The sequence below is a fragment of the Micromonospora sp. H33 genome, assembly GCF_052068455.1.
Taxonomy (GTDB): Bacteria; Actinomycetota; Actinomycetes; order Mycobacteriales; family Micromonosporaceae; genus Micromonospora.
This window is the reverse complement of the sequence record NZ_JBQHDE010000021.1, coordinates 1-50,724: the sequence shown is the minus strand read 5'-3', so window position 1 is coordinate 50,724 and position 50,724 is coordinate 1. Positions and strand designations below refer to the sequence as shown.

Annotated in this window: 43 protein-coding genes; 32 read left to right on the top strand and 11 right to left on the bottom strand. The window is 72.3% G+C overall.

What is annotated here, in order from left to right:
* The first annotated feature begins 120 nt into the window (after window positions 1-120).
* Complete coding sequence (locus ACTMS0_RS28025; protein ID WP_441158268.1) at window positions 121-711, top strand: hypothetical protein; 591 nt, start codon at window positions 121-123, stop codon at window positions 709-711.
* A gap of 404 nt (window positions 712-1,115) precedes the next feature.
* Here the strand turns inward: ACTMS0_RS28025 and ACTMS0_RS28020 are convergent, their stop codons facing one another.
* Together ACTMS0_RS28020 and ACTMS0_RS28015 are read right to left on the bottom strand one after the other, a co-directional pair.
* Window positions 1,116-1,784 (bottom strand): DUF305 domain-containing protein, encoded by a 669-nt coding sequence (locus ACTMS0_RS28020; RefSeq protein ID WP_441158267.1) that lies wholly within the window; start codon window positions 1,782-1,784, stop codon window positions 1,116-1,118.
* Between the two features lie 10 nt (window positions 1,785-1,794).
* Entirely contained in the window at window positions 1,795-2,580 is a 786-nt protein-coding gene (locus ACTMS0_RS28015; protein ID WP_441158266.1) for a DUF3105 domain-containing protein, read from the bottom strand.
* Window positions 2,581-2,680: 100 nt separating this feature from the next.
* Here ACTMS0_RS28015 and argS point away from each other — a divergent pair, with 100 nt between their 5' ends.
* The 9 genes from argS to ACTMS0_RS27970 all read left to right on the top strand — a co-directional run bounded on the left by argS (window position 2,681) and on the right by ACTMS0_RS27970 (window position 20,079).
* Entirely contained in the window at window positions 2,681-4,345 is a 1,665-nt protein-coding gene (argS, locus tag ACTMS0_RS28010) for an arginine--tRNA ligase (protein WP_441158265.1), read from the top strand.
* Between the two features lie 3 nt (window positions 4,346-4,348).
* Window positions 4,349-5,734: a diaminopimelate decarboxylase gene (gene lysA / locus ACTMS0_RS28005; RefSeq protein ID WP_441158264.1), complete on the top strand. Its 1,386-nt coding sequence runs from the start codon at window positions 4,349-4,351 to the stop codon at window positions 5,732-5,734.
* Between the two features lie 8 nt (window positions 5,735-5,742).
* Window positions 5,743-7,056: a homoserine dehydrogenase gene (locus ACTMS0_RS28000; RefSeq protein ID WP_441158271.1), complete on the top strand. Its 1,314-nt coding sequence runs from the start codon at window positions 5,743-5,745 to the stop codon at window positions 7,054-7,056.
* Between the two features lie 111 nt (window positions 7,057-7,167).
* A complete protein-coding gene (gene thrC / locus ACTMS0_RS27995; protein ID WP_441158263.1) occupies window positions 7,168-8,217 on the top strand; it encodes a threonine synthase in 1,050 nt (349 codons plus the stop codon).
* A gap of 126 nt (window positions 8,218-8,343) precedes the next feature.
* Window positions 8,344-11,634 (top strand): efflux RND transporter permease subunit, encoded by a 3,291-nt coding sequence (locus tag ACTMS0_RS27990; RefSeq protein WP_441158262.1) that lies wholly within the window; start codon window positions 8,344-8,346, stop codon window positions 11,632-11,634.
* Between the two features lie 128 nt (window positions 11,635-11,762).
* Window positions 11,763-13,007, top strand: a complete 1,245-nt coding sequence (locus ACTMS0_RS27985; protein WP_441158261.1) for an MFS transporter — start codon at window positions 11,763-11,765, stop codon at window positions 13,005-13,007.
* A gap of 144 nt (window positions 13,008-13,151) precedes the next feature.
* Window positions 13,152-14,096, top strand: coding sequence for a homoserine kinase (thrB, locus tag ACTMS0_RS27980; protein ID WP_441158260.1), 945 nt, complete (start codon window positions 13,152-13,154; stop codon window positions 14,094-14,096).
* Window positions 14,097-14,390: 294 nt separating this feature from the next.
* On the top strand, window positions 14,391-16,424 hold the full coding sequence (rho, locus tag ACTMS0_RS27975; protein WP_441158259.1) for a transcription termination factor Rho: 2,034 nt from the start codon (window positions 14,391-14,393) through the stop codon (window positions 16,422-16,424).
* Window positions 16,425-16,578: 154 nt separating this feature from the next.
* A complete protein-coding gene (locus ACTMS0_RS27970; protein WP_441158258.1) occupies window positions 16,579-20,079 on the top strand; it encodes a phosphodiester glycosidase family protein in 3,501 nt (1,166 codons plus the stop codon).
* Window positions 20,080-20,125: 46 nt separating this feature from the next.
* Here ACTMS0_RS27970 and ACTMS0_RS27965 read toward each other — a convergent pair whose 3' ends face one another.
* Window positions 20,126-21,022, bottom strand: coding sequence for a phosphatase domain-containing protein (locus ACTMS0_RS27965; protein ID WP_441158257.1), 897 nt, complete (start codon window positions 21,020-21,022; stop codon window positions 20,126-20,128).
* 246 nt (window positions 21,023-21,268) lie between these two features.
* On the opposite strand from ACTMS0_RS27965, the gene rpmE reads away from it, so the two are divergent.
* Both rpmE and prfA read left to right on the top strand, forming a co-directional pair.
* The gene (gene rpmE, locus ACTMS0_RS27960; protein WP_109900196.1) at window positions 21,269-21,493 is read left to right on the top strand and encodes a 50S ribosomal protein L31; all 225 of its coding nucleotides are present in this window, start codon (window positions 21,269-21,271) and stop codon (window positions 21,491-21,493) included.
* 112 nt (window positions 21,494-21,605) lie between these two features.
* A complete protein-coding gene (gene prfA / locus ACTMS0_RS27955) occupies window positions 21,606-22,694 on the top strand; it encodes a peptide chain release factor 1 (RefSeq protein ID WP_441158256.1) in 1,089 nt (362 codons plus the stop codon).
* A gap of 196 nt (window positions 22,695-22,890) precedes the next feature.
* Here the strand turns inward: prfA and ACTMS0_RS27950 are convergent, their stop codons facing one another.
* Window positions 22,891-24,441 (bottom strand): diguanylate cyclase domain-containing protein, encoded by a 1,551-nt coding sequence (locus ACTMS0_RS27950; RefSeq protein WP_441158255.1) that lies wholly within the window; start codon window positions 24,439-24,441, stop codon window positions 22,891-22,893.
* A gap of 73 nt (window positions 24,442-24,514) precedes the next feature.
* Here ACTMS0_RS27950 and prmC point away from each other — a divergent pair, with 73 nt between their 5' ends.
* The 4 genes from prmC (at window position 24,515) to ACTMS0_RS27930 (ending at window position 28,919) form a co-directional block, all read left to right on the top strand.
* Window positions 24,515-25,462, top strand: a complete 948-nt coding sequence (prmC, locus tag ACTMS0_RS27945; protein ID WP_441158254.1) for a peptide chain release factor N(5)-glutamine methyltransferase — start codon at window positions 24,515-24,517, stop codon at window positions 25,460-25,462.
* Window positions 25,462-26,106, top strand: coding sequence for an L-threonylcarbamoyladenylate synthase (locus ACTMS0_RS27940; protein ID WP_168000723.1), 645 nt, complete (start codon window positions 25,462-25,464; stop codon window positions 26,104-26,106). Before prmC ends, ACTMS0_RS27940 begins: the two co-directional genes overlap by 1 nt.
* Window positions 26,107-26,718 (top strand): arsenate reductase/protein-tyrosine-phosphatase family protein, encoded by a 612-nt coding sequence (locus ACTMS0_RS27935; protein WP_441158253.1) that lies wholly within the window; start codon window positions 26,107-26,109, stop codon window positions 26,716-26,718.
* A 92-nt stretch (window positions 26,719-26,810) separates the two neighbouring features.
* The gene (locus ACTMS0_RS27930) at window positions 26,811-28,919 is read left to right on the top strand and encodes a transglycosylase domain-containing protein (RefSeq protein ID WP_441158252.1); all 2,109 of its coding nucleotides are present in this window, start codon (window positions 26,811-26,813) and stop codon (window positions 28,917-28,919) included.
* 30 nt (window positions 28,920-28,949) lie between these two features.
* On the opposite strand, the gene ACTMS0_RS27925 is transcribed toward ACTMS0_RS27930, so the two are convergent.
* On the bottom strand, window positions 28,950-30,437 hold the full coding sequence (locus ACTMS0_RS27925) for an SDR family oxidoreductase (protein ID WP_441158251.1): 1,488 nt from the start codon (window positions 30,435-30,437) through the stop codon (window positions 28,950-28,952).
* Between the two features lie 41 nt (window positions 30,438-30,478).
* Between ACTMS0_RS27925 and glyA the strand changes: the two genes are divergently transcribed.
* From glyA to ACTMS0_RS27860, 13 genes are all read left to right on the top strand, one after another.
* The gene (gene glyA / locus ACTMS0_RS27920) at window positions 30,479-31,765 is read left to right on the top strand and encodes a serine hydroxymethyltransferase (protein ID WP_441158269.1); all 1,287 of its coding nucleotides are present in this window, start codon (window positions 30,479-30,481) and stop codon (window positions 31,763-31,765) included.
* A complete protein-coding gene (locus ACTMS0_RS27915) occupies window positions 31,758-32,192 on the top strand; it encodes a hypothetical protein (RefSeq protein WP_441158250.1) in 435 nt (144 codons plus the stop codon). Before glyA ends, ACTMS0_RS27915 begins: the two co-directional genes overlap by 8 nt.
* A gap of 178 nt (window positions 32,193-32,370) precedes the next feature.
* Entirely contained in the window at window positions 32,371-32,607 is a 237-nt protein-coding gene (locus ACTMS0_RS27910; RefSeq protein WP_441158249.1) for an AtpZ/AtpI family protein, read from the top strand.
* A gap of 11 nt (window positions 32,608-32,618) precedes the next feature.
* On the top strand, window positions 32,619-33,416 hold the full coding sequence (atpB, locus tag ACTMS0_RS27905; RefSeq protein WP_441158248.1) for a F0F1 ATP synthase subunit A: 798 nt from the start codon (window positions 32,619-32,621) through the stop codon (window positions 33,414-33,416).
* 68 nt (window positions 33,417-33,484) lie between these two features.
* Window positions 33,485-33,721 (top strand): F0F1 ATP synthase subunit C, encoded by a 237-nt coding sequence (locus ACTMS0_RS27900; RefSeq protein WP_088960568.1) that lies wholly within the window; start codon window positions 33,485-33,487, stop codon window positions 33,719-33,721.
* Window positions 33,722-33,748: 27 nt separating this feature from the next.
* Entirely contained in the window at window positions 33,749-34,291 is a 543-nt protein-coding gene (locus ACTMS0_RS27895) for a F0F1 ATP synthase subunit B (RefSeq protein WP_441158247.1), read from the top strand.
* Window positions 34,291-35,112 carry a F0F1 ATP synthase subunit delta gene (locus ACTMS0_RS27890; RefSeq protein ID WP_441158246.1) on the top strand — a complete coding sequence of 274 codons (822 nt, stop codon included), beginning with the start codon at window positions 34,291-34,293 and terminating at the stop codon, window positions 35,110-35,112. The genes ACTMS0_RS27895 and ACTMS0_RS27890 overlap by 1 nt, the downstream gene beginning before the upstream one ends.
* A 93-nt stretch (window positions 35,113-35,205) precedes the next feature.
* Entirely contained in the window at window positions 35,206-36,858 is a 1,653-nt protein-coding gene (atpA, locus tag ACTMS0_RS27885) for a F0F1 ATP synthase subunit alpha (RefSeq protein ID WP_441158245.1), read from the top strand.
* Between the two features lie 2 nt (window positions 36,859-36,860).
* Entirely contained in the window at window positions 36,861-37,790 is a 930-nt protein-coding gene (locus tag ACTMS0_RS27880; RefSeq protein ID WP_441158244.1) for a F0F1 ATP synthase subunit gamma, read from the top strand.
* Window positions 37,790-39,229 carry a F0F1 ATP synthase subunit beta gene (gene atpD / locus ACTMS0_RS27875; RefSeq protein ID WP_441158243.1) on the top strand — a complete coding sequence of 480 codons (1,440 nt, stop codon included), beginning with the start codon at window positions 37,790-37,792 and terminating at the stop codon, window positions 39,227-39,229. The genes ACTMS0_RS27880 and atpD overlap by 1 nt, the downstream gene beginning before the upstream one ends.
* A 242-nt stretch (window positions 39,230-39,471) precedes the next feature.
* The gene (locus tag ACTMS0_RS27870) at window positions 39,472-40,614 is read left to right on the top strand and encodes an LCP family protein (protein WP_441158242.1); all 1,143 of its coding nucleotides are present in this window, start codon (window positions 39,472-39,474) and stop codon (window positions 40,612-40,614) included.
* A 98-nt stretch (window positions 40,615-40,712) separates the two neighbouring features.
* Window positions 40,713-40,997, top strand: coding sequence for a F0F1 ATP synthase subunit epsilon (locus ACTMS0_RS27865; protein WP_441158241.1), 285 nt, complete (start codon window positions 40,713-40,715; stop codon window positions 40,995-40,997).
* 13 nt (window positions 40,998-41,010) lie between these two features.
* Entirely contained in the window at window positions 41,011-41,466 is a 456-nt protein-coding gene (locus ACTMS0_RS27860; protein WP_441158240.1) for a DUF2550 domain-containing protein, read from the top strand.
* Window positions 41,467-41,517: 51 nt separating this feature from the next.
* Here the strand turns inward: ACTMS0_RS27860 and ACTMS0_RS27855 are convergent, their stop codons facing one another.
* Window positions 41,518-41,958: a VOC family protein gene (locus tag ACTMS0_RS27855; protein WP_441158239.1), complete on the bottom strand. Its 441-nt coding sequence runs from the start codon at window positions 41,956-41,958 to the stop codon at window positions 41,518-41,520.
* A complete protein-coding gene (locus tag ACTMS0_RS27850; protein ID WP_441158238.1) occupies window positions 41,934-42,506 on the bottom strand; it encodes a cob(I)yrinic acid a,c-diamide adenosyltransferase in 573 nt (190 codons plus the stop codon). Before ACTMS0_RS27850 ends, ACTMS0_RS27855 begins: the two co-directional genes overlap by 25 nt.
* On the opposite strand from ACTMS0_RS27850, the gene murA reads away from it, so the two are divergent.
* On the top strand, window positions 42,505-43,941 hold the full coding sequence (murA, locus tag ACTMS0_RS27845) for a UDP-N-acetylglucosamine 1-carboxyvinyltransferase (protein ID WP_441158237.1): 1,437 nt from the start codon (window positions 42,505-42,507) through the stop codon (window positions 43,939-43,941). The genes ACTMS0_RS27850 and murA overlap by 2 nt on opposite strands.
* A gap of 92 nt (window positions 43,942-44,033) precedes the next feature.
* On the top strand, window positions 44,034-44,882 hold the full coding sequence (locus ACTMS0_RS27840) for a 3-hydroxyacyl-CoA dehydrogenase family protein (RefSeq protein WP_441158236.1): 849 nt from the start codon (window positions 44,034-44,036) through the stop codon (window positions 44,880-44,882).
* A 42-nt stretch (window positions 44,883-44,924) separates the two neighbouring features.
* On the opposite strand, the gene ACTMS0_RS27835 is transcribed toward ACTMS0_RS27840, so the two are convergent.
* Window positions 44,925-45,770, bottom strand: a complete 846-nt coding sequence (locus tag ACTMS0_RS27835; protein WP_441158235.1) for an ABC transporter permease — start codon at window positions 45,768-45,770, stop codon at window positions 44,925-44,927.
* On the bottom strand, window positions 45,767-46,615 hold the full coding sequence (locus ACTMS0_RS27830) for an ABC transporter ATP-binding protein (RefSeq protein ID WP_441158234.1): 849 nt from the start codon (window positions 46,613-46,615) through the stop codon (window positions 45,767-45,769). The genes ACTMS0_RS27835 and ACTMS0_RS27830 overlap by 4 nt, the downstream gene beginning before the upstream one ends.
* Before the next feature lie 151 nt (window positions 46,616-46,766).
* Here ACTMS0_RS27830 and ACTMS0_RS27825 point away from each other — a divergent pair, with 151 nt between their 5' ends.
* The gene (locus tag ACTMS0_RS27825) at window positions 46,767-48,773 is read left to right on the top strand and encodes a protein meaA (protein ID WP_441158233.1); all 2,007 of its coding nucleotides are present in this window, start codon (window positions 46,767-46,769) and stop codon (window positions 48,771-48,773) included.
* Between the two features lie 62 nt (window positions 48,774-48,835).
* Here ACTMS0_RS27825 and ACTMS0_RS27820 read toward each other — a convergent pair whose 3' ends face one another.
* On the bottom strand, window positions 48,836-49,135 hold the full coding sequence (locus tag ACTMS0_RS27820; protein ID WP_441158232.1) for a DUF1540 domain-containing protein: 300 nt from the start codon (window positions 49,133-49,135) through the stop codon (window positions 48,836-48,838).
* Between the two features lie 61 nt (window positions 49,136-49,196).
* Window positions 49,197-50,141, bottom strand: a complete 945-nt coding sequence (locus ACTMS0_RS27815) for a polysaccharide deacetylase family protein (RefSeq protein WP_441158231.1) — start codon at window positions 50,139-50,141, stop codon at window positions 49,197-49,199.
* Window positions 50,142-50,724 lie beyond the last annotated feature (583 nt).

The window sequence follows — 50,724 nt, the reverse complement described above, 5'->3', positions numbered from 1 at the left end:
TGGACCCTGACAGCGACGGAAATCCCTCAAGTCTCTTGGGCGCCTGACGGTGCTCGCGTCACCACGCCCGTTCCCCCTTCTTGCGGTGGGTGGCGCCTTCCCCCGAATGGAGCTTCTCTGATGAACACGAAGCTGCTGCGGAAGAGCGTTCTGGGTATCGCTGGTCTGGCCTTCGCCGGTGGCATGGTCGCCGGCCCGGCCACCGCCAACGCCGCCCCGTCGATCGAGTCGAAGCCGGTCGTCGCGACCGCGCAGGCTGACAAGGTGGACAAGGGCAAGCTGATCCCGCACGGTGTGCAGGGCGAGCAGTCGCGTATCGACCTGACCGACGAGCAGATCGGCAACGTCAAGGCGATCATCGCCGCGACGAAGAAGGCCGACATGGACGAGCGCGCCGCCGTGGTGGCGATCGCCACCGCGCTGCAGGAGTCCAAGCTCGAGAACCTGGGTCACCTGGGTGAGCGCAACGACCACGACTCGCAGGGCCTGTTCCAGCAGCGCCCCTCCAGCGGGTGGGGCACGGTGGAGCAGATCACCGACCCGGAGTACTCGACGATGGCGTTCCTGAAGGGCCTCAAGCAGGTCGACGGCTGGCAGGACATGCCGCTGACCAAGGCCGCCCAGACCGTGCAGGTCTCGGCCTACCCGTTCCACTACGCGCAGTGGGAGACCCAGGCCGCCGACCTCGTCGCCGAGCACTGGAACAGCTGAACTCACTGACCTTCCTCACAGGGGGAAACAAGTCGCTGGCCGGCACCCGAACCCGGGTGCCGGCCAGCGGCGTCTGACCCTTTGATCGACTCGGGTTCAGGGAAGTCGGGGAAACCCCGAGTGGATCATCGACGCGGTGTGGGGAACCAGGACCGGCGGGCGGGCGGGCCGGGACCACGTCGGGGGTGGGGCCCGCCGTGACCGGCGCAGGGATCAAGCCTGACCGCCCGGAGCCGGGCACGGCGGGCCCCACCCCACCACCGCAACCACCCACAAACCCCGACGCAAGGACGAACCCGAGCCACCACAACCACGCAGGAACCCTGGACGGAGCCACCAAGACCACGAGAGGCCCCGTACCGCCACGACGGCGGTGCGGGCCTCTCGGGGCGGGGTGAGCGGATTCAGCCCCGGATGCGCTTGAGGGCGTTCTGGAGGTTGGTCAGCTCGGTCTGCTGGGTGTTCTTCATGGTCTGCGCGGCCTGGACCACGTCCGGCTCGTCGCTCGCGTCGAGCAGGGCGTCGACCATGTGGATGCCGCCGATGTGGTGCTTGATCATCAGGTCCAGGAAGAGGACGTCCAGCTCCTTGCCCTGGGCCTCGCGAAGCTGTGTCATCTGCTCCGGGGTGGCCATGCCGGGCATCAGCCCGTCGCGGACCATCTCGGTGCCGTCCGGCATCCACGCCATCCGGGGCTGGGAGCCGGTCGGGTCCAGGCCCCAGGACCGCAGCCAGGTCTGCATGGCGCCGATGTCGCCCTGCTGGGCGAGGGCGATGTCGCCGCCGATCGTCCGGACCTCCTGGTCCGTGCCGCGCTGGAAGGCGATCAACCCCATCTCCACCGCCTGGGCGTGGTGGGTGGTCATGTCCCGTGCGAAGCCCGCCTCCACCGACGCGTCCCCGGGCCGGGTGAGGCGGGGGGTGAGGAGGCCCCCCGCGTACCCGAGCAGGAGACCGACCACGACGGCGAGGGCCACCGCGAGGGTGCCGAACCGGCGGGCGGACACCCGGTCACCGTCCTCGGTGACCGGGGTCTCGCCGGTGTCGCTGTCGAGGGTCGTGGGTGCGGGCATGGGCAGTTCCTTACTGCTGCTGCAACTGGCGCGGAGTGGTGCCGGTGGCGGTGACGCCCTGGTTGCAGAGGGCGGTCGGGCCCTCGATGGAGGCGTTCACCTTCAGGGTCTTGATGAACTCGTCGATCCGGCCGTCGTCGGCGTTGTCGACCTTGAGCTGGTAGCCCCAGGCCTGCAGCGAGATCGGCTTGTCCAGGCCCTCGTACGGGCTGAGCATCAGCTTCTCGTTGCCGCGCACCTTCTCCGCCAGCTTCGCGACCTGGTCGGCGGGCAGGTCGGGCCGGTACGTGATCCAGACCGCACCGTGCTCCAGGCTGTGCACCGCGTGCTCGTTGGCGATCGGGGCGTCGTAGACGTCGCCCATGCAGTTCTGCCAGGCGTCGTTGTGCGGGCCGGCGACCGGGGGCAGCACCGGGTACGTGATCGAGCCCTGCTGGTGGTTGCCGCCCTTGACCAGGTCCGGGTCCTTCTCGCGGAAGTTGACGATGCCGTCGATCGCGTTGGCCCGGTCGTCCCACGGCTTCGAACCCTGGAAGGTCGCCCACGCGCCGTAGCCGATGATCGCGGCGGCGAGCACGCCGACGGCGACGAACAGCGCGATCGGGCCCCAGCTGCGGCCCTGGCTGACCTTCACCGGGGCGATCGGCTTGCGGGGGCCCTTGCCGCCCGCGCGCGGGGTGCCCGCCGGCTTGCCGGACCCGGCCTTGCCGGCGGCCGGCTTGCCCGCGGCCGGCTTCTTGCCGGTGCTGACCACGGTCGGGCGGCGCTCTGGGCCGCCCGGGGTGCTGATGCTCATCGTGCCTCGTCAGGTCGGTCGGTCAGGGGATCTGGCGGGCCGGGTTCACATGCTGGGTCGCCGCCGCGGGGACCGAGTCTACCCCCGATAACATGGTTCGGTGACTCCCGCAGAACTCGCCGAGGTCGTCCTCACCGCAGCCCACGCCGTCTTCACCGAGCGGGGCCTGGACCGCTCCGCCCTGCCGGAGCGGACGGCGGTGGAGCGACCCCGAAACCCCGAGCACGGCGACTACGCCTCGACGCTGGCGCTCCAGCTCAGCAAGAAGGTGGGCGTGCCGCCGCGGGAGCTGGCCGCCGCCCTGGCCGAGCAGCTCGGCCGGGCCCCGGGGATCAAGTCGGTGGAGATCGCCGGCCCGGGCTTCCTCAACATCCGCCTCGACGCGGCCGCCGCGGGTCAGCTCGCCCGCGCGATCGTCGAGGCCGGCGAGGAGTACGGCCGCAGCGAGCGGCTCGCCGGCCAGAAGATCAACCTGGAGTTCGTCTCGGCGAACCCGACCGGCCCGGTGCACATCGGCGGGGTCCGCTGGGCCGCCGTCGGTGACGCGCTGAGCCGGCTGCTGCGCGCGACCGGGGCGGATGTCGCCACGGAGTACTACTTCAACGACGCGGGTTCGCAGATCGACCGGTTCGCCCGCTCGCTGCTCGCCGGCGCCACGGGGGAGCCGGCGCCCGAGGACGGCTACGCCGGGGCGTACATCTCGGAGATCGCGGAGCAGGTGAAGGCCCGGCGGCCGGAGGTGCTGACGCTCGACGACGCCGCCGCCCAGGAGGTGTTCCGGGTCGAGGGCGTCGAGCTGATGTTCGCCGAGATCAAGTCGTCGCTGCGCGACTTCGGCGTGGAGTTCGACACCTACTTCAACGAGAAGGACCTGCACGACCGGGGTGAGCTGGACCACGCGCTCAACCGGCTGCGGGAGCAGGGCAACACGTACGAGGCCGACGGCGCCGTCTGGCTGCGCACCACCGACTTCGGCGACGACAAGGACCGGGTGCTGCGCAAGTCCAACGGCGAGTGGACGTACTTCGCCGCCGACTGCGCGTACTACCTGGACAAGCGGGAGCGTGGCTTCGAGCGGGTGGTGATCATGCTCGGCGCCGACCACCACGGCTACATCGGCCGGATGAAGGCGATGGCGGCGTGCTTCGGCGACGACCCGGACCGCAGCCTGGAGATCCTCATCGGCCAACTGGTCAACCTGGTCCGCGACGGCGCGCCGGTGCGGATGAGCAAACGGGCCGGCACGGTGGTCACCCTGGAGGACCTGGTCGACGCGATCGGCGTGGACGCCTCCCGGTACGCGCTGGCCCGTTACTCCAGCGACTCGCCGATCGACATCGACATCGAGCTGTGGACGCGGGCCACCCGCGACAACCCGGTCTACTACGTGCAGTACGTGGCGGCCCGGACGGCCAGCGTCGGGCGGAACGCCGCCGAGGCCGGCCTGACCCGGGGTGACGCCGGGGCCTTCCACCCGGAGCTGCTCGACCACGACAAGGAGAACGAGCTGCTCAAGGCGCTGGCCGAGTTCCCCGCCGTGGTGGCCACCGCCGCCGAGCTGCGCGAGCCGCACCGGGTCGCCCGGTACCTGGAGGACCTGGCCGGGGCGTACCACCGGTTCTACGACAACTGCCGGATCCTGCCCCGCGGCGACGAGGACGTCACCGACCTGCACCGCGCGCGGCTGTGGCTGAACGACGCGACGCGGGTGGTCATCGCCAACGGCCTGCACCTGCTGGGCGTCTCGGCTCCGGAGAGGATGTAACTCATGCGCGCGCACGAGGCCGGTGCCCTGCACGGGGACATCGGCAGCCGGGGGCCGGCGTGGCTGCGTACGCCGGTCGACGTCAACGCCCTGGTGCCGGCGCTGTGGCCGCGGAACGTGGCGCGCGGCGCCGACGGCGCGCTCGCCGTCGCGGGCCTGGGCGTCCGCGACCTCGCGGCCGAGTTCGGCACCCCGGTGTACGTGCTGGACGAGGAGGACCTGCGGGCCCGCTGCCGCGACTTCCGTTCCGCCTTCCCCACCGAGGACGTCTACTACGCCGGCAAGGCGTTCCTGTGCCGCGCCGTGGTCCGCATGATCGCCGAGGAGGGCCTGCACCTCGACGTGTGCAGCGGCGGCGAGCTGGCCACCGCGCTCGCGGCCGGGATGCCCCCGGAGCGGATCGGCTTCCACGGCAACAACAAGTCGGTCGCGGAGCTCACCCGGGCGCTGGACGCCGGGGTGGGCCGCGTCATCGTCGACTCGTTCCACGAGATCGACCGGCTCACCGCGCTGGCGCGGGAGCGGGGCGTCCGCCCGAGGGTCCTGGTCCGCGTGACGGTGGGCGTGGAGGCGCACACCCACGAGTTCATCGCCACCGCCCACGAGGACCAGAAGTTCGGCTTCTCCCTCGCCGGGGGTGCCGCCGCCGCGGCCGCCTTCAAGATCCTCGACGAGGACGTGCTGGAGCTGCGCGGCCTGCACTCGCACATCGGGTCGCAGATCTTCGACGCGAGCGGCTTCGAGGTCTCCGCGCGGCGGGTGCTGGCGCTGCAGGCGCAGATCCGTGACGCGCGCGGCGTCGAGCTGCCCGAGCTGGACCTGGGCGGTGGTTTCGGCATCGCGTACACGACCCAGGACGATCCGGCCACGCCGGCCGACCTGGCGAAGCGGTTGCGGAAGATCGTCGACGGGGAGTGCGCCGCCGAGCGGCTGGCCGTGCCGCACCTGTCCATCGAGCCGGGCCGGGCGATCGTCGGGCCGGCGGTGTTCACCCTCTACGAGGTGGGAACGGTCAAGGACGTCGACGGGATCCGGACGTACGTGAGTGTCGACGGCGGGATGAGCGACAACATCCGCACCGCGCTGTACGACGCGTCGTACTCGGCGACCCTGGCCTCCCGCGCGAGCGCCGCCGAGTCGATGCTCGCCCGCGTGGTGGGAAAGCACTGTGAGTCCGGGGACATCGTGGTGAAGGATGAATTCCTGCCCGCCGACGTGCAGCCCGGAGATCTTGTCGCGGTGCCCGGCACGGGTGCGTACTGCCGGAGCATGGCCAGCAACTACAACCACGTGCCGCGCCCGCCGGTGGTCGCCGTGCGGGACGGCCAGGCGCGCCTGATCGTCCGGCGGGAGACCGAAGAGGACCTGCTCGCTTTGGATGTGGGATGACGTCACCTGTGCGTTTGGCACTGCTCGGCTGTGGCACGGTCGGCAGCGAGGTCGTCCGGCTGCTGCACGAGCAGTCCGCCGACCTCGCCGCCCGGATCGGCGCGCCGCTGGAGATCGCCGGCATCGCCGTCCGCCGGATCGGCCGTGACCGCGGCGACCTGCCGGTCGACCCGGCGCTGTTCACGACCGACCCGCTCGGCCTGATCAAACGCGACGACGTCGACGTGGTGGTCGAGGTCGTCGGCGGCATCGAGCCGGCCCGGAGCTGGCTGGTGGAGGCGTTGCGGGCCGGCAAGAGCGTGGTCACGGCGAACAAGGCGCTCCTCGCCGAGGACGGCGGCGCGCTGCACGACGCGGCGGCCGAGGGCGGCGGCGACCTCTACTACGAGGCGGCGGTGGCCGGCGCGATCCCGCTGCTGCGGCCGCTGCGCGAGTCGCTGCACGGTGACCGCATCACCCGGGTGACCGGCATCGTCAACGGCACCACGAACTTCATCCTCTCCGCGATGGACGCCACCGGCGCCGGCTTCGCGGAGGCGCTGGAGGAGGCGACCGAGCTGGGGTACGCCGAGGCCGACCCGACCGCCGACGTGGAGGGCTTCGACGCGGCGGCCAAGGCCGCGATCCTCGCCTCGCTGGCGTTCCACAGCCGGGTCAGCGCGGCCGACGTGCACCGCGAGGGCATCACCGAGGTCACCGCCGCCGACGTGGCCAGCGCCAAGGCGATGGGCTGCACCATCAAGCTGCTCTGCATCGCCGCCCGGGGCGCCGACGCGGCCGGCCGCGAGACGGTCAGCGTCCGGGTGCACCCGGCGATGATCCCGCTGACCCACCCGCTGGCGAGCGTCGGCGACGCCTTCAACGCGGTCTTCGTCGAGGCGGAGGCGGCCGGGCAGCTCATGTTCTACGGCCGGGGCGCGGGCGGCGCGCCGACCGCGAGCGCGGTGCTCGGCGACGTGGTGGCGGTCTCCCGCAACCGGCTCGCCGGGGTCCGCGCGGCCAGCGAGTCCGCGTACGCGGACCTGCCGGTGCGGCCGATGGGGGAGGCGCTGACGCGCTACCACATCAGCCTCGACGTGACCGACCGGCCCGGCGTGCTGGCCGCGGTGGCCGGCGTGTTCGCCCGGCACGACGTCTCGATCGCGACCGTCCGGCAGGGGCCGGCCGGTGGTGGCACGGCCGGCCGCGGCGAGGACGCCGACCTGGTCATCGTCACCCACGTCGCGCCGGACGCCGCGCTCGCCGCGACCGTCGAAGAGCTGCGCGGGTTGGACATCGTCCGCTCGGTGGCCAGCGTGCTGCGGGTCGAGGGCGAGGCCTGACCCGTGTCCCGCCTGGTGGGTGGCCAAGGGTCCGCCGGAGGTCGCCCGGAGCGGCTGGTCCAGGCTTGACGTGACCCGGCGCGGCCGGGAGCAGAGGCGGAGGAGTACGACATGTGGCGGGGTCTCATCGACGCGTACCGGGATCGACTGCCGGTCACGGAGGCCACTCCCGTCGTCACCCTGCACGAGGGGAACACGCCGCTGCTGCCCGCGCCGGTGCTGTCGTCCCGGCTCGGCTGCGACGTCTGGCTCAAGGTCGAGGGGGCCAACCCGACCGGCTCCTTCAAGGACCGGGGCATGACGGTCGCGGTGTCCAAGGCGGTGGAGGCCGGCAACAAGGCGATCATCTGCGCGTCCACCGGCAACACCAGCGCCTCGGCCGCCGCGTACGCGGCCCGCGCCGGCCTGACCTGCGCGGTGCTGGTGCCGCAGGGCAAGATCGCGCTGGGCAAGCTGGCGCAGGCGCTGGTGCACGGGGCCCGGCTGCTCCAGGTCAGCGGCAACTTCGACGACTGCCTGTCGCTGGCCGCGAAGCTCGCCCAGGACTACCCGGTCGCCCTGGTCAACTCCGTGAACGTCGACCGGCTGCACGGCCAGAAGACGGCCGCGTTCGAGATCGTCGAGGCGCTCGGCGACGCGCCGGACATCCACTGCCTGCCGGTCGGCAACGCGGGCAACATCTCCGCCTACTGGCTGGGCTACGCGGAGGAGCGGGACGCCGGCAACGTCACGAAGACCCCGAAGATGTACGGCTTCCAGGCCTCCGGGGCGGCGCCGATCGTCACCGGCCAGGTGGTCCGTGAACCGTCGACCATCGCCACCGCCATCCGGATCGGCAACCCGGCGAGCTGGACGAAGGCTCTCGACGCCCGGGACGCCTCCGGTGGCCTGATCGCCGCGGTCACCGACCGGGAGATCCTGTCCGCGTACCGGCTGCTCGCCCGGGAGGTCGGGGTCTTCGTCGAGCTGGGCAGCGCGGCCAGCGTGGCGGGGCTGCTCCAGCAGGCTGCCGCGGGCACCGTGCCGGCCGGCTCGACGGTCGTCTGCACCGTCACCGGGCACGGCCTGAAGGACCCCGAGTGGGCCATCTCCACGGCCCCCGCCCCGGTCACCATCGCCAACGATCCCCTGGCTGCGGCCCGCTCCCTCGACCTGGTCTGATCCGGTCTCGGGCGCCGTCCCGTCGGCGGGATCCGGGGGCGGAGCCCCACCGAAACCGCGGAGATCGGGTGGGGCACACTTTCCCCACCCCGCACCGCAGTCCCTCATCAGGAGTGAGTCCAGCCGATGTCGCTGCTCGCCAGATTCAGTCTCGCCAACCGAGGGCTGGTCGCCCTCATCGCGGTGGTGGCCACGGTGTTCGGAGCGTTCGCCGTGCCGTCGCTGAAGCAGCAACTCCTGCCGTCGCTGGAGTTCCCGGCCGCCTTCGTCGTGGCGGCATACCCCGGCGCCGGTCCGGAGATCGTCGAGTCGCAGGTCACCGAGCCGATCGAGAAGAGCCTCCAGGGCATCGCCGGGCTCGAGAAGATCACCTCGACCTCGCGCGAGGGCTCGACGACCGTCCAGGTGCAGTACGAGTTCGGCACCGACCTGGACGACGTGGTCAACAAGATGCAGACCGCGCTCAACCGGATCGACGCCCAACTGCCCGAGGGCGTCGACCCGCAGGTCATCGCCGGTGGCACGGACGACCTGCCGGCGGTGGTGCTCGCCGCGTCCGGCGGCGGCGACCAGCGGGCCCTGGGCGAGAAGCTCCGCGACACGGTCGTGCCCGAGCTGGAGGCGATCGAGGGTGTCCGCAGCGTCGAGGTGACCGGCACCCGCGACGAGGTCGTGGCCATCACGCCGGACCAGAACAAGCTCGCCGCGGCCGGGATCCGGCCCGGCGCGATCGGCGAGGCCCTGCGGGCCAACGGTGCCGTGATCCCCGCCGGTGCGGTGGTCGCCGAGGGCCGTACGCTCCCGGTCCAGGTGGGGACGCCGCTGGCCGACCTCGACGACCTGCGCAACCTGGTGCTCGCCCCGCCCTCGGTCCGTCTCCGGGACGTGGCCACCGTCGAGCAGCAGCCCGCGCCGGCGACGGCGATCACGCGGACCAACGGCAAGGACAGCCTGGGCATCGCCGTCACCGCGACGCCGGACGGCAACGCGGTGGAGATCTCCCACGAGATCCGCGACCGGCTCGCCGATCTGCGCGACGCCGCCGGCGCCGAGCTGACCGTCGTCTTCGACCAGGCGCCCTTCGTCGAGAAGTCGATCGAGAGCCTCACCACCGAGGGCCTGCTGGGCCTCGTGATGGCGGTCATCGTGATCCTGGTGTTCCTGCTCTCGGTCCGGTCCACCGTCGTCACCGCGGTCTCCATCCCGCTGTCGGTGGTGGTCGCGCTGATCGCGCTCTGGATCGGTGACTACTCGCTCAACCTGCTCACCCTCGGCGCGCTGACCATCGCGGTCGGCCGGGTGGTGGACGACTCGATCGTGGTGCTGGAGAACATCAAGCGGCACCTGGAGTACGGCGAGGCCAAGTGGGACGCCATCCTCACCGCCGTTCGGGAGGTGGCCGGCGCGGTGACCGCCTCCACGCTCACCACCGTCGCCGTTTTCGCGCCGATCGCGCTGGTCGGCGGGTTCGTGGGGCAGCTGTTCGCGCCGTTCGCGATCACGGTCACCGTCGCCCTGCTCGCCTCGCTGCTCGTGTCGCTGACCGTCATCCCGGTGCTGGCGTACTGGTTCCTCAAGCCGGCCGGCGAAGCCATGAAGGTGGACGTACGCCGGGCGGCGGAGGAGAAGGAGCTGCGCAGCCCGTTGCAGCGGGGGTACCTGCCGGTCATCGGGTTCGCCACCCGTACGCGGGCCACCCGCTGGATCACCCTCGGGCTCGGCGTGCTGGTCCTGTTCGGCACGTTCGGGCTGTCCCGTCAGTTGGAGACGAACTTCCTGGACGACTCCGGCCAGGACACGCTGACCATCACCCAGGAGCTGCCCGCGGGCACCGGTCTGGCCGGCACGGACGAGGCCGCCCGCCGGGTCGAGGCGGTCCTGGCCGGCACCGAGGGCGTCGAGACGTACCAGCTGACGGCCGGCTCCGGGGACACCCCGTGGGCCGGCACCGGCGGCAACAACGTCGCCACCTGGAACCTGGCCCTGGGCGAGGACACCGACGCCAAGGAGATGCGCGGCGTCCTCCGGGAGAAGTTCCGCACGCTCGGGTCGGGCGTCGGCGAGTTCCGGTTCGGGGCCGGGCAGGGAGGCGCGTCGGCCAACCAGCTGGAGGTGGTCGTGCAGGCCGCCGACCCGGCGACGCTGCAGCGGGCCGCCGACGAGGCGGCAGCGGCGATGAAGGGCCTGTCCGGCGTCGAGGACGTGGCGACCAGCCTCGCCGACCAGGTGGAGCGTGTCGACGTCACCGTCGACCGCGCGGCGGCCGCCCGCGTCGGGCTCACCGAGGCGGCGGTGGGGCAGCTGGTCGCGCAGGCGTACCGGGGCGCCCCGCTGGGCCAGGTGGCGCTGGACGGCGGGCAGCGGGCGGTGGTCCTGCGCTCCGCCGGCCAGCCGCCGGCCACGGTCGAGCAGTTGCGGGCCATGCCGATCGGGGCCGTGAAGCTGGACGACATCGGGACCGTCACCACGGTCGACGGGCCGCAGCAGGTCACCCGGATCGACGGCGAGCGCAGCGTCTCGGTCACCGGTACGGCCGCCGGCTCCAACCTGGGCAAGATCAGCCAGGAGCTGCAGAAGAAGCTGGACGCGATCGACGTGCCGGGGGCGACCTTCGCCATCGGGGGTGTCAGCGCGGACCAGGAGGACGCCTTCGCCGACCTGGGCCTCGCGGTGCTGGCCGCCATCGCGATCGTCTTCCTGATCATGATGGCGACGTTCCGGAGCCTGACCCAGGCGCTGATCCTGCTGGTCTCCGTCCCGTTCGCGGCGACCGGTGCGATCGGCCTGCTGCTGGCCACCGGCACTCCGCTGGGCGTTCCGGCGCTGATCGGCGTGCTCATGCTCGTCGGCATCGTGGTGACCAACGCGATCGTGCTGCTCGACCTGGTCAACCAGTACCGGGCGCAGGGCATGGGCGTCCGGGAGGCGGTCGTCGAGGGCGGTCGCCGCAGGTTGCGGCCGATCCTGATGACCGCGGTCGCCACGATCTTCGCGCTGCTGCCGATGGCCCTGGGGCTCACCGGTGAGGGCGGCTTCATCTCGAAGCCGCTGGCGATCGTGGTGATCGGCGGCCTGCTCAGCTCGACGCTGCTGACCCTGGTCCTGGTGCCGACGCTGTACGCGATGGTGGAGCACATGAAGGAGTCGCTCCGGGCACGCCATGCCCGCTGGCGCGGGGTGCCCGAGGCTCCGGCCGGCCCGGCCACCGACGCCCGCCCGGGTACCCCGGAGCCGGCCGTGACCGGCGCCGGGACCGGGCCGGGCACCCGGACCGCGGGGCCGGCCGGCGGGCCCACCGGTGCGGCCGGCGGGGCCGCCGCCCGGCCGGCACCCTCGGCGGCGCTGGTCGACGGCACCGACCAGTTCGAGGTGCTGCGGCTGCCCAAGAGCCGCACCTCGCCGCTGCCGCCGGAGTAGGACTCGTCAGGGACGCCTCGACCACCGGTCGGGGGCGTCCGCCGTCGCGGGGTCGGCGGGACGATCTCCGTTCCCGTGCTGTCCGCGCACCGACGGAAGGTGAGGCGCCGGCTGGGTAGGGTTCGATCGTGCCGTCCATCCTCTCGGTCCTGCGCCGCAACCGGAGCTTTCGCAACCTCTTCCTGGCCGAGCTGGTGGTCTTCGGCGCCGACTGGTTCGTCATGGTGCCGCTGCTGGTGCTCCTCCCGTCGCTGACCGGCAGCGGCGTGTGGGGGGCACTGGTCCTCGCCGTGGACACCGGCATCGTGGCGCTGCTGCTGCCGTACACCGGGACGGTGGCCGACCGCTTCGACCGCCGCAAGATCATGATCGGGGCCAACGTCGCCGCCCTGCTCGGCGTGCTGCTGCTGCTCGGCGTACGCAGCGCCGGCACGGCGTGGCTGGCGATGGTCGGCATCGGCGTGGTGGCGGTCGCGAAGGCCTTCTACTCGCCAGCCGCCCAGGCCGCCCTGCCGAACGTGCTCGACCCCGACGAGCTGGCCGCCGGCAACGCGGTGGCGGGCTCCGCCTGGGGCACGATGACGATCGTCGGCGCCTCCCTCGGCGGCGTGTTGAGCAGCGCGGTCGGCCCGTACGCCTGCTTCTGGGTCGGGGTGGGCGGCCTGGCCCTGGCCGCGGGCCTGGCGACGCTGATCCGCCGGCCGTTGCAGGCCCCGCGGGACCGGGACCGGCCGGCGCAGCAGACCTGGGCGGCGGTCCTGGAGGCGCTCGGCTACATCGGGCACCGGCCCCGGGTGCTGGCGCTCGTGACGGTGAAGTCCGCGGTCGGTCTCGGCAACGGCGTGCTGACGGTGTTCCCGCTGCTGGCGGCCGTCTACGGCGCGGGCGCGGTCGGCGCGGGCCTGCTCTTCGCGGTACGCGGCGCGGGCGCGCTGGTGGGCCCGATCCTGATGCGGCGGGTGCTGGGGAACCGGGCCTGGCTGCTGCCCGGTCTGGCGCTGTCCATGTCGCTCTACGGGCTGGCCTACCTCGGCACCTCGGTCGTCGACTGGTTCCCGCTGGTGCTCGCGCTGGTCTTCGTGGCGCACTTCGCGGGCGGCAGCAACTGGGTGATGTCGAACTTCGCCCTCCAGGGGGAGGTGCCGGACCGGTTGCGGGGCCGGGTCTTCGCCACCGACATGATGCTGGCGACGCTGGCCATCTCGGTGAGCCAGCTGGTGGTGGCATCCGTGGTGGACATCGTCGACGAGCGGGTGATACTCGCCGGCTGCGGCCTGGTCACCCTGGTCTACGCGGTCGGCTGGCGGATCGCGACCCGCCGGCTCTCGTTGACCGACCCGGTGGCCGAGCCCGACCCGTCGGTGGTCCGCTAGCCGCCGCTACGCCCGCAGCCCGCCGGTCACCCCGACCGGGCCTGACCCGGGCTCGCCGCGCCGGGCGAGGTCCCGCCGACCGATCCCGGTCCCACGGTGCGGGCAGCGGGCCGGGACGTCGGTTCGCGGCCCTAGCATGAGCGCGTGCCGACGACATTCACGCCCGACCCGGTCCGGGTGCGGGTCCCCGCCACCAGCGCCAACCTCGGGCCCGGGTTCGACGCCCTGGGGCTGGCGCTGGCGCTGCACGACGACGTCGCCGCCGAGGTCACCGCCGGCGGTGTCACGGTGACCGTGACCGGCGAGGGGGCCGGCGACCTACCCGGCGACGAGCGGCACCTGGTGGTGAGCGCCATGCGGGCCGCCTTCGACGAGCTCGGTGGCCAGCCACCGGGGCTCGCGGTGGAGTGCGTCAACCGCATTCCCCAGGCGCGCGGTCTCGGCTCCTCGTCGGCGGCGATCGTCGCCGGTGTGCTGCTGGCGCGAGCGCTGGTGGTCGAGGGGGAACGCCGGATGGACGACGCGGCGGCGCTCCGGCTCGCCGCCCGGATCGAGGGCCATCCGGACAACGTGGCGCCCTGCCTGCTCGGCGGGTTCACCGTGGCGTGGACGGAGCCGGCCGGTGCCCGTGCGGTGTCGCTGCCCGTCGCCGACGGCGTCCGGCCGACGGTCTTCGTGCCGGCCGAGCGCGGGCTCACCGCCACGGCGCGGGCCGCCCTGCCGCCGACCGTGCCGCACCACGACGCGGCGTTGACCGCGGGCCGGGCCGCGCTGCTCGTGCACGCCCTCACCGCCGCGCCGGAGCTGCTGCTGCCGGCGACGGTCGACCGGCTGCACCAGGACTACCGGGCCGAGGGCATGCCGCAGACGGCGGCGCTGGTAAATGCGCTGCGTGGGGCCGGTGTGGCGGCTGTGGTCTCCGGTGCGGGCCCCACCGTGCTGGCGCTGTCCGACCCGCCCGCCGACCTCGATCCGGGAACAGACTGGCAGGTCTGGCGGTTGCCGATAGAGGCACACGGCGCCCGGGTCGTCCGGGGTACACTGGGACACGCGGAGCGGGACCCTGTTGCCGCAGGTCGGAAGAGTTGATTACGCTCTAGACTTAGCACAGCCGCGAAGCATGCGATCTTCCTGCGGGTCGGCGCACCCCCGAAGCTTTCGGCGGTCAGCCCGTCACCCCTGCCTAGGCCCACGCCGCACCGCAGTCTTCACAGGTCGCCGCAGACGGCGAGTCCCGCCCACCACGTCGGTGAGTCGGGAAAGCGACCGGCTGCTGTGTCACAGACTCCCGCGACGCGTCCTTGCGAGGCGGGTGCACCGAGGCCGCCCGGCCACCTGCATGTCGACTCCGGGCAGTCCCGGCCTATCGAGGGAAGGAATCCATTGAGCGACACCACCGACGTGACGTCGGATGTTTCCAACGTCGCCGATGCCACGTCCGCTGCTCCGACCCGTCGGCGACGCAGCGGCACCGGCCTGTCGGCGATGCTGCTGCCGGAGCTCCAGAGCCTGGCCGCGTCGCTCGGCATCTCGGGCACGGCTCGCATGCGCAAGGGTGAGCTGATCAGCGCGATCTCCGAGCGCCAGGGCGGCGGGGCCGCCACCGGGACCCCTCGACCGCGGGCCGAGGTCGCGGCTGCGGCCGCCCCCGCCCGGGAGGAGGTCCACGCCGAGGTCCGCGAGTCGGCCGAGCGGCCGGAGACGGCCGAGCGGCGTCCGGCGGAGCAGCCGGCGGAGCCGGCGCCCGCCGAGGCGACCGGCCGCACCCGGAGCCGGCGTGGCCGCGGGGCCGGCGAGGCCCGGGGCGGCGAGACCGGCGAGGCCCGGACCGAGTCCCGGCCCGAGGAGGCCGAGGCCGGCGAGCGCGCCGAGCGGGGCGAGGGCCGTGGCGGCCGCGAGCGCGGTGGCGAGCGGGCCGAGCGCGGCGACCGTAACGAGCGGGCCGAGCGCGGCGAGCGGGCCGAGCGGGCCGAGCGCGGCGAGCGGGCCGAGCGCGGTGAGCGCGGTGAGCGCGGTGAGCGCGGCGACCGTAACGAGCGGGCGGAGCGCGGTGAGCGCGGCGACCGCAACGAGCGGGGCGAACGCGGCGACCGCGGCGACCGCAACGAGCGCGGCGACCGTAACGGTGACCGGGGCCAGCGCGCCGAGCGCGACGGCGACGGCGAGGACGACGGCGAGGGCGGCGGCCGGCGCGGCCGGCGCAGCCGCTTCCGGGACCGTCGGCGGGGCCGCGGCGAGCGGGTCGAGGGCGGCGACGGCGGTCGCGAGCCGCAGGTCAGCGAGGACGACGTGCTCGTCCCGGTGGCCGGCATCATCGACGTGCTCGACAACTACGCCTTCGTGCGCACCACCGGCTACCTGGCCGGCCCGAACGACGTCTACGTCTCCATGTCGCAGATCAAGAAGTACGGCCTGCGGCGTGGCGACGCGATCACCGGTGCGGTGCGCGCGGCGCGGGACGGCGAGCAGCGGCGCGACAAGTACAACCCGCTCGTCCGGCTGGACACCATCAACGGGATGGAGCCGGAGGAGGCGAAGCGCCGGCCGGAGTTCTACAAGCTGACCCCGCTGTACCCGCAGGATCGGCTGCGGCTGGAGACCGAGCCGCACATCCTCACCACCCGGGTGATCGACCTGGTCATGCCGATCGGCAAGGGCCAGCGGGCGCTCATCGTCTCACCGCCGAAGGCCGGTAAGACGATGGTGCTCCAGGCGATCGCGAACGCGATCACGCACAACAACCCGGAGTGCCACCTGATGGTGGTGCTGGTGGACGAGCGCCCCGAAGAGGTCACCGACATGCAGCGGTCGGTGAAGGGCGAGGTCATCGCGGCGACGTTCGACCGTCCGCCGCAGGACCACACCACCGTCGCCGAGCTGGCGATCGAGCGGGCGAAGCGCCTGGTCGAGCTGGGCCACGACGTGGTCGTGCTGCTCGACTCGGTGACGCGGCTCGGCCGGTCGTACAACCTGGCGGCGCCGGCCAGCGGCCGGATCATGTCGGGTGGTATCGACTCGACCGCGCTGTACCCGCCGAAGCGGTTCCTGGGTGCGGCCCGCAACATCGAGAACGGCGGCTCGCTGACCATCCTCGCCACCGCGCTGGTGGAGACCGGGTCGATGGCGGACACGGTCATCTTCGAGGAGTTCAAGGGCACCGGCAACGCGGAGCTGAAGTTGGACCGGAAGATCGCCGACAAGCGGACCTTCCCGGCCATCGACATCCACCCGTCCGGCACGCGCAAGGAGGAGATCCTGCTCGCGCCGGAGGAGCTGGCCATCGTCCACAAGCTCCGGAAGGTGCTGCACTCGCTGGACTCGCAGGCGGCGCTCGACCTCCTGCTGGACCGGCTGAAGCAGTCCCGCACCAACATCGAGTTCCTGATGCAGATCGCGAAGTCCACGCCGGGGGAGTGATCCTCCCCCGGTAGGGCGGGACGAAGGGGCGCGGCCGAATGGCCGCGCCCCTTCGTCGTCGGCCGGCGCGCCCAGCCGCCGGGTGGCGAAGTTTTCCTTCGGTTAAGGCGTCCGGTATTGAAACTTCTGTTCATCGTCGGGTTGACTGTCGTCCATGCGTACCCGCAGACGATCTACCCGGCTCGCCGGCGTCCTGCTGCTGACGCCGTTGCTCACCGCGGCCGGCGCCGTCCCGGTCCCCGCCGCGGCGGTGGCCTCGCCCGCCAGTGACCTGTCCGCCACGGCCGTCGAGGATGCGCCCCGCGCCTCGTCCCACCCGGCCGGTGCGGTCACCGTCGCGGCGGACCCGGTGGGGGCCACCCGCGCGGCCCGGACCACGGCCGGTGTCGAGCCGGCCGGCGGCCTCGAGACCACGAAGACCACCCGTCCCGTCGCTCCGGGGCTCGACCTCACCTCCTTCGACCGGTACGACGCCGCCGGCTGGCTGCGCGCCGACGCGCTCACGGCCGACCTCTCCGGCGGCGTCACCGTCGACTACGTCAACTCGGGAGCGGTCAGCAGGGCGGAGCCCCTGCGCGGCGCGGCCGACCGCACCCGCGCCGTCGCCGCCGTGAACGGCGACTTCTTCGACATCAACAACTCCGGCGCCGCCCAGGGCGTCGGCATCCAGGACGGCCGCCTCGTCCAGTCCGCCGTCGCCGGGCACCGCAACGCGGTCGCCGTCACCACCGAGGGGCTCGGCCGCGTCGTCGAGGTGCACTTCGAGGGCACCGCGACCCTGCCCACCGGGCCGGTGCCGCTGACCCAGTTCAACAACATGGTCCAGGCGAACGGCATCGGCGTGTTCACCGCGCTCTGGGGGTCGTACACCCGGGAACGTCCCGTGGCCGGCGCCACCCGCGTCACCGAGGTCGTGGTGGTCGACGGCCGCGTCGCCAGCGTCGCCGCCACCGCCGGCAGCGGGCCGATCCCCGCCGGCACCACCGTGCTGCTCGGCCGGGACGCCGGCGCCGACGCGCTCGCCGGGCTGCGCCCCGGCGACGCGGTGACCGTCGCGTACCGGCCGAAGCCGGCCGACGGCAGCACCCTGCACGCGGCGGTCGGCGGCGGCAACGTGCTGGTCCGCGACGGCGTGGTGCAGAGCATCGCCGACCCCACGCTGGCGCCGCGGACCGCAGTCGGCTTCTCCGCCGACGGACGACGGATGATCATGCTGACCGTGGACGGACGGCAGGTCGACAGCCGTGGCGTCACGCAGACCGAGATGGGCCGGATGATGGCCGAACTCGGCGCCCACCACGCGCTGAACCTCGACGGCGGCGGCTCGTCGACGCTGCTCGCCCGCGAGCCGGGCGCGGCCGCGGTGCAGGTGGAGAACAGCCCGTCCGACGGCACCGAGCGGGCCGTCCCCAACGGTCTCGCCCTCTACGCCCCGGAGGGCAGCGGCCGGCTCGCCGGGTACTGGCTGGAGACCGCGAGCGACCCGACCAGCGCGCCGGGCGTCTCGCCGGTGCGCGGCGGCCGGCCCGAACGCGTCTTCCCCGGCCTGACCCGCCGGCTCACCGCCGCCGGCCATGACGAGATGTACGGCCCGGCGGCCGGCGAGCCGCAGTGGCGGGCCAACCCGGCCGTGCACGGGAAGGTGGACGACGACGGCGTGTTCCGCGCTGGCCTGCCCGGCCAGGTCACCGTCACGGCGTGGCGGGACGATGCGCGGGGCGCCCTCGACCTCACCGTGCTCGGGCCCCTGAACCGGATCGACTCCACCGTGGACCGGGTCGGCCTGGACGGCACCGGCGGGACGGCGGTCCTCGGCGTGGTCGGCTACGACGCCGAGGGCAACACCGCCCCGATCGAGCCCGCCGACCTGACCCTCGACTACGACCGGGACCTGCTGCGGATCACGCCGACCGCCGACGGCAACCTGTCGGTGACGGCGCAGCGGGACACCGGCTCCGCCCTGGTCACCGTCCGCGTCGGCCGGAGCACCACGGTCGTCCCCGTCACCGTCGGGCTCACCGACGTGCCGGTGGCCACCTTCGACGACGCCGCGTCGTGGCGGTTCAGCCAGGCCCGGGCCAGCGGCTCGGTCGCACCGGCGCCGGGCCGCACCGGCACCGGCCTGCGGATGTCGTACGACTTCAGCCAGTCCACCGGCACCCGGGCCGCGTACGCCGATCCGCCCGCCTGGATCGAGGTGCCCGGTCAGCCGCAGGCGTTCGGCATGTGGATCCACGGCAACGGCACCGGGGAGTGGCCGAGCCTGCACCTGCACGACGCGCAGAACACGCAGCACGTGCTGCGCGGGCCGCTGGTGACCTGGACGGGCTGGAAGTACGTCGAGTTCACCGTGCCGGCCGGCGTGCAGTACCCGCTGCGGGTCCGCCGGTTCTACGTCGCCGAGACCCGGGCGGACACGCAGTACCGGAGCGAGGTCGTCATCGACGACCTGGTGGCGAAGGTGCCGCCGACGGTCGACGTGCCGGCCGAGGCGCCGCGTACCGACCGGGTGGTCGTCCGCGACGGCACGGTGGACGGGGCGCCCTGGCGGTTCGCGGTGCTCTCCGACGCCCAGTTCGTCGCGGCGAACCCGGACAGCGACCTGGTCGCCCAGGCCCGCCGTACGCTGCGCGAGGTCAAGGCCGCGAAGCCGGACTTCGTGGTGGTCAACGGCGACTTCGTGGACACCGCGTACCCCGCGGACTTCGCGCTCGCGAAGCGGCTGTTCGACGAGGAACTCGGCGGGGAGCTGCCGTACCACTACGTCCCCGGCAACCACGAGATCATGGGCGCGCCGATCGACAACTTCCGCGCGGTGTTCGGGTACACCGAGCGGGTCTTCGACCACAAGGGAACCCGCTTCGTCACCCTCAACTCGTCCACCGGGACGCTGCGCGGCGGCGGGTTCGAGCAGGTGCGGATGCTCCGCGAGGCGCTGGACTCGGCCGCCGGGGATCCGGCCGTCGGCTCTGTGGTCGTGCTGCACCACCACCCGCCCCGCGACCCCAGCCCCGCCAAGGCGAGCCAGCTCGGTGACCGCAAGGAGGCGGCGCTGCTGGAGCAGTGGCTGACCGACTTCCAGCACCGGACCGGCAAGGGAGCGCTCTTCATCGGTGCACACGTCGGCACGTTCCACGCCGACCGGGTGGACGGGGTGCCGTTCGTCATCAACGGCAACTCCGGGAAGAACCCGTCCACCCCGGCCGACCAGGGCGGCTTCACCGGCTGGAGCGAGTACGGCGTGGACCCGGTGACCCCGGCCGAGGCGGACCGGGCCCGGCGGAACCCGCTCGCCGAGGGCCCACGCTGGGTCGACGCGGAGTTCCACGGCCACGCCGACCAGGTCACGCTGACCGCCCCGGAGACCGTCACGATCGGCACCCCGGCGACCGTCACCGCCACGTTGACTCAACCGGGTGGGCGTACGGTGCCGGTGGCGGCGCCGGTGAGCGCGGACTGGTCCGCCTCGCCGAACCTGCACATCGGCTCGGCCGCCGACCTGAAGCCCTGGCACGTGGCCCGCTTCGACCCGGCCACCAGCCAACTCACCGCCCTGCGTCCGGGCGCCTCGGTGAAGCTCGCCGTCGACGTGAACGGCGTCCGCGCCGACGCCACGCTGAGCACGGTGCAGGCGGCAGAGGCGCCCGCCGCCTGAGCCTGGCACTCGACGGGCCCCCGCGGATCGCGGGGGCCCGTCGTCGTCAGAAGTCGCCCTCGGCGACCTGGAAGACGGTCAGGCCCAGCTCGCGCCACATCTTCACCACCTGCATCCGGTCGTCGAAGACGCCGACCACCCGGTACCGGTCCTTGATCTCGCGCTCGTAGATCTCCCGCTTGACCATCGAATCCTTGCGCGAGTCGCCGACCGCCCGCATGTGCAGCGCCAGGTAGGGGACCTTGACGTGCCGGTCCAGCCAGGCCTCGGTGGCGGCGCGGGCCGAGGCGTCCCGGCCCGAGCAGAAAATCACGCCGTACCCGGCAGCGTGCATCGCCCGGACCGCCGAGATCACCGCCGGGTTCGGCTCGTCCTCGCCGACCCGGGTCATGTCGTACGGACTGCGGGAGACGTTGAGCGCCACGGTGCCGTCGATGTCGACCAGGACGATCTCGGGCGGCTCGTCGGACGGCGGGTGCACCTGGGCCGGCCGACCCGTCCGCGCCGTCGGCACCGGTAACGGCAGCGGGTGCCCCTCCAGGTAGCGCTCGTGCAGGCGGCGGATCGCCGCCTCGCCGACGCGGTCGGCCTCCGGCCGGGCGGCGTCGCGGCGCAGGCATTCCTCCAGCGGTACGTCGGTGAAGTCGTGCACCTCGAACTCGGCGCCGTACCGGGCGGCCAGGTCGGCCCAGTCCCGCAGCGTCCGCGACCGCAGGTTGGTGTCGTCCACGCAGACGTCGGCCCCGGCCCGCAGCAGCGCCTCCACCTGTGCCCGCTGCACGAGCGTCACCTGCCACTCGGCCCGCTGGGTGAAGAGCCGCTCACCGTGCAGCATCCGGCGCAGGTCGTCGCGGTTGACCCGGACGACGGAGGGTTGCAGCTTCCGGGCGAACGTGGTCTTACCGGAGGCGGGCAGCCCCCGCGTGGCGATCAGGCGGGCCATCACTCACTCCGTGTCGTAGGTCTCGGCGGGCCAACGTGCCTGGGTGAATGCCCGGCGGTGGGCCGGGAATGCGGGAGTACGGGCGTACGTTGTCGATGCCGGACCCCCTGTGCGGCCCGATTGCCGGGTCGGCTCACGCCCGTGGCACACTGGTCAATCGGCCACCGGTTCCGGTTCACGCCCTCAACCGTCATGCGACCGTGACGGGGGCGACCCGGCGACCACCGACGAGAGGACCGAGGCGACATGAAGCCCAACATCCACCCGGAGTACGTGACCACCGACGTCACCTGCTCCTGCGGCAACACCTTCACCACCCGTAGCACCGCCAAGGGCGGCTCCATCCACGTCGAGACGTGCAGCGCCTGCCACCCGTTCTACACGGGCAAGCAGCGCGTCCTGGACACCGCCGGCCGGGTGGCGAAGTTCCAGCAGAAGTACGCCAAGGTTCAGGCCAAGAAGGGCAAGTAACCTTCCGTTCGGCGCCCGCGTCCGGTTTCCCGCCGGACGCGGGCGTCGTCCGTATTCCGCCCCGTTGGGGCCGACACCCCGTCCAGCGCCGTTCGTCGAAGGAGCACCGTCCATGAGCAGCGAGCGTCTGGCCGCCCTCCTCGACGAGTACGCCGAGCTGGAGAAGCGGCTGGCCGACCCCGCCATCCACGCCGACCAGAACACGGCCCGCCGGGTCGGCCGTCGGTACGCCGAGCTGGTGCCGCTGCACAAGGCCGCCGCCGAGCTGGAGCAGGCCCGGGCGGACCTGGTGGCGGCGAGGGAACTGGCCGCCGAGGATCCGGCCTTCGGGGCCGAGGCGGAGATCATCGCGGCGACCCTGCCGGCGCTGGAGGAGCGGCTCGCCGAGCTGCTCATCCCGCGTGACCCGCACGACGCCAAGGACGTGATCGTCGAGATCAAGGCGGGGGAGGGCGGCGAGGAGTCGGCGCTCTTCGCGGGCGATCTGCTGCGGATGTACACCCGGTACGCGGAGCGCCGCGGCTGGCTCGTCGAGGTGATCGACGCGCAGGACTCGGACCTGGGCGGGGTCAAGGACGTCTCGCTGGCCATCAAGACCAAGGGCGTGCCGGAGGGCGGCAACGGCGTGTGGTCCCGGCTCAAGTGGGAGGGTGGCGTGCACCGCGTGCAGCGTGTGCCGGTCACCGAGTCGCAGGGCCGCATCCACACCAGCGCGGCCGGCGTGCTGGTGCTGCCGGAGGCCGAGGACGTCGACGTCACGATCGACCCGAACGACCTGCGGATCGACGTGTTCCGCTCGTCCGGGCCCGGCGGCCAGTCGGTGAACACCACCGACTCGGCGGTGCGGATCACCCACCTGCCGACCGGCATCGTGGTCTCCTGCCAGAACGAGAAGTCCCAGCTGCAGAACCGCGAGCAGGCGATGCGGATCCTGCGCGCCCGGCTGCTGGCGGCGGCCCAGGAACAGGCCGACGCGGCCGCCTCGGACGCCCGCAAGGCGCAGGTGCGGACGGTGGACCGCTCGGAGCGGATCCGCACGTACAACTTCCCGCAGAACCGGATCACCGACCACCGGATCGGCTACACCGCGTACAACCTGGACCTGGCGCTCGCCGGGGATCTCGACGGCGTGCTGGACGCGCTGGGCGAGGCCGACCGCGCCGCCCGCCTCGCAGGGGACGCGGAACTCTCCCGCCGCTGACCGCGCCCCCCACCCCGCCGCCCGCCCACTCCGCCGCCTGCCCACCCCCGCCCACTCCGCCCGCCCACCCCGGGCGTCAGAACCCCGCGCACTTTCCGAGAAAGAGTGGCTATTTCGCGCGCGATAGCCGCTCTTTCTCTGAAAGTGCGCGCTCGGGTTGGTGGCGGGCCGGGCGCGGGCGGCGCCCGAGTGGCCGTCAGGAGGCGCGGGGGCGGCTCTTGGCGTGCAGCATCGCTCGGTCGGCGGCCTCGAAGGCGGCGCCGAGGGCATCGTGCGGGCCCGGCCCGGTGGCGGTCACCTCGGCGAAGCCGATGCTGACCCCGACCGGGGTGCCGGGGATCAGCGACTCCCAGTCCTCCGCCCGGACGGCCGTCTCGATGCGCCGGGCCACCTCGGCCGCCTCGGCCATCCCCGCGCCGGGCAGCACCACGACGAACTCGTCCCCGCCGTAGCGGGCCACGAAGTCGCCCCGGCGCATCACCCGGTTGACCACCCCGGCGAAGCGTTGCAGGACCAGGTCGCCGGAGTGGTGCCCGTGGCGGGTGTTCACCGCCTTGAACCCGTCCAGGTCGCACACGCCGATCACCACCCGCTCGCCACGGGCGACCACGGCGGCGATGTACCGCTCCAGCCGGCGCCGGTTGGGCAGGCCGGTCAGCGGGTCGGTCAGCGCCTCGCCCTCGAAGCGGGCCGCCTCGCGGCGCAGATCCTCGTGGTCGATCCGGGCGGCGATGCCGTCGATGTAGACGTCCCGGAGGCGGTCGTTGCGTTGCGCGGCGAGCCGGAACGCCAGCCGGTCGGCCTGGTGCGCGGCCGCGTGGTCGCCCGCGCGGCCCAGGGCGATGCTGCGCAGCCGGGCCGGCTCGGCCGCACCCAGCGTCTCGGTGGAGACCTGCACGGCGTCCAAGCGGGTGACCGCCTCGATCGGGCGGCCCTCGGCGATGGCCAGGCACACCTGCCCGAGCTGGCGCATGTCCCGGGCCCGGGCACTGTCCCCGCCGTGGCTGAGCAGCCGGGCAGGGGCGGCGTCCGTGCCGGCCTCCAGCCGGTCGCCCAGCGCCGCCCGGCGTGCGGCGGCGTAGCCGTACGCGGCGAGGCTGCTCGGGCGCAGCCGGCCGGCCCGCCCCGCGCGCAGGAAGCGCTCCAGGTCACCGGCCACGTCCCGGAGCACCCGCAGGCAGCCGTCGCTGTCGCCGTTGTGGTCGAGCGCGACGGCGTTGCGCAGCCGGATGCCGGGGGCGGCGAACGTCTCCTCGGGGATGCCGGCGGCGAGCCCGAGCTGCCGGGCGCGCTCGATGGCGCCGAGGGCGTACCCGTGGAAGCTCAGGTAGGAGTAGGCCATCGCCAGGTCGTGCCACCCCCATGCGGTGTCCCGGTCCGGATCCTCCACCGAGCCCAGCGCGCGGGCGGCCCGCACCAGGTGGGTGACGCAGCGGTCCAGCGCGCCCTGATGATGGGCGGCGAGCGCGGCGAGCGCGTTCAGGTGCCCGTGCAGGTACGGCTCGGCGAGATCGCGGACGGCCGTGGTGGCCTCCTCGATGGCCCGGGTGTACTCGGCCGTGCGACCCAGGTTGAGCACCGCGGAGAGGCGCTGCACCAGCGCGTCGGCCCGGGCGTACGGGTCGGCGGTGGTGGCGAGGACCTGCTCGAGAACGGCGTACGCCTCAGCCGAACGGCTCGACTCCTGAAGGGCACGCGCCCGAGTCAGGGCGTCAACCTGGTCGCCGACCCGGTCGAGCCAACCCACCCGTGACCTCCCGTCGGTGTGCCCCTGGCCGCACCAACTCGTGGTGAGCTCCGCGACGCTTCATGATTATGTCGTGAGCACCCTGCCGCAACAGCCGTCCGAAGGGACGAAACGGGAGCGCCCCACCGTGGCGGTGGCGCGGGCGGCCCGGGTGCTCGCCGACGCCGGCGTCGAGGGGGCACGCGCGGAGGCCGAGCTGCTGGCCGCGTACGTGCTGGGGGTGTCGCGCGGGCGGTTGGCGCTGGCCGACGGTTTCACCCCGGCCCAGCGCGACCGGTTCGAGGCGCTGGTGGCCCGGCGGGCCGACCGTGAGCCGTTGCAGCACCTCATGGGCAGCGCCGCGTTCCGCCACCTGGAGCTGGCGGTCGGGCCGGGCGTCTTCGTGCCCCGCCCGGAGACGGAACTGCTCGCCGGTTGGGGCGTCGACCAGGCGCGGCGGATCCCGGAGCCGCTGGTCGTGGACCTGTGCAGCGGGTCCGGCGCGATCGCCCTCGCGGTCGCGCAGGAGGTGCCGGCGGCGCGCGTGGTGGCGGTGGAGGGGTCGCCGGAGGCGCTGTCCTGGCTGCGGCGCAACGCGGCGGACCGGGCCGCGGCGGGGGACCGGCCGATCGAGGTGGTGGCGGCCGACGTCACCGTGCCGGACCTGCTCGCCGACCTGGCCGGCCGGGTGGACGTGCTGCTCTGCAACCCGCCGTACGTGCCGGCCGACGTGGCCGTGCCACCCGAGGTGGGCCGGCACGATCCCGCGAACGCTGTCTTCGGCGGCGCCGACGGCCTGGCGGTGATCCGGCCGGTGGTGGCCCGGGCGGCGGTGCTGCTGCGCCCCGGCGGGGTGCTCGGAATGGAGCACGACGACACGCACGGCGAGGCGGTGCCCCGGCTGCTCGCCGAGGACGGCCGGTACGCCTCGATCGGCGATCACACCGATCTCGCCGGCCGGCCCCGCTTCGCCACCGCGTCCCGGCGTGCGGACGGCCCGCACGCCACCGGCGGCCCGGCGTGGCAGACTGCATCATCGTGATGCTCTACGACTGCCGGTCGCCCGCCGACCGGGACCGCGGCATCGCTGCGGCCATCGAGGCGGTCAAGAACGGTGAGCTGGTCGTCCTGCCGACCGACACGGTCTACGGGATCGGCGCGGACGCGTTCACCCCGTACGCGGTCAAGGCCCTGCTCGACGCGAAGGGGGGCCGACCGGCGCCGCCGCCGGTGCTGATCGGTTCCCGGCACACGCTGGACGGCCTGGTCTTCTCCCTGCCCCGCGCGGCCCGGGACCTGGTCGAGGCGTTCTGGCCGGGCGCGCTGACCATCGTGGTCGAGCACTCGCCCAGCCTTCGGTGGGACCTCGGGGAGACCTCAGGCACGGTCGCGGTGCGCATGCCGTTGCATCCGGTGGCTCTGGAGGTGCTCCGGGAGACCGGCCCGATGGCGGTCGCCTCGGCCAACAAGGCCGGCCAGCCCGCCGCGACGACGGCCGAGGCGGCGCGGGACCAGCTCGCCTACTCCGTGCGGGCGTACCTGGAGGCCGGGCCCGCGGTCGATCCGGTGCCGAGCACGATCGTGGACCTCACCGGCGAGGTGCCCCAGTTGGTCCGCCCGGGCGCCATCGGGCTGGAGAAGCTGCGCGACGTGGTGCCGGACATCGTCGAGAGCCGGGTGGCCTGAGTGCCTCCGTTCACCGTTCTGCACGTGTGCATGGGCAACATCTGCCGCTCCCCGATGGCGGAGCGGCTGTTGACCCTGGCCGTCCGCGAGCGGCTGGAGCGGCACGGGTCCGACCCGGGCCGCGCCGACGACCTGTTGCACAGCCACAGCGCCGGCACCGGCGGCTGGCACGCCGGCGAGGAGATGAACCCGCCGGCGGCCCGGCAGGTCGCCGCCCGCGGCGGCAGTGCCGAGGGGTTCGCCGCGCGCAAGCTCCGCTCCGACCACATCGACGCCGCCGACCTCGTCCTCACCGCGACGGCCGACCAGCAGGAGTACGTGGTGGCGCTGCGCCCGGACGCGGCGGCGCGCACGTTCGTGCTGGGTGAGTTCGGCCGTCTGCTGGCCGCGCTGGATCCGGCCGGCCTGCCGCCGGCCGACGCGACCCCGGACGCCGTGTACTCGCGAGGCGTGGCCCTGGTCGAGGCGGCCCACGCCGCCCGGACGGGCAGCACCCCGCTGCCCACCGACGACCTCGACGACCCGTGGGGTCGCGGCGACCAGTGCTTCAGCCGGGTCGCCGACGAGATCGAGGAGACCCTGCACCCGCTGGCGGCGGCGCTGCTCCCGTAACCCACCCGGGTACCCGTCCGCGGAACGAGGCGGACAAGAGGCACATTCAGGTCATTCTGTGTGGGTCCTGACGGCTCCTGCGGGGAGAGCTGATGACCCGGCCACACCTCGACAAACTCATGACCGTTCTACTGGCCGGCGTCCTGGCGGGCCTCGTGCTCGCGGCGGCGGCCCTACCGGCCGCGCTGGTGTTCGGCGTCGGGTTCTCGGCGCTCGCCGCGCCGTACTCGGAGCTGCCCAACACGCTGCGCACGCCGCCGACCGCACAGAGGTCCAACCTGTACGCCAGCGACGCCACCACCCTGATCACGTCCTTCTACCAGGAGGACCGGGTGGACGTACCGCTGGCCGAGGTGGCCCCGGTCATGCGCTACGCGATCATCGCCGCCGAGGACGTCCGCTTCCACGAGCACAGCGGAGTGGACCTGCGCGGCGTGGTCCGTGCCTTCACCGCCAACAAGAGCGGCACCACGCGGCAGGGCGCCTCGACGCTGACCATGCAGTACGTCCGCAACGTGCTCTCCAACGACCCACGGCTGACCGAGCGCCAGCGCCGCGCGGCCACGGAGATCAGCACCACCCGCAAGGTCCAGGAGATGCGGTACGCGCTCGCCCTGGAACGCGAGCTGAGCAAGGACGAGATCCTCGCCCGCTACCTCAACATCGCGTACTTCGGCGCCGGGGCGTACGGGGTGGCCGCGGCGAGCAAGCGCTACTTCTCCAAGTCGCCGGCCGACCTCACCCTGGCCGAGGCGGCGCTGCTGGCCGGGCTGGTCCGCTCGCCGCACACCGACGACCCGATCAACGGCGACGCCGACGCCGCGCTCCAGCGCCGGGCGTACGTGCTGGACCAGATGGCGAAGTCCGGGCAGGTCCCAGCCGCCCAGGCCGTCGCTGCGAACGCCCAGCCGCTCGCCCTGCGACCCAGCGAGACGCCGAACGACTGCACAGCCGTGCCCAAGGCGCACAACGACTGGGGCTTCTTCTGCGACTGGTTCACCCGCTGGTGGAACTCACAGGAGGCGTTCGGGTCGACGGTCGACGAGCGGCAGCTCGCACTGCGGCGGGGCGGGTACTCGATCGTGGCGTCGCTCGACCCGGCGGTGCAGCGGACCGCCACCGAGCAGGTGCGGCGGATCTACGCGACGGACGAACCGCACGCGATGCCGACCGCGGTGGTCCAGCCCGGCACCGGCCGGGTGCTGGCCATGACGGTGAACCGGAACTACAGCGTGGAGGCCAACCCGCGCGGGTGGAAGAACCACCCGAACACGGTCAACCAGTTGGTGGCCGGCGGCGGGGCGATCCAGGGCTACCAGGCCGGCAGCACGTTCAAGCTGTTCACCCTGCTGGCCGCGCTGGAGTCCGGTCTGCCGCTGAACACCGGGTACGACGCGCCCGACCGGATCCTCACCGCCTACCCGGCGAGCGGCCCGGCGAGCTGCGACGGGTACTGGTGCCCGCGCAACGCCAACTCGTCGGTCGGCGGCCGGCACACCATGTGGAGCGCGTTCGGCCTGTCGGTCAACACGTACTTCGCCTGGCTCACCGAACGCGTCGGCGCCGACCGGGTGGTGGAGATGGCCGAGCGGCTCGGCATCGTGTTCCGGGCCGAGGACGACGCGCGGCTGGCCCGGCACGGGGCCCGCGAGTGGGGGCCGTTCACCCTCGGCGTCTCGGCGACCACGCCGCTGGACCTGGCGAACGCGTACGCCACGGTCGCGGCCGAGGGGACCTGGTGCGCGCCGCTGCCGGTGCTGTCGATCGCCGACGCCGCCGGGCGTCCGGTCGCCGCGGCGAAGCCGGACTGCCGCCAGGTCGTGGACCGGGACGTGGCCCGGGCGGCGGTGGACGCGGCACGCTGCCCGGTCGGCGACCGTTCGATGTACCGGGCGTGCGCGGGCGGCACCGCGGAGGACCTGCGCGGGAAGCTGGGCCGCCCGGTCGCCGGCAAGACCGGCAGCTCGGAGGGGTACGGCACGGAGACCGTCGTGGCCGCCACCCCGCAGCTGGCGGTGGCCGCGATCGCCACCAACCCGGACGACCCGCGGGACGCGGTCGGGCGGACGGTGCAGGCGCGGATGGTGGGCGCGGTGGGCGAGATGATGTCGTTCGCCCTGCGTGACCAGCCGGTGCGCGACTTTGTCCCGCCGAGCGAGGTGACCGCCTACGAGATGACCGGCGGCCGGACGGGCAACTAGCTCACCGCGCCGGGACCGGCGAGCAGCGGGTCACCGGCGCCCGGACGGGCCGGCGAGGTCGGCTGTCTCGGCGCCCTTGGCGATGTTGCGGGCCATCCCGCCGAAGACCACCGCGTGGAACGGCGCCACCGCACCCCAGTACGCGTGGCCGGCCAGGCCACGCGGCAGGAACACGGCCCGCTGGTGGTACCGGCTGCGACCGTCCCCGGCCGGCATCGCCCGCATCTCCAACCAGGCCCGGCCGGGCAGGCGCATCTCGGCGCGTAGCCGCAGCAGCTCGCCGGGGACGATCTCCTCCACCCGCCAGAAGTCCAGTGCCTCGCCGACCTGGAGGCGGTGCGGGTCGCGCCGGCCCCGGCGCAGCCCCACCCCGCCCACCAGCCGGTCCAGCCAGCCCCGCATCGACCACGCCAGCGGAAACGAGTACCACCCGTGCTCGCCGCCGACGCCCTCGATCACCCGCCACAGCGCGGCCGGCGGGGCGTCCACCACCCGTTCCCGTACGTCGGTGTAGGCGGTGCCGCCGGACCACTTCGGGTCGCTGGGTAGCGGCTCGGCCGGCGCGTCCGGGCCGCTCGCGGTGGACCAGCGAGTCTCCACCTCCGCGTCACGCACCTTCGCCAGGGCCAGGGCGACCGCCTGGTCGAAGCCGGTCAGCCCCTCCGGCGGGTCGGGCACGTACGCCGCGATGTCGTGCTCGTGCGCCACCGCCTCGTGGACCAGGCTCTCCACCAGGGGCCGGGCGATCGCGTTGGGCACCGGCGTGATCAGCCCGACCCAGTACGACGAGAGGGACGGGGTCAGCGCGCGCACGGGCAGGATGATCCGCCGGCGCAGCCCGGCCACCCGGGCGTACCGCTGCATCATGTCCTGGAAGGTGAGGACGTCCGGGCCGGCGATGTCGAAGGCGCGGTTGACGTCCGGCGGCAGGTGCACGCAGCCGACCAGGTAGCGCAGCACGTCCCGCACCGCGATCGGCTGGATCCGGTTGCGGAGCCAGCGCGGGGTCACCATGCCCGGCAGCCGCTCGCTCAGGTAGCGCAGCATCTCGAACGACGCCGAGCCCGAGCCGATGATCACCGCGGCCCGCAGCACCACCGTGGGCACCCCGCTCGCCAGCAGGATCCGCCCCACCTCGGTCCGCGAGCGCAGGTGGGGGGAGGAGACCTCCGCGTCCGCCGGCGGCTCGGGCCCGCCCAGGTAGACGATCCGGTGTACGCCCGCGGCGCGGGCCGCCTCCGCGAAGTTGGTGGCCGCCTCCCGGTCGGCGGCCTCGAACCCGGCCTGGCCGAGCGAGTGCACCAGGTAGTACGCGACCTCGACGCCGGCGAAGGCGGCGGCCAGGGTGTCCGGCTTCCGCAGGTCACCCTCCGCGATCTCGGTCCGCGACGCCCACGGCACGTCCCGCAGCCGCCCGGCATTGCGCGCCAGGCAGCGTACGGTGTGGCCCTCGGCCAGCAGGCGGGGCACGAGACGCCCGCCGATGTACCCCGTCGCTCCGGTCACCAGACACCGCACGGCTCCCAGTCTGCGGCCCAATAGACTCTGGCGCTGTGGACATCGAGACGACGCCGACCTTCTGGGGGCCGGACTTCGACCAGCTGCGGGCGACCGACCCGGAGATCGCCGACGTGGTCCTCGGCGAGCTGACCCGGCTGCGGGGCGGCCTCCAGCTGATCGCCAGCGAGAACCTGACCTCGCCGGCCGTCCTCGCGGCGCTCGGCTCGACGCTCACCAACAAGTACGCCGAGGGTTACCCGGGCCGCCGCTACTACGGCGGGTGCGCCGAGGTGGACCGCGCCGAGGAGATCGCGATCGCCCGGGCGAAGGAGCTGTTCGACGCGGAGCACGCCAACCTCCAGCCACACTCCGGCGCGAGCGCCAACCTGGCCGCGTACGCCGCTCTGGTCCAGCCGGGTGACACGGTGCTCGCGATGGACCTGCCGCACGGCGGTCACCTCACCCACGGCAGCCGGGTGAACTTCTCCGGCAAGTGGTTCGCCACCGTCGGCTACACCGTCCGGCGGGACACCGAGCTGATCGACTACGACGAGGTGCGGGACCTGGCGCTCGCCCACCGGCCGAAGATGATCATCTGTGGTGCGACGGCGTACCCGCGGCTGATCGACTTCGCGCGCTTCCGCGAGATCGCCGACGAGGTCGACGCGTACCTCATGGTGGACGCCGCGCACTTCATCGGCCTGGTGGCCGGCGGGACCATCCCGTCGCCGGTGCCGTACGCCGACGTCGTCTGCTTCACCACCCACAAGGTGCTGCGGGGTCCGCGCGGCGGCATGATCCTCTGCCGGGAGCCGCTGGCCCAGCGGATCGACAAGGCGGTCTTCCCGTTCACCCAGGGCGGCCCGTTGATGCACGCCGTCGCGGCGAAGGCGGTCGCGCTGCGCGAGGCCGCCCAGCCGGAGTTCCGGGCGTACGCCGCCCAGGTGGTCCGCAACGCCCAGGCGCTCGCGGCCGGTCTCGCCGACGAGGGGATGCGCCCGGTCTCGGGCGGCACCGACACCCATCTCGCCCTGCTGGACCTGCGCGAGGTCGGGGTGACCGGCGCCGAGGCCGAGGCCCGCTGCGACGCCGCCGGCATCACGCTCAACAAGAACGCCATCCCGTACGACCCCCAGAAGCCGATGGTCGCCTCCGGCATCCGGGTCGGCACACCGAGCGTCACCACCCAGGGCATGGGCGAGCCGGAGATGCGGCGGGTGGCCGACCTGATCGCCCGCGCGGTGCGCACCGATCCGAAGGCCCCGGGCGGCGCCGACGGGCTGCACCGGGTGGCGGCCGAGGTGACCGAGCTGGTCGGCGCGTTCCCGGCATACCCCCGTGGCTGAGCGCGGGGTGCGCGAGCCGGCGGCGCCGACGGCCGGCGACCGGCGGTGGCGGCTGCGGCACCTGCCGGTGCTGCTGGCGGCCACCGGGCTGCTCGCGGCGGCGGCAGCGGCGGTCGGCGCGCTCACCGGCGGCTCCGACGCGGCCCTCGGCGCCGCCCTCGGAGTGGCCGTGACCGCCGCCAGCTACACCCTCACCACGGTCGTGCTGGCCTGGGCCGACAGCGTCAACCCGCAGCTCGTGCTGCCCTTCGGCCTCGGCCTGTACGCGGCCAAGTTCACCCTGCTCGGCGTGGTGATGGTCGGCGTGGCCTCGACCGGCTGGGCCGGGCTGGTCCCGCTCTGCCTCGGCATCGCCGCCGGCGTGGTGGTGTGGACCGGCGTGCACATCTGGTGGCTGACGACCGTTCACGCCCGCCGGTCCCGCTAGGGCGCCGTCCCACACCTCGGACGCCCGCAAAATGTGTCCGGCATGGGTCATTCTCTGGGTGGTCGAACGGGAGTAGCGTGCCCACAGACGACCCTGCCCGCCAGACGCCCACACAACCACGGTTGTGCGGGGGGTGAGGCACAGCCTCGTCTTCCCGGCTGATATCGTTCGCCCCGTCATGGCTGGTGACCAAACCCCCCGACCCAGCGGCGGCCCGGACGATGTTCCACCCGGTGCTGGCCAGGGTTGGACCGCGCTCTCCTACCTGATCGCGGGCATGCTGGTGTGGGGTTTCATCGGCTGGCTGGTCGACCGGTGGCTCGGCACCGGTGGCATCGCCACCGGGATCGGCGTCGTGCTCGGCATGGCCGGGGGGATCATCCTGGTCGTCCGCAAGCTCGGCACGCCTAAATAGGAAGGGACGCGGTGTTCGGACAGGCGAACGTCCTGGCAGCGGGCCAGGCGGCATTCCCACCCAGTGTGGAGGACTTCTACCTGCCCAGCATCCTGCCCTGGGGTGCGCACGACTCGTACTGGTTCACGAAGATCACCGCGATGGTCTGGATCGCGGTCGGCGTCTTGATCATCTTCTTCCTGGCCAGCTACCGGAAGCCGCAGCTGGTCCCGACGAAGAAGCAGTGGTTCGCCGAGTCGATCTACGGTTTCGTGCGGAACAATATCGCGGTCGACATGATCGGGCACGCGGGTGTGCGGTTCGCGCCGTACTTCACCACGCTGTTCTGCTTCATCCTGCTGACCAACCTCTTCGCGATCGTTCCGTTCTTCCAGATCTCGCCGAACTCGCACATCGCCTTCCCGGCGATCCTCGCGGTGATCAGCTACGTGCTCTTCATCTACGCCGGCATCAAGCACCACGGCGCCGGCAAGTTCATCAAGAACTCGCTGATCCCGCCGGCGCCCTGGTACATCCTGCCGCTGCTGATCCCGATCGAGTTCTTCTCGACCTTCCTCGTCCGGCCGTTCTCGCTGGCCGTCCGTCTCTTCGCGAACATGTTCGCCGGCCACATGCTCCTGCTGGTCTTCACGCTCGGCGGCTTCGCGATGCTCAACGCCACCCCGTGGCTGGCCCCGGTCTCGGTGCTGTCCTGGGTGATGACCGTCGCGCTCACCTTCCTCGAGTTCCTGGTGATCGTCCTGCAGGCCTACGTCTTCACGGTGCTGACCGCCAGCTACGTGCAGGGCGCGCTCGCCGAGGAACACTGATCCACTTCGCACCAACCGTTGTCGTCCCGCGTGACCGTCACGCGTGATAACCAGGAGGAACCACACCAATGGACGCTAGCGTTCTCGCCGCGGTAGAGGGCAGCACCGCCGCCATCGGCTACGGCCTCGCCGCCATCGGCCCCGGCATCGGCGTCGGCCTGGTCTTCGCCGCCTACATCCAGTCGACCGCCCGCCAGCCGGAGTCGTCCCGGATGACCCTGCCGTACGTCTGGATCGGCTTCGCCGTCATCGAGGCGCTCGCGCTGCTGGGCATCGCCTTCGGCTTCATCTGGGCTGGCGCCTGATCCACCCCTGTTGACCGGGAGGTAACCATGTACCACCTGCTCGCCGCCGAAGGTGGTGAAACGGCCCACAACCCGATCGTCCCGCTGTGGCAGGAGCTCGTGGTCGGGACGGTCGCCTTTGCCGTGCTCTGCTTCGTGCTGATGAAGTTCGTCTTCCCGCGGATGGAGCAGACGTTCCAGGCGCGGGTCGACGCGATCGAGGGTGGCATCAAGCGTGCCGAGGCCGCGCAGGCCGAGGCGAACCAGCTCCTCGAGCAGTACCGGGCACAGCTCGCCGAGGCGCGTACCGACGCCGCCCGGATCCGGGACGACGCCCGGGCCGACGCGGAGGGCATCCGCCAGGACATCCTCGCCAAGGCGCGGGAGGAGTCCGACCGGATCATCGCCGCCGGCAAGGAGCAGCTCGCCGCCGAGCGGGCCACCATCGTGCGCGAGCTGCGCACCGAGGTCGGCACCCTCGCGGTGGACCTGGCCAGCAAGATCGTCGGTGAGTCGCTCGCCGACGAGGCGCGTCGCAAGGGCACCGTCGACCGGTTCCTGAGCGGTCTCGAGAGCGCGGGGGCCCGCTGATGCAGGCCGCCAGCCGGGAGTCGTACAAGGTCGCGGCCGAGCGCCTCGACGCGTACGTCCGCGGCGCGGAGCCGTCGGCGGTGGCCTCCACCGCCGACGAACTCCTCTCCGTCGCCGCGCTGCTGCGGCGGGAGCCGCGGCTGCGCCGGGCGCTCTCCGACCCGGCCCGCTCCGGCGAGGACCGCACCGGTCTGCTCACCGGGATCCTGTCCGGCAAGGTCGGCGCGGACGCGCTCGACCTGCTGACCGCGCTGGTCTCCGGCCGCTGGTCGGCCCCGTCGGAACTCCTCGGCGGTGCCGAGCGGCTGGGCGTCGAGGCGCTCCTGGCGAGCGCCGACAAGGCCGGCGAGCTGGGCGAGGTCGAGGACGAGTTGTTCCGCTTCGGGCAGGTGGTCGCCGGTTCCCCGGAGCTGTCCAGCGCGCTCTCCGACCCGATGGCCCCGGCCGAGCAGCGGGCCACCCTGGTCGACCAGCTGCTCGCCGGCAAGGCCCGCCCGGTCACCGGGTACCTCGTGGGGATCGCACTCGCCGGTTTCGGGGGACGCTCCTTCAGCGGTGCGCTCACCCGGCTGGTCGAGCTCGCCGCCGACCGGCGGGACCGGCAGGTGGCGTACGTGACGGTCGCGGCCCCGTTGAGCGAGGAGGAGGAGCGCCGACTGGGCGCCAGCCTCTCCGCGATATACGGTCGGGAGGTCTCTGTCAAGCAGACGGTGGACCCCGAAATTCTCGGTGGCGTCAGCGTGCGGGTCGGCTCCGACCTGTACGACGGCACCGTCCTGCGCCGCCTCAACGAGACCCGCAACGCGCTCGCGAAGCGCTGAAGCGGCCCCGCCGCGCCAGCGACCCTGACTAGACGCCATTCGGACCGGTCGGTACTAGGTATCCCGGGCCCCTGATACTTAAGGAAGCAGAGGATGGCCGAGCTGACCATCTCGACGGAGGAGATCCGCGGCGCCCTGGAGCGCTACGTCTCCTCCTACACGGCCGACGTCTCCCGTGAGGAGGTCGGCACCGTCGCCGACGCCGGCGACGGCATCGCCCACGTCGAGGGTCTTCCCTCGACCATGACCAACGAGCTCCTGGAGTTCGAGGACGGCACCCTCGGTGTGGCGCTGAACCTCGACGTCCGGGAGATCGGTGTCGTCGTCCTCGGTGACTTCGCCGGTATCGAGGAGGGTCAGCGCGTCAAGCGCACCGAACGGGTGCTCTCGGTGCCGGTCGGCGACGCCTTCCTCGGCCGCGTGGTCAACGCGCTCGGCCAGCCGATCGACGCCCTCGGTGACATCGCCAACGAGGGCTACCGTGAGCTGGAGCTCCAGGCCCCGAACGTGATGGCCCGCCAGTCGGTCTTCGAGCCGATGCAGACGGGTATCAAGGCCGTCGACGCCATGACCCCGATCGGTCGCGGCCAGCGGCAGCTGATCATCGGTGACCGGAAGACCGGCAAGACCACGGTCGCCCTGGACACGATCCTCAACCAGCGCGACAACTGGCGCTCCGGCGACCCGACGAAGCAGGTCCGCTGCATCTACGTCGCCGTGGGTCAGAAGGCCTCCACGATCGCCTCGATCAAGGGCATCCTGGAGGAGGCGGGCGCGATGGAGTACACGACCATCGTCGCCTCGCCGGCCTCCGACCCGGCCGGCTTCAAGTACCTGGCCCCGTACACCGGCTCGTCCATCGGGCAGCACTGGATGTACGGCGGCAAGCACGTCCTGATCGTCTTCGACGACCTGAGCAAGCAGGCCGAGGCGTACCGCGCCGTGTCGCTGCTGCTGCGCCGCCCGCCGGGCCGTGAGGCGTACCCGGGCGACGTCTTCTACCTGCACTCCCGCCTGCTGGAGCGCTGCGCGAAGCTCTCGGACGAGATGGGCGGCGGTTCGATGACCGGTCTGCCGATCATCGAGACCAAGGCGAACGACATCTCGGCGTTCATCCCGACCAACGTCATCTCCATCACCGACGGCCAGATCTTCCTCGAGACCGACCTGTTCAACCAGGGCGTCCGGCCGGCCATCAACGTCGGCACCTCGGTCTCCCGGGTCGGTGGCGCCGCGCAGGTGAAGCCGATGAAGAAGGTCGCGGGTTCGCTGCGGCTCAACCTGGCCCAGTACCGCGAGTTGGAGGCGTTCGCCGCCTTCGCCTCCGACCTGGACAAGGCCTCCCGGGCCCAGCTGGAGCGCGGTTCCCGCCTGGTCGAGCTGCTCAAGCAGCCGAACTACTCGCCGTACCCGGTGCAGGAGCAGGTCGTCTCGGTCTGGGCCGGCACCGAGGGCAAGCTGGACGACATCCCGGTCGGTGAGATCCGGCGCTTCGAGTCCGAGTTCCTCCAGTACCTGCGCCACAAGCACGAGGGCGTCCTGGCGGCGATCGCGGACAACAAGTGGGACGACGAGATCATCGGCTCGCTCGACTCGGCGATCACCGAGTTCAAGAAGCTCTTCCTCGGCAAGGAGGAGGAGCGGCGGATCAACGAGCCCCCGGCCCAGCCGCTGGCGGGCGAGGAGACCCGCGAGACGGTGACCCGGTTCCGCGAGGGCACGACCGACCGCCCGGCTGAGAGCTGACGATGGCCGCCCAGGTTCGCATCCTTCGCCAGCGGATCCGCTCCGCGAAGGGGATGAAGAAGATCACCAAGGCGATGGAGCTCGTCGCGACGAGCCGCATCGCCAAGGCCCAGGCCCGGGTGGAGGCGTCCCTGCCGTACGCCCAGGCCATCACCGGGGTGCTCACGGCGCTGGCGTCCAACGCGCGGATCGACCACCCGTTGCTCACGCCGCGTCCCCAGGTCCGGCGGGCCGGTGTCCTGCTGATCACCAGCGACCGGGGCCTGGCCGGTGGGTACAGCTCCAACGCGATCAGGACCGCGGAGTCGCTGATCGCCCGGCTCAAGGCCGACGGCAAGGAGCCGGTGCTCTACGTCATCGGGCGCAAGGGCGTGTCGTTCTACCGGTTCCGCAACCGGGAGATCGCGGCGAACTGGACGGGCTTCTCGGAGCAGCCGACCTTCGCCGACGCCCGCGAGGTGGGCGAGACGCTGATCAAGGCGTTCTCGGCCGGCGCGGACGACGTGGACGGCAGCGCCGGAGCGGACGGCGTGCTCGGTGTCGACGAACTGCACATCGTCTTCACCGAGTTCAAGTCCCTGATGACCCAGAACCCGGTCGCGAAGATCATCGGGCCGATGCAGGTGGAGGACCGGCCGCGGTCCGAGGGCCTGCTCCCGGCGTACGAGTTCGAGCCGGAGGCGGAGGCGCTGCTCGACGCGCTGCTGCCGAAGTACATCAACACGCGGATCTACGCGGCGTTGCTGGAGTCGGCGGCGAGCGAGTCGGCGGCCCGGCGGCGGGCGATGAAGAGCGCCACCGACAACGCCGAAGAGATGATCGAGAAGTACACGCGCGAGATGAACTCGGCCCGCCAGGCCGGGATCACCCAGGAGATCAGCGAGATCGTCGGCGGCGCGAACGCGCTGGCCGCGTCGGGAAGTGAAGTGTGATGACTGCCCCAGTAGAGACCAAGACGGCCACCGGTCGCGTGGTCCGGGTCATCGGCCCGGTCGTCGACGCCGAGTTCCCGCGCGACGCCATGCCGGAACTGTTCAACGCCCTGCGCGTGGACGTGACCCTCTCCGGCGGTGAGAAGACGCTGACCCTGGAGGTCGCCCAGCACCTGGGCGACAACGTGGTCCGCGCCATCTCGATGCAGCCGACCGACGGTCTGGTGCGTGGTGCCGAGGTGCGCGACAGCGGCTCGGGGATCAAGGTGCCGGTGGGTGACGCGGTCAAGGGCCACGTGTTCAACGCGATCGGCGAGTGCCTCAACCTCACCGAGGGCGAGACGCTCAGCCCGGACGACCACTGGCAGATCCACCGCAAGGCCCCGGCCTTCGCGGACCTGGAGCCGAAGACCGAGATGCTGGAGACCGGCATCAAGGTCATCGACCTGCTCGCCCCGTACGTCAAGGGCGGCAAGATCGGCCTGTTCGGCGGTGCCGGCGTGGGCAAGACGGTGCTCATCCAGGAGATGATCACCCGCGTTGCCCGCAACTTCGGTGGTACCTCGGTCTTCGCCGGCGTGGGTGAGCGCACCCGCGAGGGCAACGACCTGATCGCCGAGATGACCGAGTCCGGCGTCATCGACAAGACCGCGCTGGTCTACGGCCAGATGGACGAGCCGCCGGGCACCCGGCTGCGCGTCGCCCTCTCCGCGCTGACCATGGCGGAGTACTTCCGCGACGTGAAGAAGCAGGAGGTGCTGCTCTTCATCGACAACATCTTCCGCTTCACCCAGGCCGGTTCCGAGGTGTCCACCCTGCTCGGCCGTATGCCGAGCGCCGTGGGTTACCAGCCGACCCTGGCCGACGAGATGGGCGAGCTCCAGGAGCGGATCACCTCCGTCCGGGGCCAGGCCATCACCTCCATGCAGGCGATCTACGTGCCCGCCGACGACTACACCGACCCGGCGCCGGCCACCACGTTCGCCCACCTGGACGCGACCACCAACCTGGAGCGGTCGATCTCCGACAAGGGCATCTACCCGGCCGTGGACCCGCTGGCGTCCTCGTCCCGGATCCTCGCCCCGGAGTTTGTCGGCCAGGAGCACTTCGCGGTGGCCACCGAGGTGAAGCGGATCCTGCAGCGCTACCGGGACCTGCAGGACATCATCGCCATCCTCGGCATCGAGGAGCTCTCCGAGGAGGACAAGCTCACCGTCGGCCGGGCCCGGCGGATCGAGCGGTTCCTGTCGCAGAACACGTACGCCGCCGAGCAGTTCACCGGCGTGCCGGGCTCGACGGTCCCGATCAAGGAGACCATCGAGGCGTTCAAGAAGATCAGCGAGGGTGAGTACGACCACTTCCCCGAGCAGGCCTTCTTCATGTGCGGCGGCCTGGAGGACCTGGAGCGCAAGGCCAAGGAGCTGATGGCGCAGGGCTGAGCCCGCTGACGACCGTCGTCGGGTCCGCCCGTCGACGACCCGAAAGGCCGTCCCGGTTAACGCCGGGGCGGCCTTTCGTTCATCTTCAGGCCCTATCATCGCCGCTGCCCGGTTTCACGCGGTCGGCGATCCTGGCCCGACCGAGGTACCGTTCATGCGCGCGCTCCCCCGAATGCGCGCGGAACCGTGCAACCAATCGGCTGCGTACGCCCGTCTCCTAATCGTGGGCGTGACGAACGGAGATGATCGTGGGTAAGGCCGGCAAGGGCGGTAAGAAGCCGTCCGTGTGGGCGGGTGTGCCGCGGTGGGCCCGGGTCTGCACCGTCTTCGGTGCCGTCCTCATGTTCCTCAGCGGCGCCGTACTGGTGGGCACCGAGGCGCTGATGGCCCGCTACGAGGGGGCGGTGGGCAAGGCCGACCTCTTCGGTGACCAGGCGGCCGGCGCCAAGGAGCGCAAGAGCGACATCAAGGGCCCGCTCAACATCCTGCTCGTCGGCGTCGACCCCCGGAAGCCGGAGCAGGCGCCGCTGGCCGACTCGATCATGGTGCTGCACGTGCCGGCCGGCCTCGACCGTGGCTACCTGTTCTCCCTGCCGCGGGACCTCTACGTCGACATCCCGGCCTTCGAACAGGCCGGCTTCGGGGGCAGCAGGGAGAAGCTGAACGCGGCGATGTCGTACGGCAGCCGCAAGTCCGGGCAGAACCCGGACACGGCGCAGGGCTTCCAACTGCTCGCCAGCACGGTCCAGCAGGTGACCGGGATCGAGCGGTTCGACGCGGGCGCGATCATCAACTTCAGCGGCTTCATCCGGATCGTCGACGCGATGGGCGGCGTCACCATGAACATTGAGCGCGAGGTGCGCTCGGAGCACCGCCGCCCCGACGGGACCCACCGCGAGCTCAGGCCCGGCGGCGGGGGATACCTGGGCGAGCAGGCGATCTACCCGAAGGGCAAGCAGCACCTCAAGGGCTGGCAGGCGCTGGACTACGTCCGGCAGCGGTACCCGAAGAACGGTGTGCCGGACGGCGACTACGGCCGGCAGCGCCACCAGCAGCAGTTCGTCAAGGCGATGGCGAGCCAGGCGTTCAGCGCCGACGTGGTGACCAACCCGATCAAGCTGGACAAGGTGCTCCGGGCCGCCGGGCAGTCCCTGGTCTTCAACGGTCGCGGGCACAGCGTCGTCGACTTCGGTCTCGCGCTGAAGAACCTCCGCCCGAACAACATCCAGATGGTCAAGCTGCCGGGCGGCGGCATCATGGAGAACGGGAAGTACCTGGGCGAGCGCTTCGAGCCGTCGGTGCAGGACTTCTTCGCCTCGCTGAAGGCCGAGCAGCTCGACGCTTTCCTGCTGGAGCACCCGGAATTCCAGAACAAGGCGAGCTGAATCAGGTTTCAGTGAGGCAGGTCTCGCCACCCGCGTTACGGGCGGGGCGGCGGCGCGATTAGACTTTCGGCAACCCGCCGCCGCAGCAAGGAGACAGCGTGGCACAGCAGCTTCACGTCGAGCTCGTAGCCGTCGAGGAGAAGGTCTGGTCCGGCGACGCCGAGATGCTCGTCGCCCGGACGACCGAGGGCGAGCTGGGTGTGCTGCCGGGGCACGCGCCCCTGCTCGGCCAGCTCGCCGAGCCCGGCCAGGTCCGCATCAAGCTGCCCGGCGGCGAGCAGGTCGCGTACGAGGTGGCCGGCGGCTTCCTGTCGGTGAGCGCCGAGGGCGTCACCGTCCTGGCCGAGAGCGCCACCCCGGTCTCCGCCGCGCACGGTCGCTGAGCCGACACCGGGGATGGAGATCGTCGAAGGGATCGGGATCGGCGTCGCCGTCATCCTCGGCGCGCTCCTGATTCTCTTCGTCCGGCGGGCTCTGGTCACCCGCAGCGGAGGCATCATCCGGCTCAGCGTCCGGACCTCCACCATGCTCGACGGCCGAGGCTGGTCTCCCGGCTTCGGCCGTTTCATGGGTGACGAGCTCCGGTGGTACCGGATGTTCAGCTTCGCCCTCCGCCCGAAGCGGATCCTCTCCCGGAAAGGCCTGGCGGTGGAACGCCGCCGGCTGCCCGAGGGGCAGGAGCGTTTCGCGATGCCCGCCGACTGGGTGATCCTCCGCTGTACCAGTCACCACGCTCCGGTCGAGATCGCCATGGCACGATCCACCGTCACCGGGTTCCTCTCCTGGCTCGAGGCCGCCCCTCCGGGGGCGGCCTCGCCGCGTCTGGCGTCCCAGGACTGGCCGGCCGCCTGATCCTCCTGCCGGTGTTCCCCGGAAGGACCCGCCACAACACGACCGCCCGGCTCAGCCGGTCGCGGCCACCAGTTCCACCTCGTACCCCTGACCGTCGGTGAGGTAGCCGGCGTAGGTTTCCGGGCCGCCGGCGTGGGGATGGCGGTCAGGGAAGAGCAGCGACCAGCCGTGTGCCGGTGCCGCCGCGACCAGCCGGTCGACGGCGGTCGGCGGGCCGGCGTGGAAGGCGAGGTGGTTGAGGCCCGGGGCGAGCCGGTCGTGGACCCGGCCGGACAGCGCGGGGGATTCCTCCAGCACCAGGTACGTGGGGCCGAGCCGCCAGGAGCGGCCGGCCGGCCACTCCTGGAACGGCTTCCAGCCCAGCTCCCCGAGGAGCCAACCCCAACTGCGGACCGCGCCGGCTAGGTCGGGGACCCACACCTCGACGTGGTGCAGCGCGCCGGGGCGGGCGGGTGGTGGTTGCCCGGTCAGCGGGCACCACCCGGCACCCATAGCACATCTCCCGCCGGATTTGCCGTTCTTGCCAGGATAAAGAGCAGATCGGAGAGCCGGTTGAGATACTTTGCCGGGAGAGAGCTGGTCCGATCAGGGTCCTGTGCGACCAGGGCCCAGGCGGCACGCTCGGCGCGTCGGGCGATCGTCCGCGCCACGTGCAGCAGCGCCGCGCCCGCGGTGCCGCCGGGGAGGATGAAGGAGTCGAGTTTGCTCAGGCGTGCGTTGTACTCGTCGCACCAGCCCTCGAGGCGCTCGACGTACTCCTCGGTGACCCGCAGCGGCGGGTACTTCGGCTCCGGCTCGACCGGGGTGGCCAGGTCGGCGCCCACGTCGAACAGGTCGTTCTGGATCGACCCGAGGACGGCGCGCAGCTCCTTGTCGAGCTGCCCGAGGGCGAGCGCGACCCCGATCGCCGCGTTGCACTCGTCGACGTCCGCGTACGCGGCGATCCGGGGATCGGTCTTCGGCACCTGCTCGTTGTTGCTCAGCCTGGTCATGCCGGCGTCGCCGGCCTTGGTGTAGATGCGCGTGAGGTGGACGGCCATGACGCACAGCCTACGGATACCGGACCTGACCATCCCGGCCCGGCCGGAGCCCGCCTGGCCGGCCGGCGTGGGGCCCGGCGACGCCGGCGACCCGGCGGTCAACGCCGTCGACGTCATCCGGGTCCGCGGCGGCGCCCGCCTGGCCGGCACCGTGCACGTGGTCGGCGCCAAGAACTCGGCGCTGAAACTCATGGCGGCCGCCCTGCTCGCGCCGGGCCGCAGCGTGATCACCAACGTCCCGCGGATCACCGACATCGCCATCATGGGGGAGGTGCTGCGCCGGCTGGGCTGTGAGATCCGGTTCGACGCGGACGACCCGGTGGACCCGATGGTGGCGTACGGCGGCGTGGCCCGCTCCCGCTCGGTCACCATCGATGTGCCCGATATGCCCGGCGTCGACGCCGACTACGACCTGGTCCGCCGGCTGCGGGCGTCGATCTGCGTGCTCGGCCCGCTGCTCGCCCGTCGCGGGTGCGTCCGGGTGGCGCACCCGGGCGGCGACGCGATCGGCTCGCGTGGGTTGGACATGCACATCTCCGGGCTGACCCGGATGGGCGCCGACATCGCCGGCGAGCACGGCTTCGTGATCGCCTCGGCGCCGCACGGCCTGCGCGGCGCCGAGATCGTGCTGGACTTCCCCAGCGTCGGTGCCACCGAGAACCTGGTGATGGCGGCGGTGCTCGCCGAGGGCACCACGGTCATCGACAACGCCGCCCGCGAGCCGGAGATCGTCGACATCTGCACGATGCTCAACCAGATGGGCGCGCTCATCGACGGCGCGGGCACCTCGACCCTGACGATCGTCGGCGTCCCCGGGCTGCGCCCGGTGCGGCACGCCACGGTGGGGGACCGGATCGTGGCCGGTACGTGGGCCTTCGGCGCGGCGATGACCCGGGGGGACGTCACGGTGACCGGGGTGCCCCCGGCCTTCCTGGAGGTCGCCCTGGACAAGCTGGTGTCCGCGGGCGGACTGGTGGAGACGCGGCAGGACGCCTTCCGGATGCGCATGGACGACCGTCCGCGCGCCGTCGACGTCGTCACGCTGCCGTACCCGGGATTCGCCACCGACCTGCTGCCGATGGCGATCGGGCTCGCCGCGGTCAGTGACGGCGCCTCCCTGATCACCGAGAACATCTTCGACGGCCGGTTCATGTTCGCCAACGAGATGATGCGGTTGGGCGCGGACATCAAGACCGACGGCCACCACGCCGTGGTCCGGGGCCGGAACCGCCTCTCCGGAGCGCCGGTGCGTGCGACCGACATCCGGGCCGGGGCGGGCCTCATCATCGCGGGGCTCTGCGCCGACGCGGTCACCGAGGTCTCCCACGTGCATCACGTGGACCGGGGCTATCCCGACTTCGTGGCGGACCTGCGGGCGCTCGGCGTCGAGGTCGACCGGGGTACGACGCCCGACGAGCCGGACGTGACCATCTGACGGCCGAACCGCGCGGGCACCGCCCTTAGCACTCGTTCAGGCCCGCCGACTAGGGTGCAGGCAGACACCCAATCAGGCGAGGGAGTGAGCAGATGGCGGGTCGACTCGCGGTCGTCGGGGCCGGGCTGATGGGCTCGGGGATCGCCCAGGTGGCGGCGCAGGCGGGCTGGCAGGTGACGCTGCGGGACCTGGACGACGCGGCCACGAAGCGCGGCGTGGACGGCATCCGGAAGTCGCTGGAGAAGTTCGCCGAGAAGGGGAAGATCCCGGCGTCCGACGTCGAGGCGGCGCTCGGCCGGATCACCCCCACCACCGACCTGGAGGCGGTCGCCGACGCGGACATCGTCGTGGAGGCGGTCTTCGAGCGCCTGGAGATCAAGCACGAGGTCTTCCGCGCGCTGGACAAGATCTGCAAGGCGGACGCGGTGCTCGCCACCAACACCTCCGCCATCCCGGTCACCCAGATCGCCGCGGTCACCGAGCGCCCGGAGGCGGTCGTCGGCACCCACTTCTTCTCGCCGGTGCCGATGATGAAGCTCTGCGAGCTGGTCCGCGGCTACAAGACCAGCGACGAGACCCTCGCCACCGTGAAGGCGTTCGCCGAGGAGATCGGCAAGACCGTGGTGGTCGTGAACCGCGACATCGCTGGCTTCGTCACCACCCGGCTCATCGCCGCACTGGTGGTGGAGGCGGTCAAGCTGGTCGAGTCCGGCGTGGTCTCGGCCGAGGACCTGGACACCGCCTGCAAGCTCGGCTTCGGGCACGCCATGGGCCCGCTGGCGACCACCGACCTGACCGGCGTGGACGTGCTGCTGCACGCCGCGAAGAACATCTACACCGACACGGCCGACGAGAAGTTCTTCCCGCCGGAGCTGCTCCAGCGCATGGTCACCGCCGGCGACCTCGGCCGCAAGACCGGCAAGGGCTTCTACTCGTACTGAGGTGTATCGGGCCGGGCGCGCCGTGCGCCCGGCCCGCACGGGTCAGCCGTCGCGCTTGGTCGTCCAGCGGAACGTGCCGAGGCAGAGCAGCAGGCCGATCACGCACCACGCGGCGAGCACGAGGGCGACCCGGCCCAGCTCGAAGGAGCCGCCCGGCTCCTGCGCGCCGAAGGCGTCCGGCAGGAACACCGAGCGCAGCCCCTGGCACATCCACTTCAGCGGGAAGAGCGCCGCCACCTGCTGCATCCAGCTCGGCAGCTGGGTGAAGACGAAGAACACCCCGGAGATGAACTGGAGCACCAGGGCGACCGGGGTGACCACCGCGGAGCCGCTGCGCGAGCTGCGCGCCAGCGAGGAGATCGCGATGCCGCACAGGGTGCAGGCGGTGATCCCGAGCGCGGAGACCCAGCCGAAGGTCAGCCACTTCGCGGCGGTCCCGGGCAGTTCCAGGCCGAACAGGGCGGCCGAGACGGCGAGCAGCAGCGCGGTCTCCGCGACACCGATCACCACGACCAGGATCACCTTGCCGGCGAAGTACACCCATTTCGGCATCGGCGTACCCCGGTAGCGCTTCAGCACCCCCCGGTCCCGCTCGATCGGGATCCAGATGCCGAGGTTCTGGAAGCTCACCGTCATCAGGCCGGTCGCGATCATGCCGGTGACGAAGTACTGCGTGAAGCTCACACCGGGCGCGATCTCGCCGTCGAAGATGGACGCGAAGATCACGATCATGATCACCGGGAAGCCCAGGGTGAAGACGACGGACTCCCGGCTGCGCAGGAACTGGGTGATCTCCAGCCGACCCTGCCGCAGCCCGAGGGCGACCGGGCCGAGCCGGCGCGGCGACGTCGGGGTGGCCGGCCGGGCCGGCTTCAGCGTGGTGCTCATCGGTGTCCGATCATCCGCAGGTAGATGTCCTCCAGGGTTGGCCGCGTCACCGTGAGGCCCGGCACCTCGCCGCCGAAGCGCGCGGCCAGGTCCGCCACCAGCGCCGTCGGCGTCGCGCTCTCCGCGCTCTCCACGACCCCCTCCGGCGTACGCCAGGAGACCATCGCGAGGGCCTCATGCCGGTTGCCCAGCCGCTCGGGTGCGGCGACCTCGACCACCCGCCCGCCGGCGATCACGCCGACCCGGTCGGCCAGGGCCTCGGCCTCGTCGAGGTAGTGCGTGGTCAGCACGATCGTCGTGCCGGCGGCGGCGAGATCCCGGATCAGCTCCCAGAACTCGCGCCGCGCCTCGGGGTCGAAGCCGGTGGTCGGCTCGTCCAGGAAGAGCAGCTCGGGGCGGCCCACGATGCCCAGCGCCACGTCCAGGCGGCGCTTCTGCCCACCGGACAGGGTGTGCGTACGGGCGGTGGCCTTGTCGGCCAGCCCCACGCGGGCGATCACCTTGTCCGGGTCGTCGGCGTCGGCGTAGAAGCCGGCGAAGTGGCGCACCACCTCGGAGACGGTCAGCTCGTCGAACTCACCGGTGCCCTGGAGCACGATCCCCACCCGGGAACGCCAGTCGGGGGCGGGGGCCGCCGGGTCGCTGCCGAGCACCGAGACCTCGCCGGCGTCGCGCTTGCGGTACCCCTCCAGGATCTCCACCGTGGTGGTCTTGCCGGCGCCGTTCGGGCCGAGCAGGGCGAACACCTCGCCCCGGCGGACGTCGAGGTCCACCCCCGCCACGGCGACGGTCTTCCCGTACGCCTTGCGCAGCCCCCGTACGGAGATCGCGAGCTCGTCATCCATGCCGTCAAGTGTGCGGCCTGGGCGGCACGGCCGGCCGTCCGGGGTGTGGCGGTCGCGGCCATGCCGGGTGCTTCGCACCCCGCCGTCCGCGACATGGACCTGTGTGGTTTTCCACAACCCGTTTTACTGAACGGTAACTTAAACTCCCGCCATGGACGAGAAGGCTCTCCCGGGTCGGCTGCCCGAGCGCGACCGCCCGTGGGTGATGCGCACCTACGCCGGGCACAGTTCGGCCGCCGCGACCAACGCGCTCTTCCGCCGCAACCTGGCGAAGGGGCAGACCGGGCTCTCGGTCGCCTTCGACCTGCCCACCCAGACCGGGTACGACCCCGACCACGAGCTGGCCGCCGGCGAGGTCGGCCGGGTGGGGGTGCCGGTGGCGCACCTCGGCGACATGCGGGCGCTCTTCGAGGGCATCCCGCTGGCCGAGATGAACACCTCGATGACGATCAACGCGCCCGCCATGTGGATGCTCGGTCTCTACGGCACGGTCGCCGCCGAGCAGGGTGCCGAGCTGGCCCGCTGCGCCGGCACCACCCAGAACGACATCATCAAGGAGTACCTGTCCCGCGGGACGTACATCTTCCCGCCGGCGGCGTCGCTGCGGCTCACCGCCGACGTCATCGCGTACACGCTGCGCGAGATGCCGAAGTGGAACCCGGTCAACATCTGCTCCTACCACCTCCAGGAGGCCGGGGCGACCCCGGTGCAGGAGGTCGGCTTCGCGCTGGCCACCGCGGTCGCGGTGCTCGACGCGGTCCGCGACTCGGGCCAGGTGCCCGCCGAGCGGATGGGCGACGTCGTGCAGCGGATCAGCTTCTTCGTCAACGCCGGTGTGCGCTTCGTCGAGGAGATCGCCAAGATGCGCGCGTTCGGCGCGCTCTGGGACGAGATCACCCGCGACCGGTACGGCGTCGAGAACCCGAAGCAGCGCCGCTTCCGCTACGGCGTCCAGGTCAACTCGCTGGGCCTGACCGAGGCGCAGCCGGAGAACAACGTCCAGCGCATCGTGCTGGAGATGCTCGGCGTCACGTTCTCCCGGGACGCCCGGGCCCGCGCGGTCCAGCTCCCGGCGTGGAACGAGGCACTGGGCCTGCCCCGACCCTGGGACCAGCAGTGGTCGCTGCGCATGCAGCAGGTGCTCGCGTACGAGTCGGACCTGCTCGAGTACCCGGACCTCTTCGAGGGCTCGCACGTGATGACCGCGCTCGTCGGCGACATCGTCACCGGGGCCCGCGTCGAGCTGGAGAAGGTCCTCGAGATGGGTGGCGTGGTCGCCGCCGTCGAGACCGGCTACCTCAAGAGCGCCTTGGTGGCCTCGCTCGCGGACCGGCGCCGCCGGATGGAGGCCGGCACCGACGTGGTCGTCGGTGTGAACAGGTTCGTCGAGACCGAGCCGTCCCCGCTGACCGCGGCCGGCGCCGAGGCGATCGAGCAGGTGGACCCGGCGGTGGAGGCGGCCGCCGCTGCCGGCGTACGCGAGTGGCGGGCCGGCCGGGATCCGGCGGCCGTGGACGCGGCACTGGCCCGGCTCCGCGCGGACGCCGCGACCACGACGAACCTGATGCCGGCGACGCTGGAGTGCGTGCGCGCCGGAGTCACCACCGGCGAGTGGGCCGGCGCGCTGCGGCAGGTCTTCGGCGAGTACCGGGCGCCCACCGGCCTGTCCGGCGCGGCCGGCGCGGGCGGGGACGCCACGCTGGCCGCCGTCCGCGAGCGGGTCGTCGCCACCGCCCGGGAGCTGGGCAGCGGCCGGTTGCGGCTGCTGGTCGGCAAACCCGGCCTGGACGGGCACTCCAACGGCGCGGAGCAGATCGCGGTACGCGCCCGTGACGCCGGCTTCGAGGTGGTCTACCAGGGCATCCGGCTGACCGCGGGACAGATCGTGGCCGCCGCCGTCGAGGAGGACGTCGACCTGGTCGGCCTGTCGGTGCTGTCCGGCTCGCACCTCGCGGCGGTGCCGGCGGTGCTGGACGGCCTGCGCGCCGCCGGCCGGGGTGACCTGCCGGTGGTGGTCGGCGGCATCATCCCGGCGGTCGACGCCGAGGCGCTGCGGAAGGCTGGCGTGGCGCGTGTGTTCACGCCGAAGGACTTCGCGCTGACCGGAATCATCGACGAACTGGTCACGGTCGTCCGCCAATCCAACGGGTTGTCGTGAAGGAAGGGCGCCCGGTTAACGCCTGGCGTATTACCGGGGGCCCTTCTTAACGGATCGTGCGATCAGCGGAGCGCATACGTCAGGCAGTCGGCCATGTCGTTGTCCGGCCCGACCTTGATGCCCGGCGCGTGGCACTCCAACTGGTCGTTGTGCCGGCAGTCGGCCCGCTGGCAGGCGCCGACCTGGGCGATCAGACCCTCCACCCCGGCCCGCACCGTCGGCAGCTCGATGAAGGTGTGGCAGTGGGCGTGATCCATGCTGCCGATCGTGATGGCGAAGGCGTGGCAGTCGCCGGTGTGGTTGTACCCGCAAGCTGTGACCACGCACTCCTGGACGCGGGGCATCTCCATCGCTGCGGTCATGCCAACCTCCTCTAGAGTCTTGCCCTGATTTTAGGCTTTTGAGAAGCTTCGCGAACCACGTTCAGAGATGCCCGAGGACCTCCGAGAGCGGGGCCGGCTCCAGCCCTCTCTCGGCCAGTCCGGCGAGGATGTGCGGCAGCGCCTCGTCGGTCATCGGCGCGTTCGCCTCGGTGACGTGCAGGACGACCACCGAGCCGGGGCGTACGCCGGCCAGCACCGCCCGCACGATCGGTCGCCACGACGTGGCGAAGGGGTCTCCGCTCACCACGTCCCCGTCCACGACGGTGACGCCCAGCGGCGCCAGCGCCGCCAGCGCCGTCCGGTCGTGGCAGAGCCCGGGGAAGCGGAAGTACCGGGTCTGCCGGCCGCCGTACGGCGTCACCACGTCGAACGTACGGGCCACGTCGGCGGTCATCTGCCGCTGCGGTAACCGCGGCAGGCCGTAGCAGTCCGGCGTGAAGGCCAGGTGCGCGTACGTGTGGTTGGCCAGCTCGAAGCGCGGGTTGGCGGCGAGTCGCCGGGTCACCTGCGGGTACTGCTCGACCCACTTCCCGGTCAGGAAGAAGGTGGCCGGCACGCGCTCCCGCTCCAGCAGGTCGACGATCCTCAGGTTCGCGTACGACCGCACGGCGCCGCTGCGCAGCTGGTACCGCATGGCGTCGGTCATGTCCGCGTCGAAGGTGAGGGCCACCTTGTTGCCGGTCCGTGGACCGTGGTCGACGACCGGTGGCCGCGTCCCCGGCCGGGTCGCGCCGGGCAGGGCGCGGCCCTCCGGCGACGGCCTCGCCGAGCCGGTCGGCGTGGGCCGACTCTCCGGAGTGCCGACCGGTCCGTCATCCGGCCCCTGCGGCGTCCCCGTCTCCCCGGACCGGCCCGGGGCGGGCATCCAGACGACGCTGGCGCTGGCCGGCTGGCGGAGATGGACCGGGACGATGAGCAGGACGACCGCGCCGACCACGGCGGCGAGGGTCGCGGCTAGCGGAACGTGGGAGATCTTCACGGACACCGGGAGATGATCCCAATACCGCCGGTTCCGCGGTGACCCTCCTTCGGTGTGGTTGCGGTTGGGATGTTCGTTCCGCTGGTTCCTTGGTTGCGGTTGGGGGCGTGGCCCGCCGTGCCCGGCTCCGGGTACCCATGCGCGGCCTGAGCCGTATGTCCGGATCGAGTGTCCTGTGTCGGAGTCGATGTCCGGTTTTGGATGTGACCGGAGGCACCCCAGGGTCGGAATCGTAACCGGGGCGGGGGCGTTACATCATCTGGACGATCGAGCAGCGCCGCCGCCCGAGCGGGCGGGATGCGGGCCTGGGCTGGCCGGAATGATGGCGGCCGGCCGGTCGTTACATCTGGACCCGGCACCACGAGGTCATCCCCGGACCGTGGTCGTTGGATCTTCCCCCAAGCCATTTGAGCGCCGGACGGTGCTCGCGTCACCACGCCCGTTCCCCCTTTCTGGGCTGGTGGCGCCTACCCCCGAATGGAGCTTTTCTGATGAACACGAAGCTGCTGCGGAAGAGCGTTCTCGGTATCGCTGGTCTGGCTGTCGCCGGTGGTCTCGCTGCCGGTCCGCTGAACCACGACACCACCAC

What these genes read in the sequence shown, in the direction of transcription:
- atpA (WP_441158245.1), top strand. Translation starts at nt 35,206, where the DNA reads ATGGCCGAGCTGACCATCTCGACGGAGGAGATCCGCGGCGCCCTGGAG.
- ACTMS0_RS28015 (WP_441158266.1), bottom strand. Translation starts at nt 2,580, where the DNA reads ATGAGCATCAGCACCCCGGGCGGCCCAGAGCGCCGCCCGACCGTGGTC.
- ACTMS0_RS27880 (WP_441158244.1), top strand. Translation starts at nt 36,861, where the DNA reads ATGGCCGCCCAGGTTCGCATCCTTCGCCAGCGGATCCGCTCCGCGAAG.
- ACTMS0_RS27860 (WP_441158240.1), top strand. Translation starts at nt 41,011, where the DNA reads ATGGAGATCGTCGAAGGGATCGGGATCGGCGTCGCCGTCATCCTCGGC.
- murA (WP_441158237.1), top strand. Translation starts at nt 42,505, where the DNA reads ATGACGCACAGCCTACGGATACCGGACCTGACCATCCCGGCCCGGCCG.
- atpD (WP_441158243.1), top strand. Translation starts at nt 37,790, where the DNA reads ATGACTGCCCCAGTAGAGACCAAGACGGCCACCGGTCGCGTGGTCCGG.
- ACTMS0_RS27940 (WP_168000723.1), top strand. Translation starts at nt 25,462, where the DNA reads ATGCTCTACGACTGCCGGTCGCCCGCCGACCGGGACCGCGGCATCGCT.
- lysA (WP_441158264.1), top strand. Translation starts at nt 4,349, where the DNA reads ATGCGCGCGCACGAGGCCGGTGCCCTGCACGGGGACATCGGCAGCCGG.
- ACTMS0_RS28025 (WP_441158268.1), top strand. Translation starts at nt 121, where the DNA reads ATGAACACGAAGCTGCTGCGGAAGAGCGTTCTGGGTATCGCTGGTCTG.
- ACTMS0_RS27930 (WP_441158252.1), top strand. Translation starts at nt 26,811, where the DNA reads ATGACCCGGCCACACCTCGACAAACTCATGACCGTTCTACTGGCCGGC.
- ACTMS0_RS27870 (WP_441158242.1), top strand. Translation starts at nt 39,472, where the DNA reads ATGATCGTGGGTAAGGCCGGCAAGGGCGGTAAGAAGCCGTCCGTGTGG.
- ACTMS0_RS27830 (WP_441158234.1), bottom strand. Translation starts at nt 46,615, where the DNA reads ATGGATGACGAGCTCGCGATCTCCGTACGGGGGCTGCGCAAGGCGTAC.
- ACTMS0_RS27910 (WP_441158249.1), top strand. Translation starts at nt 32,371, where the DNA reads ATGGCTGGTGACCAAACCCCCCGACCCAGCGGCGGCCCGGACGATGTT.
- prfA (WP_441158256.1), top strand. Translation starts at nt 21,606, where the DNA reads ATGAGCAGCGAGCGTCTGGCCGCCCTCCTCGACGAGTACGCCGAGCTG.
- ACTMS0_RS27990 (WP_441158262.1), top strand. Translation starts at nt 8,344, where the DNA reads ATGTCGCTGCTCGCCAGATTCAGTCTCGCCAACCGAGGGCTGGTCGCC.
- ACTMS0_RS27820 (WP_441158232.1), bottom strand. Translation starts at nt 49,135, where the DNA reads ATGACCGCAGCGATGGAGATGCCCCGCGTCCAGGAGTGCGTGGTCACA.
- ACTMS0_RS27855 (WP_441158239.1), bottom strand. Translation starts at nt 41,958, where the DNA reads ATGGGTGCCGGGTGGTGCCCGCTGACCGGGCAACCACCACCCGCCCGC.
- ACTMS0_RS27835 (WP_441158235.1), bottom strand. Translation starts at nt 45,770, where the DNA reads ATGAGCACCACGCTGAAGCCGGCCCGGCCGGCCACCCCGACGTCGCCG.
- thrC (WP_441158263.1), top strand. Translation starts at nt 7,168, where the DNA reads ATGTGGCGGGGTCTCATCGACGCGTACCGGGATCGACTGCCGGTCACG.
- ACTMS0_RS27890 (WP_441158246.1), top strand. Translation starts at nt 34,291, where the DNA reads ATGCAGGCCGCCAGCCGGGAGTCGTACAAGGTCGCGGCCGAGCGCCTC.
- ACTMS0_RS27850 (WP_441158238.1), bottom strand. Translation starts at nt 42,506, where the DNA reads ATGGCCGTCCACCTCACGCGCATCTACACCAAGGCCGGCGACGCCGGC.
- ACTMS0_RS27825 (WP_441158233.1), top strand. Translation starts at nt 46,767, where the DNA reads ATGGACGAGAAGGCTCTCCCGGGTCGGCTGCCCGAGCGCGACCGCCCG.
- ACTMS0_RS27840 (WP_441158236.1), top strand. Translation starts at nt 44,034, where the DNA reads ATGGCGGGTCGACTCGCGGTCGTCGGGGCCGGGCTGATGGGCTCGGGG.
- rpmE (WP_109900196.1), top strand. Translation starts at nt 21,269, where the DNA reads ATGAAGCCCAACATCCACCCGGAGTACGTGACCACCGACGTCACCTGC.
- ACTMS0_RS28020 (WP_441158267.1), bottom strand. Translation starts at nt 1,784, where the DNA reads ATGCCCGCACCCACGACCCTCGACAGCGACACCGGCGAGACCCCGGTC.
- ACTMS0_RS27970 (WP_441158258.1), top strand. Translation starts at nt 16,579, where the DNA reads ATGCGTACCCGCAGACGATCTACCCGGCTCGCCGGCGTCCTGCTGCTG.
- ACTMS0_RS27965 (WP_441158257.1), bottom strand. Translation starts at nt 21,022, where the DNA reads ATGGCCCGCCTGATCGCCACGCGGGGGCTGCCCGCCTCCGGTAAGACC.
- ACTMS0_RS27895 (WP_441158247.1), top strand. Translation starts at nt 33,749, where the DNA reads ATGTACCACCTGCTCGCCGCCGAAGGTGGTGAAACGGCCCACAACCCG.
- ACTMS0_RS27900 (WP_088960568.1), top strand. Translation starts at nt 33,485, where the DNA reads ATGGACGCTAGCGTTCTCGCCGCGGTAGAGGGCAGCACCGCCGCCATC.